Annotated in this window: 54 protein-coding genes and 1 pseudogene (1 of these 55 only partly in view); 28 read left to right on the top strand and 27 right to left on the bottom strand. The window is 71.0% G+C overall.

The window, feature by feature from the left end; translation table 11 throughout:
* The 3 genes in view from nuoL to nuoN are tightly spaced (each overlapping or abutting the next) and all read left to right on the top strand, a layout consistent with a single transcriptional unit that may run on beyond the window.
* On the top strand, positions 1-1,484 hold the 3' portion of the coding sequence (gene nuoL, locus GPY60_RS15855) for an NADH-quinone oxidoreductase subunit L (protein ID WP_156688627.1). Its footprint begins 403 nt before the window's first position; 1,484 of the gene's 1,887 nt are visible here — the last part of the coding sequence; its start codon lies beyond the left edge, outside the window; it ends in the stop codon at positions 1,482-1,484.
* The gene (locus GPY60_RS15850) at positions 1,481-3,073 is read left to right on the top strand and encodes an NADH-quinone oxidoreductase subunit M (protein WP_197283690.1); all 1,593 of its coding nucleotides are present in this window, start codon (positions 1,481-1,483) and stop codon (positions 3,071-3,073) included. Before nuoL ends, GPY60_RS15850 begins: the two co-directional genes overlap by 4 nt.
* Entirely contained in the window at positions 3,070-4,680 is a 1,611-nt protein-coding gene (nuoN, locus tag GPY60_RS15845) for an NADH-quinone oxidoreductase subunit NuoN (protein WP_156688625.1), read from the top strand. The genes GPY60_RS15850 and nuoN overlap by 4 nt, the downstream gene beginning before the upstream one ends.
* A gap of 12 nt (positions 4,681-4,692) precedes the next feature.
* On the opposite strand, the gene GPY60_RS15840 is transcribed toward nuoN, so the two are convergent.
* The 8 genes from GPY60_RS15840 to GPY60_RS15805 form a co-directional block, all read right to left on the bottom strand.
* Positions 4,693-6,597: a PPE family protein gene (locus GPY60_RS15840; protein WP_156688624.1), complete on the bottom strand. Its 1,905-nt coding sequence runs from the start codon at positions 6,595-6,597 to the stop codon at positions 4,693-4,695.
* 238 nt (positions 6,598-6,835) lie between these two features.
* A complete protein-coding gene (locus GPY60_RS15835; RefSeq protein WP_156688623.1) occupies positions 6,836-7,273 on the bottom strand; it encodes a hypothetical protein in 438 nt (145 codons plus the stop codon).
* Positions 7,274-7,277: 4 nt separating this feature from the next.
* On the bottom strand, positions 7,278-8,558 hold the full coding sequence (locus GPY60_RS15830; protein WP_156688622.1) for a DUF58 domain-containing protein: 1,281 nt from the start codon (positions 8,556-8,558) through the stop codon (positions 7,278-7,280).
* Positions 8,555-9,514: an AAA family ATPase gene (locus GPY60_RS15825; protein ID WP_156688621.1), complete on the bottom strand. Its 960-nt coding sequence runs from the start codon at positions 9,512-9,514 to the stop codon at positions 8,555-8,557. The genes GPY60_RS15830 and GPY60_RS15825 overlap by 4 nt, the downstream gene beginning before the upstream one ends.
* Positions 9,511-9,993, bottom strand: coding sequence for a hypothetical protein (locus tag GPY60_RS15820; RefSeq protein ID WP_156688620.1), 483 nt, complete (start codon positions 9,991-9,993; stop codon positions 9,511-9,513). Before GPY60_RS15820 ends, GPY60_RS15825 begins: the two co-directional genes overlap by 4 nt.
* Positions 9,990-10,943, bottom strand: coding sequence for a DUF4129 domain-containing protein (locus tag GPY60_RS15815; RefSeq protein WP_156688619.1), 954 nt, complete (start codon positions 10,941-10,943; stop codon positions 9,990-9,992). Before GPY60_RS15815 ends, GPY60_RS15820 begins: the two co-directional genes overlap by 4 nt.
* Positions 10,944-11,045: 102 nt before the next feature.
* Positions 11,046-11,921 (bottom strand): SDR family NAD(P)-dependent oxidoreductase, encoded by an 876-nt coding sequence (locus tag GPY60_RS15810; protein WP_156688618.1) that lies wholly within the window; start codon positions 11,919-11,921, stop codon positions 11,046-11,048.
* Positions 11,918-12,532 carry a TetR/AcrR family transcriptional regulator gene (locus GPY60_RS15805; RefSeq protein WP_156688617.1) on the bottom strand — a complete coding sequence of 205 codons (615 nt, stop codon included), beginning with the start codon at positions 12,530-12,532 and terminating at the stop codon, positions 11,918-11,920. Before GPY60_RS15805 ends, GPY60_RS15810 begins: the two co-directional genes overlap by 4 nt.
* Before the next feature lie 54 nt (positions 12,533-12,586).
* Here GPY60_RS15805 and GPY60_RS15800 point away from each other — a divergent pair, with 54 nt between their 5' ends.
* Both GPY60_RS15800 and GPY60_RS15795 read left to right on the top strand, forming a co-directional pair.
* On the top strand, positions 12,587-13,738 hold the full coding sequence (locus tag GPY60_RS15800; protein ID WP_156688616.1) for a phosphotransferase family protein: 1,152 nt from the start codon (positions 12,587-12,589) through the stop codon (positions 13,736-13,738).
* 2 nt (positions 13,739-13,740) lie between these two features.
* Complete coding sequence (locus tag GPY60_RS15795) at positions 13,741-14,856, top strand: hypothetical protein (protein ID WP_156688615.1); 1,116 nt, start codon at positions 13,741-13,743, stop codon at positions 14,854-14,856.
* Positions 14,857-14,963: 107 nt separating this feature from the next.
* On the opposite strand, the gene GPY60_RS15790 is transcribed toward GPY60_RS15795, so the two are convergent.
* The gene (locus GPY60_RS15790; RefSeq protein ID WP_156688614.1) at positions 14,964-15,941 is read right to left on the bottom strand and encodes a TIGR03617 family F420-dependent LLM class oxidoreductase; all 978 of its coding nucleotides are present in this window, start codon (positions 15,939-15,941) and stop codon (positions 14,964-14,966) included.
* A 71-nt stretch (positions 15,942-16,012) separates the two neighbouring features.
* On the opposite strand from GPY60_RS15790, the gene GPY60_RS15785 reads away from it, so the two are divergent.
* On the top strand, positions 16,013-17,359 hold the full coding sequence (locus GPY60_RS15785) for a flavin monoamine oxidase family protein (RefSeq protein ID WP_231639680.1): 1,347 nt from the start codon (positions 16,013-16,015) through the stop codon (positions 17,357-17,359).
* A gap of 20 nt (positions 17,360-17,379) precedes the next feature.
* Here the strand turns inward: GPY60_RS15785 and GPY60_RS15780 are convergent, their stop codons facing one another.
* Complete coding sequence (locus GPY60_RS15780; RefSeq protein WP_156688612.1) at positions 17,380-18,327, bottom strand: alpha/beta fold hydrolase; 948 nt, start codon at positions 18,325-18,327, stop codon at positions 17,380-17,382.
* A 131-nt stretch (positions 18,328-18,458) separates the two neighbouring features.
* Here GPY60_RS15780 and GPY60_RS15775 point away from each other — a divergent pair, with 131 nt between their 5' ends.
* Positions 18,459-19,814, top strand: a complete 1,356-nt coding sequence (locus GPY60_RS15775) for a flavin monoamine oxidase family protein (protein WP_231639679.1) — start codon at positions 18,459-18,461, stop codon at positions 19,812-19,814.
* 2 nt (positions 19,815-19,816) lie between these two features.
* Here the strand turns inward: GPY60_RS15775 and GPY60_RS15770 are convergent, their stop codons facing one another.
* The 7 genes and pseudogenes from GPY60_RS15770 to GPY60_RS15740 all read right to left on the bottom strand — a co-directional run bounded on the left by GPY60_RS15770 (position 19,817) and on the right by GPY60_RS15740 (position 27,177).
* A complete protein-coding gene (locus tag GPY60_RS15770; protein ID WP_156688611.1) occupies positions 19,817-20,251 on the bottom strand; it encodes an SRPBCC family protein in 435 nt (144 codons plus the stop codon).
* A 43-nt stretch (positions 20,252-20,294) separates the two neighbouring features.
* Positions 20,295-20,765, bottom strand: a complete 471-nt coding sequence (locus tag GPY60_RS15765; RefSeq protein ID WP_156688610.1) for an STAS domain-containing protein — start codon at positions 20,763-20,765, stop codon at positions 20,295-20,297.
* Between the two features lie 325 nt (positions 20,766-21,090).
* Positions 21,091-22,161 (bottom strand): helix-turn-helix domain-containing protein, encoded by a 1,071-nt coding sequence (locus GPY60_RS15760; RefSeq protein ID WP_370462734.1) that lies wholly within the window; start codon positions 22,159-22,161, stop codon positions 21,091-21,093.
* Between the two features lie 37 nt (positions 22,162-22,198).
* Positions 22,199-23,370 (bottom strand): annotated as a pseudogene (locus GPY60_RS15755) (glycosyltransferase).
* A 132-nt stretch (positions 23,371-23,502) separates the two neighbouring features.
* Positions 23,503-25,356, bottom strand: a complete 1,854-nt coding sequence (locus tag GPY60_RS15750; RefSeq protein ID WP_156688608.1) for a CheR family methyltransferase — start codon at positions 25,354-25,356, stop codon at positions 23,503-23,505.
* A 50-nt stretch (positions 25,357-25,406) separates the two neighbouring features.
* Positions 25,407-26,165, bottom strand: coding sequence for an STAS domain-containing protein (locus GPY60_RS15745; RefSeq protein ID WP_156688607.1), 759 nt, complete (start codon positions 26,163-26,165; stop codon positions 25,407-25,409).
* On the bottom strand, positions 26,158-27,177 hold the full coding sequence (locus GPY60_RS15740) for a chemotaxis protein CheB (protein WP_156688606.1): 1,020 nt from the start codon (positions 27,175-27,177) through the stop codon (positions 26,158-26,160). Before GPY60_RS15740 ends, GPY60_RS15745 begins: the two co-directional genes overlap by 8 nt.
* Before the next feature lie 137 nt (positions 27,178-27,314).
* Between GPY60_RS15740 and GPY60_RS15735 the strand changes: the two genes are divergently transcribed.
* The gene (locus tag GPY60_RS15735; RefSeq protein WP_156688605.1) at positions 27,315-27,572 is read left to right on the top strand and encodes a DUF7218 family protein; all 258 of its coding nucleotides are present in this window, start codon (positions 27,315-27,317) and stop codon (positions 27,570-27,572) included.
* A gap of 3 nt (positions 27,573-27,575) precedes the next feature.
* Here GPY60_RS15735 and GPY60_RS15730 read toward each other — a convergent pair whose 3' ends face one another.
* Positions 27,576-28,160: a nucleotidyltransferase family protein gene (locus GPY60_RS15730; RefSeq protein WP_156688641.1), complete on the bottom strand. Its 585-nt coding sequence runs from the start codon at positions 28,158-28,160 to the stop codon at positions 27,576-27,578.
* A 116-nt stretch (positions 28,161-28,276) separates the two neighbouring features.
* On the opposite strand from GPY60_RS15730, the gene GPY60_RS15725 reads away from it, so the two are divergent.
* From GPY60_RS15725 to GPY60_RS15715, 3 genes are read left to right on the top strand one after another with little or no spacing between them, the layout of a single operon-like run.
* Positions 28,277-28,903, top strand: a complete 627-nt coding sequence (locus GPY60_RS15725; RefSeq protein WP_156688604.1) for a glycosyltransferase — start codon at positions 28,277-28,279, stop codon at positions 28,901-28,903.
* On the top strand, positions 28,900-29,844 hold the full coding sequence (locus GPY60_RS15720) for an acyl-CoA dehydrogenase (RefSeq protein ID WP_156688603.1): 945 nt from the start codon (positions 28,900-28,902) through the stop codon (positions 29,842-29,844). The genes GPY60_RS15725 and GPY60_RS15720 overlap by 4 nt, the downstream gene beginning before the upstream one ends.
* A 5-nt stretch (positions 29,845-29,849) precedes the next feature.
* On the top strand, positions 29,850-30,614 hold the full coding sequence (locus GPY60_RS15715) for an endonuclease/exonuclease/phosphatase family protein (RefSeq protein ID WP_156688602.1): 765 nt from the start codon (positions 29,850-29,852) through the stop codon (positions 30,612-30,614).
* A gap of 4 nt (positions 30,615-30,618) precedes the next feature.
* On the opposite strand, the gene GPY60_RS15710 is transcribed toward GPY60_RS15715, so the two are convergent.
* Complete coding sequence (locus GPY60_RS15710; protein ID WP_156688640.1) at positions 30,619-30,921, bottom strand: DUF3349 domain-containing protein; 303 nt, start codon at positions 30,919-30,921, stop codon at positions 30,619-30,621.
* Positions 30,922-31,061: 140 nt separating this feature from the next.
* A complete protein-coding gene (gene mbp1, locus GPY60_RS15705) occupies positions 31,062-31,298 on the bottom strand; it encodes a microaggregate-binding protein 1 (protein ID WP_156688601.1) in 237 nt (78 codons plus the stop codon).
* Positions 31,299-31,595: 297 nt separating this feature from the next.
* Here mbp1 and GPY60_RS15700 point away from each other — a divergent pair, with 297 nt between their 5' ends.
* From GPY60_RS15700 to GPY60_RS15680, 5 genes are all read left to right on the top strand, one after another.
* Positions 31,596-32,420 (top strand): SDR family oxidoreductase, encoded by an 825-nt coding sequence (locus GPY60_RS15700; protein WP_370462733.1) that lies wholly within the window; start codon positions 31,596-31,598, stop codon positions 32,418-32,420.
* 280 nt (positions 32,421-32,700) lie between these two features.
* Positions 32,701-33,099, top strand: coding sequence for a heme-binding protein (locus tag GPY60_RS15695; RefSeq protein WP_156688600.1), 399 nt, complete (start codon positions 32,701-32,703; stop codon positions 33,097-33,099).
* A 127-nt stretch (positions 33,100-33,226) separates the two neighbouring features.
* Entirely contained in the window at positions 33,227-34,282 is a 1,056-nt protein-coding gene (locus GPY60_RS15690; RefSeq protein ID WP_156688599.1) for a DNA topoisomerase IB, read from the top strand.
* A 392-nt stretch (positions 34,283-34,674) separates the two neighbouring features.
* Positions 34,675-35,643, top strand: a complete 969-nt coding sequence (locus GPY60_RS15685) for a glycosyltransferase (protein ID WP_156688598.1) — start codon at positions 34,675-34,677, stop codon at positions 35,641-35,643.
* 34 nt (positions 35,644-35,677) lie between these two features.
* Positions 35,678-36,898 (top strand): glycosyltransferase, encoded by a 1,221-nt coding sequence (locus GPY60_RS15680; RefSeq protein ID WP_156688597.1) that lies wholly within the window; start codon positions 35,678-35,680, stop codon positions 36,896-36,898.
* 9 nt (positions 36,899-36,907) lie between these two features.
* On the opposite strand, the gene GPY60_RS15675 is transcribed toward GPY60_RS15680, so the two are convergent.
* Entirely contained in the window at positions 36,908-37,801 is an 894-nt protein-coding gene (locus GPY60_RS15675) for a glycosyltransferase family 2 protein (RefSeq protein ID WP_156688596.1), read from the bottom strand.
* On the opposite strand from GPY60_RS15675, the gene GPY60_RS15670 reads away from it, so the two are divergent.
* The 10 genes from GPY60_RS15670 to GPY60_RS15625 all read left to right on the top strand — a co-directional run bounded on the left by GPY60_RS15670 (position 37,800) and on the right by GPY60_RS15625 (position 50,010).
* Positions 37,800-38,870: an NAD-dependent epimerase/dehydratase family protein gene (locus GPY60_RS15670; protein WP_156688595.1), complete on the top strand. Its 1,071-nt coding sequence runs from the start codon at positions 37,800-37,802 to the stop codon at positions 38,868-38,870. The two genes, GPY60_RS15675 and GPY60_RS15670, sit on opposite strands and share 2 nt — an antisense overlap.
* Before the next feature lie 8 nt (positions 38,871-38,878).
* A complete protein-coding gene (locus tag GPY60_RS15665; protein ID WP_156688594.1) occupies positions 38,879-40,519 on the top strand; it encodes a carbamoyltransferase family protein in 1,641 nt (546 codons plus the stop codon).
* Positions 40,516-42,012 (top strand): HAD-IIIA family hydrolase, encoded by a 1,497-nt coding sequence (locus GPY60_RS15660; RefSeq protein ID WP_156688593.1) that lies wholly within the window; start codon positions 40,516-40,518, stop codon positions 42,010-42,012. The genes GPY60_RS15665 and GPY60_RS15660 overlap by 4 nt, the downstream gene beginning before the upstream one ends.
* On the top strand, positions 42,003-43,040 hold the full coding sequence (locus GPY60_RS15655) for a glycosyltransferase family 9 protein (RefSeq protein WP_231639678.1): 1,038 nt from the start codon (positions 42,003-42,005) through the stop codon (positions 43,038-43,040). Before GPY60_RS15660 ends, GPY60_RS15655 begins: the two co-directional genes overlap by 10 nt.
* On the top strand, positions 43,037-43,606 hold the full coding sequence (locus GPY60_RS15650) for a D-sedoheptulose-7-phosphate isomerase (RefSeq protein WP_156688592.1): 570 nt from the start codon (positions 43,037-43,039) through the stop codon (positions 43,604-43,606). Before GPY60_RS15655 ends, GPY60_RS15650 begins: the two co-directional genes overlap by 4 nt.
* Entirely contained in the window at positions 43,603-45,012 is a 1,410-nt protein-coding gene (locus tag GPY60_RS15645; protein WP_156688591.1) for a PfkB family carbohydrate kinase, read from the top strand. Before GPY60_RS15650 ends, GPY60_RS15645 begins: the two co-directional genes overlap by 4 nt.
* A gap of 1 nt (position 45,013) precedes the next feature.
* Complete coding sequence (locus GPY60_RS15640) at positions 45,014-45,709, top strand: SDR family oxidoreductase (protein WP_156688590.1); 696 nt, start codon at positions 45,014-45,016, stop codon at positions 45,707-45,709.
* Positions 45,700-46,680, top strand: a complete 981-nt coding sequence (locus GPY60_RS15635; RefSeq protein ID WP_156688589.1) for a glycosyltransferase family 9 protein — start codon at positions 45,700-45,702, stop codon at positions 46,678-46,680. The genes GPY60_RS15640 and GPY60_RS15635 overlap by 10 nt, the downstream gene beginning before the upstream one ends.
* Complete coding sequence (locus GPY60_RS15630) at positions 46,677-47,981, top strand: UDP-glucose dehydrogenase family protein (RefSeq protein WP_156688588.1); 1,305 nt, start codon at positions 46,677-46,679, stop codon at positions 47,979-47,981. Before GPY60_RS15635 ends, GPY60_RS15630 begins: the two co-directional genes overlap by 4 nt.
* Before the next feature lie 235 nt (positions 47,982-48,216).
* Positions 48,217-50,010, top strand: coding sequence for a thiamine pyrophosphate-requiring protein (locus GPY60_RS15625; RefSeq protein ID WP_156688587.1), 1,794 nt, complete (start codon positions 48,217-48,219; stop codon positions 50,008-50,010).
* 106 nt (positions 50,011-50,116) lie between these two features.
* Here the strand turns inward: GPY60_RS15625 and GPY60_RS15620 are convergent, their stop codons facing one another.
* Together GPY60_RS15620 and GPY60_RS15615 are read right to left on the bottom strand one after the other, a co-directional pair.
* Positions 50,117-50,773, bottom strand: a complete 657-nt coding sequence (locus tag GPY60_RS15620; RefSeq protein WP_156688586.1) for a UdgX family uracil-DNA binding protein — start codon at positions 50,771-50,773, stop codon at positions 50,117-50,119.
* A gap of 21 nt (positions 50,774-50,794) precedes the next feature.
* The gene (locus GPY60_RS15615; protein WP_156688585.1) at positions 50,795-51,355 is read right to left on the bottom strand and encodes a hemerythrin domain-containing protein; all 561 of its coding nucleotides are present in this window, start codon (positions 51,353-51,355) and stop codon (positions 50,795-50,797) included.
* A 211-nt stretch (positions 51,356-51,566) separates the two neighbouring features.
* On the opposite strand from GPY60_RS15615, the gene GPY60_RS15610 reads away from it, so the two are divergent.
* The gene (locus GPY60_RS15610) at positions 51,567-52,505 is read left to right on the top strand and encodes a hypothetical protein (RefSeq protein ID WP_370462732.1); all 939 of its coding nucleotides are present in this window, start codon (positions 51,567-51,569) and stop codon (positions 52,503-52,505) included.
* Between the two features lie 12 nt (positions 52,506-52,517).
* On the top strand, positions 52,518-52,892 hold the full coding sequence (locus GPY60_RS15605; protein ID WP_156688584.1) for a hypothetical protein: 375 nt from the start codon (positions 52,518-52,520) through the stop codon (positions 52,890-52,892).
* Here the strand turns inward: GPY60_RS15605 and GPY60_RS15600 are convergent.
* From GPY60_RS15600 to GPY60_RS15585, 4 genes are all read right to left on the bottom strand, one after another.
* Positions 52,828-53,127: a hypothetical protein gene (locus GPY60_RS15600; protein WP_156688583.1), complete on the bottom strand. Its 300-nt coding sequence runs from the start codon at positions 53,125-53,127 to the stop codon at positions 52,828-52,830. The two genes, GPY60_RS15605 and GPY60_RS15600, sit on opposite strands and share 65 nt — an antisense overlap.
* Before the next feature lies 1 nt (position 53,128).
* Complete coding sequence (locus GPY60_RS15595) at positions 53,129-54,631, bottom strand: molybdopterin-dependent oxidoreductase (protein WP_156688582.1); 1,503 nt, start codon at positions 54,629-54,631, stop codon at positions 53,129-53,131.
* A 15-nt stretch (positions 54,632-54,646) separates the two neighbouring features.
* Positions 54,647-55,096, bottom strand: coding sequence for an oxidoreductase (locus tag GPY60_RS15590; protein WP_156688581.1), 450 nt, complete (start codon positions 55,094-55,096; stop codon positions 54,647-54,649).
* Between the two features lie 103 nt (positions 55,097-55,199).
* Positions 55,200-55,436 (bottom strand): hypothetical protein, encoded by a 237-nt coding sequence (locus tag GPY60_RS15585; RefSeq protein ID WP_156688580.1) that lies wholly within the window; start codon positions 55,434-55,436, stop codon positions 55,200-55,202.
* Positions 55,437-55,839 lie beyond the last annotated feature (403 nt).

Genomic DNA, 55,839 nt, shown 5'->3' with positions numbered 1-55,839 from the left:
CCGACAACTACCTGGTGCTCTACGTCGGGTGGGAGGGCGTTGGCCTGGCGTCGTACCTGCTGATCGGCTTCTGGTACCACAAGCCGTCGGCCGCCACCGCCGCCAAGAAGGCCTTCGTCATGAACCGGGTCGGCGACGCCGGGCTCGCCGTGGGCATGTTCGTCATGTTCGCCACCTTCGGCACGCTGAACTACGCGGGCGTGTTCGCCGGCGCGCCCGCCGCCGGCCGCGGCGCGCTGACCGCCATGGGACTGCTCCTGCTGCTGGGCGCCTGCGCCAAGTCCGCGCAGGTTCCGCTCCAGGCGTGGCTGGGGGACGCGATGGAGGGCCCCACCCCGGTGTCGGCGCTGATCCACGCCGCCACCATGGTGACCGCCGGTGTCTACCTGATCGTGCGGTCCAACCCGCTCTACAACCTCGCGCCGGGCGCGCAACTCGCCGTCGTCATCGTCGGCACCGTCACGCTGCTGCTCGGGGCGGTCATCGGCTGCGCGAAGGACGACATCAAGCGCGCGCTGGCCGCGTCGACGATGAGCCAGATCGGCTACATGGTGCTGGCCGCCGGGCTGGGCCCGGCCGGTTACGCGTTCGCGATCATGCACCTGCTCACCCACGGCTTCTTCAAGGCCGGCCTGTTCCTCGGCTCCGGGGCGGTGATCCACGGCATGCACGAGGAGCAGGACATGCGCCGCTACGGCGGCCTGTGGCGCGCCCTGCCGATCACCTTCGCCACGTTCGGGCTCGGCTACCTGGCGATCATCGGCGTGCCGCCGTTCGCCGGTTTCTTCTCCAAGGACGCCATCATCGAGGCGGCGCTCGGCGCCGGCGACACCCGCGGCTACGTGCTGGGCGGGGCCGCGCTGCTGGGCGCCGGCATCACCGCCTTCTACATGACGCGGGTGATGCTGATGACCTTCTTCGGCAAGAAGCGTTGGACCCCGGGCATTCACCCGCACGAGGCGCCCGCGGTGATGACCTGGCCGATGATCCTGCTGGCCGTCGGCTCGGTGTTCTCCGGTGGCTTGCTGGCCTACAACGGCACGCTGCAGCGCTGGCTGGAACCCGTCGTCGGGAAACACGAGGAAGTCACCCACGCCATCCCCGTCTGGGTGAGCACCGCCCTGGCGCTGGGGGTGGTCGCCGTCGGGATCGTGGTGGCTTACCTCATGTATGCCCGCGCCCCGATCCCTCGGGTCGCGCCGCTCGCCGTCGGTCCGCTGACGACCGCCGCCCGCAGGGACCTCTACGGTGATGCCTTCAACGAGGAGGTGTTCATGCGCCCTGGCGCGGAACTGACCGAGGCGCTGGTCGACATCGACGACGCCGGCGTGGACGGCTCGGTCAACGCCCTGGCGGCGCTGGTGGGCCGGACGTCGAATCGCCTGCGGGGCCTGCAAACCGGCTTCGCCCGCAACTACGCGCTGTCCATGCTGGCGGGCGCGGTCCTGGTGGTCGCTCTGATCCTGGCGGTGAAGATCTGGTGAGCAACGTTCCCTGGCTCAGCGTGCTGTGGCTGGTGCCGCTCGCCGGCGCCGTCCTGATCATCCTGCTGCCCCCCGCCGCGCGCGGGCTGGCCAAGTGGGCCGGCCTGGTGTTCGGCGTCCTGACGCTGGCGGTGGCGATCGTGGTGACCGCCGGCTTCAAAACCGGCGGCGCGACTTACCAATTCGTCGAGAGCCACCCCTGGATACCGGCGTTTGGCGCCGGCTACACCCTGGGCGTGGACGGCATCGCGGTGGTGCTCGTCCTGCTCACCGCGGTCCTCATCCCGCTGCTGCAGGTGGCCGGCTGGAACGACGGAGACGGCGCCAACCGGTCGAACTCGCGGCCCCGGGCCGTCCACGCCTACATCGCGCTGACTCTGGCCATCGAGTCGATGGTGCTGGTCTCGGTGGTGGCGCTCGACGTCCTGCTGTTCTACGTGTTCTTCGAGGCCATGCTCGTCCCGATGTACTTTTTGATCGGCGGCTTCGGGCAGGGCCCGGGCAGGTCGCGCGCGGCGATGAAGTTCCTGCTGTACAACCTGTTCGGCGGCCTGATCATGCTGGCGGCCGTGATCGGGCTGTACGTGGTCACGTCCGAGCACGGCTCCGGCACGTTCGACTTCCGCGACATCGTGGCCGGCGTCGCGTCCGGCCGCTACGGCGCCGATCCGGCGGTGTTCAAGGCGTTGTTCCTCGGCTTCATGTTCGCCTTCGCGATCAAGGCCCCGCTGTGGCCGTTCCACCGCTGGCTGCCCGACGCGGCGGTCGAGGCCACACCGGCGGCCGCGGTGCTGATGATGGCGGTGATGGACAAGGTCGGCACGTTCGGCATGCTGCGCTACTGCCTGCAGCTGTTCCCCGGCGCCTCAACGTATTTCCGGCCGCTGATCGTCGTGCTCGCCGTGATCGGGGTGATCTACGGCGCGGTCGTGGCCATCGGCCAGAAGGACATCATGCGGCTGATCGCCTACACGTCGATCTCGCACTTCGGGTTCATCATCCTCGGCATCTTCGTGATGACCAGCCAGGGCCAGAGCGGGTCCACGCTCTACATGCTCAACCACGGGCTGTCCACGGCCGCGGTGTTCCTCATCGCCGGCTTCCTGATCTCGCGCCACGGCAGCCGGTCGATCGCGGACTACGGCGGGGTGCAGAAGGTGGCGCCGGTCCTGGCGGGCACCTTCCTGGTGTCGGCGATGGCCACCCTGTCGCTGCCGGGCCTGGCGCCGTTCGTCAGCGAATTCCTGGTCCTGGTGGGCACTTTCAACCGCTACTGGCTGGCGGCCGCCTTCGGCGTGACCGCGCTGGTGCTGTCGGCCATCTACATGTTGTGGCTCTACCAGCGGGTGATGACCGGCCCGGTGCGGGACGGCAACGAGCGCATCGGCGACCTGCGGGCGCGCGAGCTGCTCGTGGTCGCCCCGCTGATCGCGCTGCTGTTCGGCCTGGGCGTCTACCCCAAGCCGGTGCTGGAGCTGATCAATCCCGCCGTCGCTAACACCATGACCACCATCGGGCAGCATGATCCCGCGCCGACCGTGCCAGTGGGCACCGGCGCACCACGGACAGCCGAAGGACCACGCCGATGACCATTCCCACTCCGAGCGTCGAGTACTTCCTGCTGTGCCCGATGCTCATCGTCTTCGGCGTCGCGGTCGCCGGGGTGCTGGCAGAAGCGTTCCTGCCCAGGCGGACCCGCTACGCCGCGCAGGTCGCGCTCGCTCTCGGCGGCCTCGTCGCGGCGTTCGTCGCGGTGGTCGTGGTGAGCCGATCGCTTCCCGCGTCGGGACGTCCCGCGGTGCTGGGCGCGATGGCGATCGACCGCCCGGCGCTGTACATGCAGGGCACCATTGTGCTGGTCACCGTGATGGCCATCATCTTCATCGCCGAACGGACACAGACAAAGGCCGACACCAGGGTCGCCGTCGCGGCCGGGGTGGCCTCGGCCCCCACGAACGTCGCCGGGTCCGGGGGCCTGGACTCGTTCACGCCGCAGGCGTCCGCCGTTCCGGGCAGCGAACCCGAGCGCGAGGCTCAGCGCGCCGGCTACGCCCAGACGGAACTCTTCCCGCTGGTGATGCTCTCCGTCGGCGGCATGATGGTATTCCCCGCGTCGAACGACCTGCTGACCATGTTCGTGGCGCTCGAGGTGCTGTCGCTGCCCCTTTACCTGATGTGCGGGCTGGCCCGGCACCGCCGGCTGCTCTCCCAGGAGGCGGCCATGAAGTACTTCCTGCTGGGCGCGTTTTCGTCGGCCTTCTTCCTCTACGGGGCCGCGCTCCTCTACGGCGCGACAGGCACGCTCCTGTTGCCCGGGATCCGCGACGCGCTCGCCGCGCACGGCGACACCTCGCTGGCGCTGGTCGGCGTGGCGCTGGTGTCGGTCGGTCTGCTCTTCAAAGTCGGTGCCGTTCCGTTCCATTCGTGGATTCCGGACGTCTACCAGGGCGCGCCCACCCCGATCACCGGGTTCATGGCGGCGGCCACGAAGGTGGCGGCATTCGGCGCGCTGTTGCGGGTGGTCTACGTCGCCCTGCCCCCGCTGCACGACCAGTGGCGCCCCGTCCTGTGGGCGATCTCCATCCTGACGATGGCGGTGGGCACCATCACCGCGGTGAACCAGACCGACGTCAAGAGAATGCTGGCCTACTCGTCGGTCGCCCACGTCGGCTTCATCCTCACCGGCGTGATCGCCGACAACCAGGCCGGGCTCTCCGCCACGCTCTTCTACCTGCTGGCCTACAGCTTCAGCACGGTGGGGGCCTTCGCGATCGTGGGCCTGATCCGCAATGCCGACGGCGTCGAGGACGCCACCCTGTCGCACTGGTCTGGGCTCGGGCAGCGCTCTCCTATTGTGGGAGTGATGTTTTCGATGTTCCTGCTGGCGTTCGCCGGCATCCCGCTCACCAGCGGGTTCGTCAGCAAGCTGGCGGTGTTCAAGGCCGCCGCCCAGGGCGGCGCCGTGCCGTTGGTGGTCGTCGGCGTGGTCGCCAGCGGCGTGGCCGCCTACTTCTACGTCCGGGTCATCGTCTCGATGTTCTTCACCGAGGCGTCCGACGAGACGCCCCACGTGGTGGAGCCCGGGATCCTGAGCAAGGCCGCCATCGCCGTATGCGCCGTCGTCACAGTCGGTTTGGGCATCTTCCCGCAGCCGCTGCTCAGCCTGGCGGATCAGGCCGCGCAGCTGCTGCGCTGAGCCCAGGGGCCGCTACAGCTGGCTGAAGATGCCCTGCAGGTTGCTCACGAGGCTCAAGATGCCGGCCGTGTCCGCAAAGGAATTCGCGATACCCGTGGTGAGAGTGCCCGGGGCGTTGACGGCGGAGTTGGCGATACCGGCGTCTGAAACGCCCGAGTTCGCGATGCCCGCGTTGTTGCTGCCGGTGTTCGCCCAGCCGTAGAGGTTCGTGCCGGAGTTGAGGTAGCCCGAGTTGGCGAAGAACGGCGTTGGGCTGCCGGCGTTTTCGAAGCCGGAGGTCGTACCCAAGCCCGTGTTCACGTTGCGGAAGCCGGAGGTGTCGTTGCCCGCATTGTAGAAGCCGGATACGTCGGTGCCGGAATTCCCGATGCCGGAGACGGATCCCGGTTGGGTGACCGAGCTGCCGATGCCCGTGTTCACGCTCCCGGCGTCGAAGAGGCCCGTGTTGGTGTCGCCGGAGTTGAAGAAGCCGGTGTTGAAATTGCCCGAGTTGAACCAGCCGGTGTTTCCGCCGAGCGTCGCGAAGGTGTTGGAATTGAAGCTGCCGGTGTCACCGAAGCCGGAATTGCCGAGGCCGACGTCGAAGCCGCCCGAGTTGCCCCAGCCCATGTTCTGCCCGCCGGAGTTGCTGAAGCCGAAGTTCTGGATCCCCGCGTTCCCGAAGCCGAAGTTCCCGTTGCCGGAGTTCCAGAAGCCGGTGTTGGTGTTGCCGGCGTTCAGGAAGCCGAAGTTGCCGTTGCCTGAATTGAAGATGCCGACGTTGCCGTCGCCGGAGTTGAAGAATCCGATGTTGTTGTTGCCCGAGTTCCCGAAGCCCAAGTTGTTGAGGCCGCCGTTCAGAGCGCCGATGCCGACCATGTTGTCGCCGGGCAGGTTGAAGCCGATGTCGTTGCTTCCGGCGTTGCCGAACCCGAAATCGAGGCTGCCCTTGTTGCCGAAGCCGATGTCGGAGAAGCCGAGGTTGCCGAAGCCGAGGTTGAAGGAACCCAGGTTACCGCCCCCGAAGTTGCTGCTCCCCTGGTTCCCGCTGCCGAAGTTTCCGCTCCCCGGGCCGAATAGGGCTCCGTTGCCGAAGCCAACGTTCGCCGAACCGAAGTTGCCGCCGCCGACATTGAGGTTGCCGATGTTGCCCGAGCCGAGGTTGGTGTTGCCGGTGTTGCCACTGCCCAGGTTGGCGAAGCCCCAGTTGCCGCTGCCCAGGTTGAGGTTTCCGGTGTTGCCGCTACCGAAGTCGACGTTGCCGATGTTGCCGCTGCCCAGGTTGAAGCTGCCGGTGTTGCCCCCACCCAGGTTCCAGGTGCCGATGTTGCCCAGGCCCGTGTTGACGTCGGGGAGGGTCACGCCGAACAATTCCACCGCCGCCCCCACCGGATTCGCCGCGCCGGCGGTTGGCAAGCTCGACAACAACTGCGGCAACGACGCCAACTGCGCGATGGCCGTCGACGCCCCACCGTGATACCCCACCATCGCGGCCACATCGGCCGCCCACATCTGCTCGTAGTCCGCCTCCACCGCCGCGATCGCCGGCGCGTTCAACCCGAACCAGTTCGACCGCACCAACTGCACCAGACCCGAGCGATTGGCCGCGACCAACGCCGGGTGCACCGCCGCCGCCAGCGCCGACTCGAACACACTCGCCACGGCCTTCGCCGATGCCGCCACACCCGACGCCTGCGCCGACGCCGCCCCCAACCACTCCGAATACGGCGCCGCCGCGGCCATCATCGCCTGCGCCGCCGGCCCCTGCCACGCCTGACCCGTCAGACCCGACGTCACCGACGAGAACGACTCCGCCGCCGACCCCAATTCCGCCGCCAACCCATCCCAGGCCGCGGCCGCCGAGAGCATCGGACCCGACCCCGCACCCGAATGCAGCAACAACGACGTGATTTCCGGCGGAGCCGTCAAGAAACTCATCAGCCCATTCCTTCCAGCACAAAGGCGCATATCGCGGAAGCGATCCGCACCCCTCACTCACAGGTGGAAAGAACTGTACAAATTTCGCATGCGGGTCAAGCTTTTTTTGGACAAATTGCGGGAGGGAAATTTCATCGATCCGGAATCCCCATTCGATACCGAGAGAATGTGTTGTTGCTGAGATTATGAACTGAGGTACGCATTTGCCACAGTTGTGACCTCGTTGCGTGCTTATCCGTCAACTTAGGAACGGGCGCGCGGCCAGGACGTAGATCGCCAGCACCCCCAGCGGCGCGACGAGCGGCAGCCACGGCAGGTGCAGCGGGAACGCGGTGGCGGCCAGGCCCGCGACCGTAAACCCAAGCCCCGCAGCGACGGTCGGCACGCTGCCCATGACGACGCCCGCCTGACTGCCGACGGCGTAGCGGCAGACCAGGTAGGCGGCGGCGCAGAATCCGGAGAGCGCGACGAACGCGACCGCCGGCGCCGACAGCATGATCGTCGCCACCGCAATGACGACGGCCAGCGTGGCGGCCGGGGGAACCGCCGTTCCCGCCCCGACGGCGTCGGCGGCCGCCACCCCCACCGCGAGCGAAAGACCATGCGCCCCAACCACTCCAAGGCTCACCATCACCAGCCCGAAGGCCAGCGACGCGAAGCGTGCCAGGGTATCCATGCCGTTACCGCCGGAGCCGTCCGCGCACCCGCCGGCGGCGTGCGGGCAGCACACCCATCGACTGCTCCAGGCTGCTGTCGCCCTGCCACGACACGATGTCGACCCCGACGGTGGCCATGTCGCGATACATGGCCGAGCGCTGCAGCGCCCACATCCGGTCCACGAGGGGGTCCTGCTCGCCCTCGAACGGGGAGCTGTCGAGGATGTCGACGGCGATCACGACGTGCCCGCGTTTACGCAGATCGATGAGGGCCAAGGCGAATTCGGTGTCGAGCAGGGTGGAGAACGCGATGACGATCGAGCCCGCGGGAACGGCGGCGCGCGGCGCCAGGGACCCGGTGGTGTGCTCGAAGCGGTCGCCCGCGCCCAGGACGGTGTCCAGGACGCGGTAGAACTGCCGCTGCCCGATGTCGGCGCCCAGCCACCGGGGGCGGTTTCCCCCCAGGGCGACGATGCCCGCGCGGTCCCCGTGCCGCAGCGCGGTCTGCACCACCTGCGCCGCGCCGCGCACCACCCGTTCGGTGGCCTCGGTCGCCGGTCCCGCCGGCTGCCGGTAGGTGTCGATCAGCACCACGATGTCGGCGGCGCGGTCGGTCAGGCGCTGGGTGACGTGGAGCTGGCCGCGGCGGGCGCTCACGGGCCAGTTCACCGCCCGCAGTTGGTCGCCCGGCACGTACGGGCGGATGTCCGCGTACTCGACGCCCGGTCCGACGTGCCGCGTCAGGTGGGCACCCAGCCGATCGAGCAGCTCGGTGTTCGGGATGGGGGTCGACTGCGGCGGCGTGAGAGGGAACACGATGAGGTCGGCGACGTCGACCGTGGCGGTCCCCGACACCAGCCCGCCGCGGGCGACGACGTCGACCCGCGCCCGCACGGCGTAGCGCCCCCACCTTTCCGCCGTCGCCGCAACGCTTTTCGCGCGCCCCGTCTCGTCGTCGGAGACGTCGAGCTGCAGGCCGTCGACGGCCGGTACCGACAGCTCGACCGCCGACGAGCCGGGCTCACCGGATTCCTCTGCCGCTTCGAGAGTCGCCCAGACTTTCAGCCGCGCCTGCTCACCCTCGAAGCAGCGCTGGGCGTCCGGTTCGCCGTGCACGTACACCTTCGGCACCGGCCGTTGCCAGCTGATCGAACACAACACCCCCAGCAGCGGCGCGGCGAACGCGACGAGCCGCCACTGCTCGCCGATCACGGCGGCGGCCAGCGCGACTCCCGCACACGTGGCGACCGCGCGCGTCAAATGCGAAGCCTGCCAGCGAAACTCCGCCGCGCGGGTGGATCTCATCCGGTCGCCCGCGGCACCGGCAGGCGCCGCAACAGTTCGTCGACGACGTCGGCGCCCTGGATCTTGCGCACCCACATCTCGGGCCGCAGGGTGATCCGGTGCGCGACCGCCGCGGTGGCCAGCGCCTTGACGTCCTCCGGGATCACGTAGTCGCGTCCCAGCAACAACGCGCGGGCACGCGCGAGCTGGACGAGGTCGAGCTCCGCGCGGGGGCTGGCGCCCACCGCGACCTGGGGATGGTGGCGCGTCGCCGTGGCCAGGGACACCACGTAGCGCAGGACGTCGTCGTGCACGGTCACCTGCTCGACCGATTCGCGCATGGCCAGCAGGTCGTGCGCGTCCACCACCTGGTTGACCGTCGGCTGGGCCGAACCCCGTTCGAGGCGCCGCCGCAGCATGGACGTCTCGTCGCGCTCCGAGAGGTAGCGCAGCTCCAGCCTGATCGCGAAGCGATCCAGCTGCGCCTCGGGCAGGGGGTAGGTGCCCTCGTACTCGATCGGGTTGTCGGTCGCCAGCACGATGAAAGGGTCTGGGAGGCGGTGGGTTTCGCCGTCGATGCTGACCTGCCCCTCGGCCATCGCCTCCAGCAGCGCCGCCTGCGTCTTCGGCGGGGTGCGGTTGATCTCGTCGGCGAGCAGCAGGTTGGTGAAGATCGGTCCGGCGCGGAAGGCGAAGCGGCCCGACTGCATGTCGTAGATAGTGGAGCCCAGCAGGTCCGCGGGCAGCAGGTCGGGCGTGAACTGCACCCTGGTGAACTGCAGGCCCAGCGCCGCGGCGAAGGACCGCGCGATCAGCGTCTTGCCGAGGCCGGGCAGGTCCTCGATGAGGACGTGCCCGCGCGCGAGGAGGGCGGTGAGGATGAGGGTGAGCGCGGGGCGCTTACCCACGACGGCGCGTTCGATCTCGTCGAGCACGGCCTCGCAGTGCGCGGTGGTGGTCGCTGCCGGCAACGTCATGCCTGCTCCAACTTTCGCAGAATCTCTCCCAGCGCCGCGCGGCCCGGGCCGGGCGAGCGGTCACCGGTGCGGGTGACATTGTTCGGGTCTACCCATTCCCACAGCTCGTTACCGAAGAGCATCCGCCCGCTCGCGTGGTAGGCCGCCCTGTCCTTGGATTGCTTTTGACCCGTGGTGATCTCGTACCGCCGCGCGAGCATCGGGCGAAGGTGCCGGTCCCAGTCGGCCCGCGTCGACTCCGACCACCGGATGGTCGACTCGGTGGTGGCGAGCCAGCGGCGCAACGAATCCCCCATCTCGTCCGGCTCGGGCTCGGCCCCGCGTTCGGCTCCGCGACCCAACACGCGGCGGACGTTCAGCAGTACCAGGGCCATCGCGACGCCGCCGCCCGCCAAGACGAACGGCCGGTTGTGCAGGATCAGCGCCATCAGCTCCACCCCCACGATGAGCAGGGCGCCCAGGGTGACGAGGCGGGTCATGCGGCGCTCCGGGACGCGAGTTCGTCGAGCACCAGCCGCAGGGCCCGGACGGCGACGTCGCGGTGGTTCTCGTTCATGACGTGCGGGCTGAACCGGGCCTCCGCGAACAGGGTGACCAACTGCACGGCGTTGTCCGCCTGCAGCGCATGGTGTTCGACCGCGCGGGCCTGCACCTCGGTGGGGGTGTCGAACTCCTGGGGGACGGCGCCGGGGACGTTGGCGAGCTCCCGTTCCATGGTGGCGTAACACGCGATGATGGCCTCGCGGGGATTGCGGCTCAGGTCCGCCATCTCGGCGAGCCCGAGTTCGGCGGCCCGCGCCAGTGACTCCGACGGCCCGGGCGGCTCCGGCTCGTCGTCGAAGGGCGTTGCGGCGGCGAGGACCGGTGCCGCCGCGCGCAAGCCCCGCCGCTTGAGGATGAGCGAGCCGGCGACGATGAGCAGCAGCATCGGGATCGTGCAGGCGAGCAGGATCCCGACCATGTCGCCGGTGTCGTGACGCGGGTGATCCCGGGGGGCCGGCGCGCTCGTTTGCGCGGGGGGTGGCGCACCGGGCGCCGAGGTGGGCGTGGAGGAGGCGATCTGGTGCGGCACCCACAGCTGGACCACCAGGGCCGTCAGCAGGAGCCACGCCACGATCACGGCCAGGCCGATCAGCACCACCCGCCAGCTCGGCCGGCCACGGCCCGTGCCGAGCAGTTCCCCTGGGTCGCCCATGCGTGGGGCCGCCGCCCGCGGGTCGCGCAGCCGCGCGACGATGGCGACCGCGAGGAGGGTCAGCGTCCCGGCGAGCGCCGTGATCACGAACGTGGTCGCCGCCCGGCCGCCGCCGGGCTCGGAGTGCGTCGAATGGGCTTGGGCCGGTAGGTACCCCCGCAGGGCGGCAGCGACGACGATCAGCAGCACGATCAGGGCAACGACGCGCCCCGTCGCCTTATCCATACCAGGCATTCGCACACCACTCGACCGGTCACTGCCTTCATACTTGCACGTCGTTCGGCCGCCCCGCCACGAAGTCGGGCGCGGTGACCCCGACCCGCCCGACGACGGGGACTAGGGCGCCTCGAAGGGCCGGAAGCTGCCGTCGAGCACCTGCAGGTGGCCGATCGTGCGCCCGGTCACCACCTTCGCGTCGACGAGCGCCAATTCGACTGCGGCGCGCGCGAATTCGTCCGGCGACGCCGTGTCGGCGAAGTCGCGGGCGTAATAGGCCAGCCCCGGCGTGGGGATCGGCTTGGACGGCGACAGCGCGTTGACGGCGATGTTGTGGTCGGCGAGGTCGTAGGCGGCGCACTGGGTGAGATGCTCCAGCGCGGCCTTCGACCCGCCGTAGCCGGGCAGCACTCCCCCGCTGCGGTCGGGATAGGGCCCGTTGCCCGGCAACCGGGACGCCACCGAACTGATGTTGACGATGGAGCCGCCGCCGGTCTCGATCATGTCGGGGCTGACCAGCTGCATGAGCTCGTAGGCGGCAAAGACGGCGATCTGGAAGTGCCGGCGGTAGGCGCCCAGGGGAACGCTGACGAACCCCGGCCAGCCCGGCTTGCCCGCCGTCGGCTTGGCAGGCCTGGCGCCCGGCGCTGCCGTCGTCGAACCGGCGGCGGGCGGGCGGCCGGGCGCGGTGAACGCCGCGTTGTTCACCAGGATCGTGATCGGCCCCAGCGCCTCGCGCGCGGAGGCGACCAGCCGGGCGACGTCCTCCCCGTCGGTCAGGTCCGCCCGCACCGCGACCGCGCGTCCGCCGGCTTCCCCGATGGCCGCGGCGGTTTCGCCGATGGTCCCGGGCAGCCGCTCGTCCCACACCCGTTCGGTGCGCCCGGCGACCGCGACCGCGGCACCCTCGGCCGCGAGCGCCAGCGCGATCGCCCGGCCGAGGCCCCGGCTGGCGCCGGTGACGATCGCCGCGCGGCCCGCCAGCCGGCCGGTCACCGCGTCACCCCGTGCACCACGATCGCCGTTGTCTGGTCCACCCACGCGTCGTCGAGGGGCTCGTCCGGACGCAACAGCATGCGCAGCATCGTCGCGCCCCCGATCAGTTCGATCAACCGGTCCGGGTCCACGTCGGGATGCGCCTCGCCGCGCTCGACGGCCGCGCGCAGCCGCAGGCGCACCGCCGTGAACAGGTCGGTGAAGCGGGACATCACCCGGGCGTTCAACGCCGGGTCGGCGGTCATGTCGGCCACCAGCCCGGGCAGGGCGGCGCGCACGACGGGCGTGGTGAACACGTCCCGGGTGGCCTCGATCATCGTGCGCAGGTCGGCGGCGATGTCGCCGGCCGGGGCCTCCAGCGCGGTGGGGGTCGTCGGGAACGCCGCCTCGTGCACCAGTTCCGCCTTGCTCGACCACCGGCGGTACAACGCCGACTTCGTGGTTCCGGCGCGGTCGGCGACGGCCGCCAGGCTGAGGTTCGAATAGCCGATGGAGACAAGCAGTTCCGCGGTCGCCGACAGGATGGCCGAGTCGATGCGCGGATCGCGCGGCCGGCCGGCGCCGGGGGCCGCGCCGGGCCCCTTGTCAAGGGCGGACGGGTCTGCTTTCATAACGCTACCTACGGTATCGTAATTACCTCGCGAGCCCAAAGATTGGGGGCGCCCGTGCCCAACAACACCGGACCGGCGGCCGAACCGGCGATCGATGAGGTCGATCGACTGCAGCGCTCCAGCCGCGACGTGACGACCCTACCGGCGGTGATGTCGCAGTGGCTGTCGACCGTACTGCCGGGCGGCGCGCGTCCCGAGGTGACCGTGGAAAGCGGCGTGGACTCGACAGGCATGTCGTCGGAAACCATCATCTTCACCGCCCGCTGGCAGGAGGACGGCCTGCCCCGCGAGCAGAAATTCGTGGCCCGGGTGGCCCCCACCGCCGAGGACGTCCCCGTCTTCCCCACCTATCGGCTCGACCACCAATTCGAGGTGATCCGCAAGGTCGCCGAACTCACCGACGTCCCCGTCCCCAACGTGCGCTGGCTCGAGCCCACGGGCGAAATCCTCGGCGCACCATTCTTTGTGATGGATTACGTCGACGGCGAGGTACCGCCCGACGTGATGCCCTACACGTTCGGGGGCAACTGGTTCGCCGACGCGCCGGCGCAGCAGCAGCGCGAACTGCAGGACGCGACCGTCGGCGTCCTGGCGAAGCTGCACTCGATCCCCAACCCCCAAAACACATTCGGGTTCCTCAACGCCGCCGCCGAAGGCGACACCGCGCTGCGCCGTCACGCGAACTGGGTCCGATCGTGGTACGACTTCGCGGTCCCCGACATCGGGCGCTCGCCGCTGCTGGAGCGCACTTTCGAGTGGCTGCAGGACAATTGGCCGGCCGAGGCGGCCGCCGCCGAACCGGTGCTGCTGTGGGGCGACGCCCGGGTGGGCAACGTGCTGTACCGCGACTTCCGGCCGGCGGCGGTGCTCGACTGGGAGATGGTGACGCTCGGGCCACGCGAGCTCGACGTCGCGTGGATGATCTACGCGCACATGGTCTTTCAGGAACTCGCCGGGCTCGCGACGCTGCCCGGCCTGCCCGACGTGATGCGCGAGGACGACGTCCGCGCCACCTACGAGCGGCTCACCGGCGTGGGGCTCGGCGACCTGCGCTGGTTCTACGTGTACTCGGGTGTCATGTGGGCGTGCGTGTTCATGCGCACCGGGGCGCGGCGGGTGCACTTCGGGGAAACGGAGAAACCCGAGGACGTCGAATCGCTGTTCTACCACGCCGGATTGATGCGGCGCCTGATCGGAGAGGGTTAGCCATGCTCGGACCGCTCGACGAATTCCCGGTACACCAGATCCCGCAGCCGATCGCCTGGCCGGGTTCCTCGGACCGCAACTTCTACGACCGCTCCTACTTCAACGCCCACGACCGCACGGGGAACATCTTTGTCGTCAGCGGCATCGGCTACTACCCCAACCTCGGGGTGAAGGACGCGTTCCTGCTCGTCCGGCGCGGGGACACCCAGACCGCCGTGCACCTCTCCGACGCCATCGATCAGGACCGGCTCAACCAGCGCGTCAACGGCTACCGGGTCGAGGTCCTCGAGCCGCTGCGCAAGCTGCGCCTCGTCCTCGACGAAACCGAGGGCATCGCAGCCGATCTCACCTGGGAGGGCCTCTTCGACGTCGTGCAGGAACAGCCGCACCTGATGCGGTCCGGCAACCGGGTGACGCTGGACGCCCAGCGGTTCGCCCAGCTGGGCAGCTGGAGCGGGCGCATCGCCGTCGACGGCGAGGAGATCGCCGTCGACCCCGCCACCTGGCTCGGCTCCCGCGACCGGTCCTGGGGTATCCGTCCGATCGGCGAGCCCGAGCCCGCGGGCCGGCCCGCCGACCCTCCGTTCGAGGGCATGTGGTGGCTCTACGTGCCGATGGCGTTCGAGGAGTTCGCCATCGTGCTCATCATCCAGGAAGCGCCCGACGGCTTCCGCTCCCTCAATGACTGCACCCGCATCTGGCGCGACGGCCGCGTGGAGCAGCTGGGCTGGCCGCGCGTCAAGATCCACTACCGCTCCGGCACCCGGATCCCGACCGGCGCCACGATCGACGCGACCGCCCCTGACGGCACTCCGGTCCACTTCGACGTGGAGTCCAAGCTGCCGGTGCCCATTCACGTCGGCGGCGGCTACGGCGGCGATTCGGATTGGCTGCACGGCATGTGGAAGGGCGAGAAGTTCGTGGAGCGGCTCACCTACGACATGACCGATCCCGCGATCGTCGCCCGGTCCGGCTTCGGCGTGATCGACCACGTCGGGCGTGCGGTGTGCCGCGACGGCGACCGCGAACCGGTCGAGGGCTGGGGGCTCTACGAGCACGGCGCGCTGGGCCGCCACGACCCGTCGGGCTTCACGGACTGGCTGACGGTCGCGCCATAACCGCCACGCCGAGCGTCGACTTGTTGCGGACGTTTGGGCGTTCTGGGCGCAACAACTCGACGTTGGGCGCGGTTCTGTAGGGCGAGGGGGTTTGAGCGGCGCGTCCGCTAACGCAGTTCGTCGACGATGGCGGCCAGCGTCCGCGGGGCGATGGGCGCCGGCTGGTAGAGGAAGACGGTGTCGGACACCCCCGCGACGCGATCGCGGATGTGCGCGGCGATCTCCTTCGGCGCGCCGCAGGCCGCGATGGTGTTCAGGAGGTCGTCGTCGATCAGGCCGGCCATCTCCTCCCAGCGGCCCTGCTTGGACATCGCGTTCAGCTCGGGCTGCAGCTCCTCCCGGCCGTGCGCGGCCAGGACCGGCCGGTAGGCCGGCGTCGACCCGTAGAAGGCCAGCAGCCGCCGCGTCGCCGCGTGATCGTCACCGGCCGACACGATGATCTCCGGGATGACGGCGAACCCGTCCGCGTCGCGCCCGCTCGCCCGCAGACCCTCGCGGACCGCGGGCATCGTGTGTTCGCGCAGGAACCGCCGGGAGCTGAACGGCATCACCAGCAGGCCGTCGGCGTGGCCGGCGGCGGCGCGGGTCAGCCGGGGTCCGAGCGCGCCGATGTAGATCGGCGGCGGCCCGTACGGGTTGGGGCCGGGGCTGAAGGTCGGCGTCATCAGGGTGTGCCGGTAGAAGTCGCCCCGAAAGTCCAGGCGGCAGCCGGTGTTCCACGCGTCGAAGATCGCGCGCAGGGCCGCGATCAGCTCGGTCATTCGCTCCACCGGGCGGTCGAACTGGGCCCCGAACCGCTTTTCGATCTGCGCGCGCACCTGGGTGCCCAGCCCGAGGAAGAACCGGCCGCCGCTGAGCAACTGGTGGTCGTTGGCCTGATGCGCCAGGTGGATCGGATTGCGCGGGAAGGCGATGGCTACGTTGGTCATCAGGTCCAGCCCGCCGACCGAGGCGGCCAGAGTGAGCGGAGCGAACACGTCGTGCGGACCCTCGAACGTCGCGACCCCGGCGACGCCGGCGTCGCGCAATTCCCGTGCGCGCTCGGCGGCGTCGACGAGCCCGTGCAACGCGGTGTAGACCCTCACAGCACCCGCCTATCGGACCGGCAATCGACAAAGCATCGTACGAAACGCGGGGTATGCGGTTGACTGGGCACGTGACAACCCGGCCCCGGATCGTCGACGTTGTCGTGGTCGGCGCCGGCTTTGCCGGGTTGGCTGCGGCGCGTGAGCTGACGCGACAGGGCCACGACGTGCTGGTTTTCGAGGGCCGCGACCGGGTGGGCGGGCGTTCGTTCACCGGCAGCGTGGCCGGATTGCCGGCCGATCTGGGCGGCACCTTCGTCGGCCCCACCCAGGACGCGGTGCTCGCGCTGGCGGCCGAACTCGACGTTCCGACCGTCCCCACCCACCACGACGGCAAGAACCTCATCCACTGGCGGGGCTGGCAGCGCTCGTACCGCGGCACCATCCCGAGGCTCTCGCTGACCGGCCTGCTGGACATTGCCCGGTTGCGGTGGCAGTTCGACCGGATCGCCCGCAGCGTGCCGCTCGCGGCGCCCTGGGACGCGCGCCGGGCGCGCGAGCTCGACGGCCTGTCGCTGGGCGACTGGTTGCGGTCGGTCCGCGCTTCCGCCTCCTCCCGCGACCTGCTGGCCATCGTGGCGCGGGTGACGTGGGGCTGCGAACCGCAGGACGTCTCGATGCTGCACGCCGCCCGCTACACCCACGCGGCGGGCGGCCTGGACCGCCTGCTCGACGTCGAGAACGGCGCCCAGCAGGACCGGTTCCCCGGCGGCACCCAGCAGATCGCCGAGGCGATGGCCGCCGAGTTGGGCCCGCGCGTCGTGCTGGGCGCTCCCGTCCGCCGCATCGAGCGACACGGCGCGGGCGTCACGGTGGTCACCGACGCGGGCGAGGCCGAGGCGGGGTTCGTCGTCGTCGCCGTGCCGCCCGAGCATCGCTCCTCGATCGAATTCGCTCCCCCGCTGCCGGGCGAGTACCAGCAACTGGCCGCGAACTGGCCGCAGGGGCGGCTGAGCAAGGCCTACGCGGCCTACGAGACGCCCTTCTGGCGCCACAACGGGTTCTCCGGGCAGGCCCTGTCCGACCGGGGCCCGGTGTTCATCACGTTCGACGTCAGCCCGCACGCCGACGGGCCCGGCGTGCTGATGGGCTTCGTCGACGCCCGCGCGTTCGACGGCCTGTCCGCGCAGCGGCGCCGCGAGGACACCCTGCGCTGCTTCGCCTCGCTGTTCGGCGACGAGGCGCTCACGCCGCTCGACTACGTCGACCACTGTTGGGGCGCAGAGCAATTCGCGCCGGGCGGCCCGACGGCTGCGGTGCCGCCGGGCTCGTGGACGCGATTCGGGCGCTGGTTGCGCGAGCCCGTCGGGCCGATCCACTGGGCCGGCACCGAGACCGCCGACGAATGGACGGGATTCCTGGACGGCGCCGTCCGCTCCGGACAGCGGGCGGCCGCCGACGTCGCCGCCCTGCTGTGAATTCGACTACGCGCTGATCGTCACGCCACGCGATGGGTCGCCGACTCGGCGAGCGCGCGCAGGTGGCGACTCACCTCCCGCGGCTGTTCGAGCATGGAGCAGTGCCCGCCGGGCAGCTCGATCAGCCCGATGACGTTCGGTGCGGTGCGGGCGATCCGGCGGGACTGGCTGATCGGGGTGAGCCGGTCGTGTTCGCTGCCGATGACCAGCGTGGGCACCGTCAGACCGTCGAGGTCGAGATGCCGCGAGCCCAGCGCCTCGACGAGCATCTTCGCGCAACCCCCGCGCCCCGCCGCCGAGGTCGCCACGAACAGCTCGTGGATGAGCCGGGCCGCACCGGGATCGGCGTCCCTGCCCACCGCGAGCATCGCGACCAGGTACCGGCTGGGGATCCGAGCCACAGCCGGTAGCGGGAATCCGCCGAAGGTGGAAACCAGGCCGCGCGCGGCGATGACGCGGGCCGGCGAGAGCCCCCGTGGCACCGCGAACAGCTTGACCTCGCGGAGCAGATCGCCGGTGGTGGTGTTGATCAGCGCGACCGCGTCGGCGCGGCGGCGGACCTTGTGCCGGTAGCGCGCCGACCAGGCGGCGATCGTGATGCCGCCCATGGAATGCCCCGCCAGCACCGCGCGCTCGTGGGGCGCCAGGGTGGCGTCGAGCACCGAATCGAGGTCGGAGGCAAGCGATTTCAGGCTGTAGCCGCCGCGGCGCGGCACCCCGCTGCGCCCGTGGCCGCGATGGTCGAAGGCGATCACCCGGTATTCGTCGGCCAGGTCGGCGATCTGGTACGCCCACGCCCTCATCGCGCAGGTGATGCCGTGGCTCAGCACGATGGGATAGCCGTCGGACGGCCCGAACACCTGGGCGTGCAACGGGGTTCCGTCGGCGGCGCGGACGGTGAGGGTTCGGCCCGGCGGCAGGGCGGCGGCCGTGGGGCCGACCGTTCGAGTCGATCGTCGGGCACTCATCGCCGCTCCCCCTTCGACCACAGCTCCGTCGCTGCCATCCGGTTGCCCTGATCCTAGCGTGAGACACCCTCGGAAACGGGCGATTCCGGCAGGCACACGCCGCCGGGCGGAACTTGTGAGACGCTTCCCCCGTGTCCCCGATGCCCCGTCGGAGATTCCTCGCCGCGGCGACGAGCGCGGTCGGCGGCGGGCTGGCGGCCGCCTGCTCACCGGGGCGCCCCGCCCCGCCGGACACCAAGTCGGTGCTGGTGGTGGGCGCGGGAATGGCGGGCCTGTCCGCGGCGCGCAGCCTGGCCGACGCGGGATGGCCGGTCCGCGTGATCGAGGCCCGCGACCGCATCGGCGGCAGGGTCCACACCGACCGCGGCTGGGGCGTGCCGCTGGAGATGGGCGCCTCGTGGATCCACGGCACCACGGACAACCCGCTGGTGGAGCTGGCGCGAAAAGCGCGCGCCCAACTCGCCACGACCGACTACTACGGGTGGGCCGAGCTCGCCGTCGATCCCCGTCTGCCACCGCTGGATTACGACCGCACGTCGTGGCGCCACTTCGTCGAGCGGGCCCGCGACCAGGTCGACGGCGGCAGCCTCGGCTCCGCCGTCGCGGCCGCGGCCGACGGCGACCAGCTTTCCGGCGCCGAGCGCGCGCAGCTCGGCTTCTACCTCACCACCGAGATCGAGGACGATTACGCCGCCGGCGCAGACCAGTTGTCCGCCTTGACATTCGACGCGGGCACCTACACCGGCGGCGACCAGGACGTGATCACCAGCGGCTACGACGCCCTGCCGAAACTCCTCGCCGAGGGACTGCCGATCGTGCTGAACTCGCCGGTGAACGCCGTGGTGCGCCGCGAGGAGTCGGTCGTGGTGCGGGCTGGAAACCGGTCCTTCGAGGGGCCCGCCGCGATCGTCACCGTTCCCCTGGGGGTGCTGAAATCCGGCGCGATCGCCTTCGACCCGCCGCTGCCCGACGGGCACGCTCACGCGGTCGACGCCCTGGGGTTCGGCGTGCTGTCGAAAAGCTACTTCCGCCTCGACAAGCGAACGTGGAACGCGGACAACGCTTTCTACCTGTACCTGAGCTCCGAGCCGGGGCTGTGGTCGCAGTGGTTCAGCCTGCCGAGCGCCGCGGGCCCGATCGTGCTCGCCTTCAACCCGGGTGACCGCGGCCGGTCGGTGGAATCGGCGCCCCCGGCCGAGTTGATGGCGGGCGCGCTGCCCGTCATTCGCCGGCTTTTCGGCGACGGTGTCTCCCCGGTCGAGGTCCGCACGTCGCGGTGGACCGTGGACCCGTACGCGCGGGGCTCCTACTCGTTTCACGCGCCCGGATCCGGGCTCGACGACCGGCGCCGCCTTGCCGAGCCGATCGGCGACCGCCTCTACCTGGCGGGCGAGGCCGTCGGCGCCGACAACCCCGCCTCGGTGACCGGCGCCGTCCTGTCCGGCCGGCACGCCGCCGGCCAGTTGATGCGGCGGCTGGGCCGCTGAGGCTAGCGTTCCAGCGCCCGCGCGCAGGCCTTCACGATCGCGTCGAAACTCGAGCACAGCAGGCGGTAGCTGACCGCCTCCAGCAGCCTTCCCCCGGCCCAGACGGGATGGGTGTAATTGCTCAGCCAGTCGACGTGCGTCCCACCGTCCACGGCCGTGAAGGTCAGCGTGCCGCCCTCGTGGTCGAACGGGGGGAACGATCCGACGATCAGATAGGTGTAGCGGCGCGGCCGGTCGTAGGCCGTGATCACTTCCCGAAACCAGGTTCCGACACCGAGGACCTGCCGCACGGCACCCGCGCCCGGGCCCGGGGCGTCCCTGGTGTAACGCGCCCGCAGGACGAGGGGGGCCGCGGCCAGGTTGACCGGATCGGCAAGCCAGTCGAAGACGCTTTCCACGGGCGCGGCAATCGTCCACTCCAAATGGATTTCGACCATAGGGGCTCCTGACCGAGGTGTCGGGGGTCTTCCTACCGCCATGCTAGGTGCGCTGAGGTTCCTCCTGTCGCGCAAGGCCCCTGACGAAGCGGCGACGCGCGCGGACGACGCCTTCGATGTGGCGCAGCGCCTCGGGCACCGAATCCACCAGTGGCAGGCCGTGATCGGGAAGCACCTGCACCAGCCGGCGAAGCGCGGGGCCGCCGACGACGCGGCAATGCACCCCGTTCAGCCGGTGTTCGTCGTGGAGTTGTTGCAGCGCAGCCAAACCCGCACTGCTCATGAAGTCCAGGTGAGTGAGGTCGAGGATCAGCGGCGCCTTGAGGCGCGCGAAGCGGCGGATCTCCCGAGTCAGGAGGTGGGCATTGGACGCGTCGATCTCACCGTCGACGCGCAGGACGGTGGCGACGGTGCGCGCGTGCACGTGCAATCGCGATCCGGCGCAATCGATCTGGTAGCGACTTCGGGGCTGGCCGCGCAGCGCGGCCGTGCACAGTTCGGGTGGGGCAGTCATGGGCGTACGCCCTTCGCAAGTTGGGAAAAGAGGTCGAGCGACAACGGTGTCCTGCAGAGAGGTGTCCTGGAGGCGCCCGATAGAAAACGGCAGCTGGGGACTCAACCTGCTATGAGCCTACGGCACGGCGACCGCGGGGCGTGCTCGAGAACCGCCGCGACCGACGTCGGCTATGTCACGTGTGATGTGAGTCCTAGCAGGCGTTTTGCCGCCGGCGTGCGCCTATCGGCCCCGGTAGACGGCCGATCCGTGAGTTCCCCGCGCTCCGTGAGGAAGCGCGGAAACCAAACCGTAACGCTTCGAACATGTTCGAAAACGCACCGCGTCACTGCCGCAGCGTCGTGTGGGGGCTCTGCCCGTAGGTCTGTCGGTAGAGCACCGCGAACCGGCCGGTGTGCGCGAATCCGCAACGCTGGGCGATCTCGGTGACGGTGGCCGTGGACGGCGTGCCGGCGATCAGCTCCTGATGAGCGCGGTTGAGCCGGACCCGGCGCATGTATTCGGTCGGGGTGGTGTTGAGCTGGCGCCGGAAGAGGTACTGCACCGCCCTGGGGGTGAGATGCACCGCGGCAGCCACCTCGGTGATGCCGACGTCCCCGGTGGCGTGCTGGTGGATGAACGACACCGCGTCCTTGAGCGCGTCGGGCAGCGCGGACTCCGCGGCGACGTCCTGTTCCGTCAGCGTCGACGGGTAGCACTCGAACAGCGCGCCCGCCAGGAGCGGGGCCATTCCCGCGACGATCAGCGGCTGTTGGGCCGTGTCAGGGGAACCCAGCGCGGCGGTGACGTAGTCCAGCGCCCGATGCCACGCTCGCACGGCGGCGCGCGAACGCGGCCGCCAGCCGAGGAACTGCGCCGGCTGGGTCACGGGCGCGCCCCAGTCCGGAACGGCTTTGAGCAAAGCGTCGGGGGCGACGCTCACCACTTCGAACCGGGCGCCGTTGACGCGCAGGCCGCACGACATTCCGTGGGCGACCAGCACCGGGCAGTCCGCCGCGGGCACGGAACCGCTTGTGACGCTGAAGGATCCGGCACGCGGCTGGACCACCACGACCGTGTCACCGGCCGGAATCTCCACGGTCGCATGACCTTGGATCACCACCTCGTCGACCGTCACCGAAACCGTCTCGCAGCGCCGGTGGGTCATGGCGAGGCGGCCCGAGACACCGGTGAGCCGCCACCCGGGCGTGTAGGCGGCGGCGAGGAATTGGCTCGCGGTCTGCGCGTCGGCGGCGCGGAACTGGTCGTGACGAATCGTCGAAACGGCGCTCCCGTAACCGGGCTCGGGCGTGGGAGATTGGCCGGCGGGGCGGGCATCCGGCTGTACGGCGTCGAGGAGCCGTCCGCCCATACCGACGACCAAACCGGGCGCTGCGCTGTCGGTGATGATTGCCATAGTCGTCACGACCGGCCCGTGTCGAAGGCCGGACGCCTCACCATTGCATCACCGTGTCACCGTCGGCTGCAACTCTGCCGGCGCGGCCAGCTGCTGGTAGATGTTGAGCGCGTCGAGCGCGATGCGGTCCCAGCTGAACCGCGACATGGCCCGGCTCCGGCCGGCGGCCCCCATGCTCTCGCACTGAAAGCGCTGCGCCAGAAGAACCCTCAGTGCGGCGGCCAGTGCACCGGGCCGGTCGTTGGGCAGCACCAAACCGGTGACGTTGTCCACCACCGCGTCGCGCAGGACGCCCACCGCCACGGCCACCACCGTGACGCCGCTCGCCATGGCCTGCAACACCGCCGTCGCGCGCGGCGGGAGCCGGGGTGTGCACGCCACCACGTCGGCGGATCGAAGAAGCTTCGGCAGTTCGGCGTCGGAAGCCCTGCCGGCGAAGCGGACCCGCTCGGTGACCCCGAGGCTCGCGGAAAGGCGCCGCAACTCGGCCCGCGCCCCGTCGTGGCCACGATCGGCCGGGTCGGTTTCGGCGATCACCAGCTCCGCCCCCGGGATCCTGGCGATGGCCTCGATCGCGATGTCCAACCCGTTGCACGGCAACGGATTTGGCACCAAACACATGATGCGGTGCGCCTCGGACCGGTCCGCTGCGGGGCCTACCGGGGTGAAACGCTCCACGTCGACACCGCTCGTCAGCGCCGACGTCCGCGCGCGACTCCGGCGGAGCCGGGCCAGCGCGTCGACGTCTGCGGTGCACTCCCCCGTCACCCACGTCGCACCCTTCACCAGGAGGGGCTCGATGCGCCGGCGCACGCTGTCATGCGGGGTGCCGTCGGCGCCCGACGTGGCGGCGAGGCCGAGGAAGGTCTGCACGGTGGGGAGCCGCCGGCGCCGGGCGGCCAGTTGCGCGGCCAATCCGCCCAGCAGGCCGTGCGCGTGCACGACGTCGGGACGGTCCGACGACCACACGGCCTCGAGCGCGGCGGCCCAGTCTCCGACGTATGGCAGGACGTCGAGCGCCGACGCCCCGGCGCGGGGGCCGACCGCGATCGGTACCGTGCGGCAACCGGCGGCATCGGTGCGGGCACGCCCCCGCGACCCCTGCCTGGTGTAGGTGACGGGTTCGTGCCCGCGGGCGCCCAGCGCGGCAGAGAGTTGGGCGATGTGGTCACCGACGAAGTCGTCGCCTCCGACCATCGCGATCCTCACCGACCCACCCACTTCCTGCTCAACGGCGCAATGTCTGTCCCTTGAGGTCAGGGGCGTACCCGGCCTGCGGGCACCAAAACGTCGGCGATTCGTCTGCCGCGCTACGTTTCGCATGCCGGACAGTCCGCCGGCCTAGCCGACGACCTCCATGAGCAGAAGCGCCCCGGCTGCGGCCCCCTCAGCGGCCCCCTCCACCGACCGGAACGAGGTGCAGGTGACCCGGATCCGGGCCGGCCGGCCACGCCGATTGACCGCCTCCACCTCCACTACCCCGGTGCTGTCCGGGTCGACGAAGGCATTGCCGATCAGGGGGCGGACGCCGTCCAGCGGTAATCCGATGTCCAGGGCCGTCAGCCTCGAACCCGAGGCCTCGTCGGCGCGCAGGCCCCACAGCTCCTCGCAGCCGCGGTTCCACAGGATCACGTTCATCTCGCGATCGACGACGACCATGCCCAGCCGGACGGAGTCGATCAGCGAGTCCAGGAAGTTCTTCGCCTCGTCCAGCTCCACGGTGCGTTCGCGCAGCATGTCGTTGATGGTGTGCAGCTCGTCGTTGGTGGACTGCAGCTCCTCGTTCATCGTCTCGAGCTCTTCGTTGGTGGACTGCAGCTCCTCGTTCGTCGTCTCGAGTTCCTCGACGGTGGACTGCAGCTCCTCGTTGGTGGTCTCGAGCTCCTCGTTGGTGGACTGCAACTCCTCGTAGGCGGCCTCGAGCTGGCGGTTGGTGTGCACCACCTTGTCGAGCAGGGCACGCGTCGCGGTGACGTCGAAGAACACGACCGAGACGCCGAGCAGTCCGTTCTCCGCGTCGACGAGCGGATTGACGTGGATCTCGAACCACACCGTCTCGGCGCCCGGCCGTTGCCACTTGACGTCCTGAATCCGCGCCGAGCGCCGCTCCACCTTCGCCTGTTCCAGGTAGGCGCGCAGCTCCACCGGGCGGTAGGAGACCTCCAGGTCACGCAGAAGGCGGCCGATGTCGCGGGCCGACAGGCCGAAGACGCTCTCCGCCTGCTGGTTGATCATGGCGACGGTGTCCTCGCCGGTGACCACGATCTGCGCGACGGGGCTGGCCCGGAAGGCCAGATCGCGTACCGTCGCCAGAATTGGCACCTCGGTCTGGCGCTCGTAGAACGGGCCCGACGGGTCGTAGCGGTCCACGCCGCTGTGCGTGCCGAGCGCCTTGCGGAAGATCCGGTGCTTGAGGTTCAGCGGGGTGAACCGGTCCCCGTGGCTGAGCAGCATCTCGGCGTGGCCCAGGAACAGGGTGCCCTGCGGGGCGAGGGCAAAGTGCAGGCGGCTCAACACGTTTCGTTGCGTCTCGGCGTTGAGGTACATCAGCGTGTTGCGGCACACCAGCAGGTCGACACGCGAGATCGGCGCGTCCTTCACCAGGTCGTTGCGGCCGAAGATGACGGCTCGGCGCAGATCTTTGTGAAAGACGTAGCGGCCGTTGACCTGTTCGAAATAGCGGGCGAGCAGGTCCGTGGGCACCGATTCGATGGCCTTGGCATCGTAGGACGCGGTCCTCGCCTCGGCGAGTGCGTTCTCGTCGACGTCGGTGGCGTAGATCTTGACCCGCTGCCGGAACGCCTCGGGTCCGAGCGTCTCGGCGAGCAACATCGCCAGGGTGAACGCCTCCTGCCCCGAGGCACATCCGGCGCTCCAGACGCGGATCGGGTCGTGGGGGCCGCGCTCGGCCAGCATCCGCGGAATGACCTCGTCGCCGATGTACGCCCAGGCCTCCGGGTCGCGGAAGAACGACGTGACGTTGATCAGGATGGTGTTGAACAGCGCCGTGAATTCGTCGGAACTGGCCTGCAGGAAGTCGAGATACTCCTCGAACGAGGTGTAGCCGGACTGGTCCATGCGGTGCCGGACGCGCCGCATGAGCGAGGTCCGCTTGTACCCGGTGAAGTCGAAGCCACGGGAATCCCGCATGTAGCGCAACAAGGCCTCGAAAGCCTCGTCAGTCGTCGCGTCCATGCAAGTCCCGTCCGATGAAGAGCCGAAGGACTTGAACCTTACTCGCGGGGCTAGAGCTGGTTCTCCCGGCCGACCACGGCCCAGACCGTCTTGCCCGACGACGTCGGGGTGCTGCCCCACGAGCGGCAGAGAGCCGCGACGATCGCCAGCCCCGAGACGATCTCGGCCCCGCGGTGGCCGTCCTCGTGCCGGCCCGGCAGTTCGGGGCTGCCGTCCTCGACGGCGACGGTGACGGCGCCGCGATGATTCTCGATGAGGAGCACCGGCGCGGTGTGCGTGTGGTCAAGGACGTTCTCGATGAAGACGGTGGCGACCGTGGCGGCGCCCGGGATCAGCTCGGCGGCGTTCCACGTGGTGAGCCAGTCGGTGATCTGCCCGCGGGCGGCCGCGAGGCTGGCCCGCGAGCGAGGGAGCGCGGCGCGCGCCCGCCGGCGCAGCTGCGACGTCGTGCCGCGCGCGGCTTCGAGCGCGAGCTCACGGGTGGGATGCACCGGCACGTAGCGGGCGATCCCACTTCCGCTGATGGCCCGCCGCACCTGCGGCGCGCCGGAGACGAGCATGATCGGCACGTCGGGCCAGACGCTCACGTGCCAGCGCGCGCTGGTGAACGCGGTCCAGGCCGAGGAGGACGGCGCCGACAGGCGGTTGACATCGACGATCACCGCGCGCGGCTCGTCGAGCGCGGCCTTGATGACGGTGTCCCGCACGCCGCGGTACGTCGAGCTGTCCAGCACGCCGTCGGTCACCAGCACCGTGGCGTCGGGCTCCGTCTCGACCTCGATGCGGACGGCCGGCTGCGCCTCATTCATCGCCGCCGCCCTCCCGAGGCTTACCGGTGGACAACCGGTCGCTGAGCACCGCGAGGGCCCGTTCGGTCTCCCGAGCCATCGCCGAATACCGGCCGGACATCATGCCCGCCTCGGTCCTGTCTGCCAACTCCCTTGCCAGCCGCGCCTTTTCGTGCAGGCTGCGCAATGCGATCCACAGCGCGCCTTCGACCTCGTGGTCGCGGGCGGCCAGCAGGGCCTCCGCCGTCCAGGCGTGGCCCACCTGACAGCGGAAGTTCCCCTCGGTGAGGGAAACCAGCGATCCGTTGCAATCGGGACACGTGTACCCGGACGGCGGGCCGAGCTTTTCGCTGTCGAAGTTGGTCGAGAACCGCGACATCATGGCGATGCGGTTCTCAATCTCCATCGCCGCGTCGGGTTCCATGGCGGGATCCTCTATCTCTTGCTGCGACAGCTCTTTGAGCACGGCGCCGATGTCGGTCGCCGCCGCCTGCCGGTCCACCACGCCGGCTTCGAGCGCATTGACCGGCATCGCGGGAAACAGGGCGTCGTCGGGCGATTGGACGATGGTGGTGCCGCCGCGCCTTCGGATCGCCGCCAGGCCCCGGACGCCGTCGTCGAGCATGCCGGAGAGCAGCACGCCGATCGCGCGGGCGCCGTAGGTCAGCGCCACCGAGCGGAACAGGGCGTTGATGGCCGGCCGGTGGCCGTTCTCTGTGGGTCCCCGCGACAGGACCAGGCGATCGTCAGCGACGAGCAGGTGGTGATCCGGGACGCTGACGTAGATGTGCCCCGGCTCCAGCGGTGTGCCGTCCTCGGCGGGCACGGCGGGCAGCGGTCCGTTCCGGTCGACGATGCGGGCCAGGATGCTCGGCGCGCCGGGCGGCACGTGCAGCACCATCAGATAGGCGTACGGGAGGTCGGCCGACAGGCCGGCGGCCAGCGTCGAGAGCGCTTCGACACCCCCGGCCGAGGCGCCGATCGCCACCACCCCGAGCAAACGGTCAGGTTCGTTGGTCGCCTCGATCACCACCTCCGACTACCCCCCCAAATCCTAGGTAAGCGGCGCGACGCTGTATAGGTGCGCTTTTTCCGGGACGCGCGGGTGTTTTGTTGCTCCCGGCGCGGGCATCCTGCCCTTGTGTCTCACTCGCGCACAGGAGGTCGATAATGCCGAATTCGTCGATCAAGAACGAGAAGCTATATCGGGACCTGCGCAAGCAGGGTGACTCCAAGGAAAAGGCGGCGCGGATTTCGAATGCCGCCGCTGCGCGGGGTAAGTCGTCGGTCGCGCGCAAGGGCGGCAAGGCCGGCTCGTACGCCGACTGGACGGTGCCCCAGCTGAGGAAACGAGCCAAAGAGCTTGGCATGTCCGGGTATTCGAGCCTGACCAAGGACAAGCTGGTCGCCAAGCTGCGCAACCACTGAGCCTCAAGTAGTGAGGCCGAGGCGGTCGGCCAGCACCAGAAAGGCCACCGCGTAGTCGTTGTCCGCGGTCCGCTCCCGGATAGCGGGCCAATCCAGCCGTTCGCGCACCGCCCGCACGCCGGGCAGTAGCTTGGCGAAATCGCAGTAGTGCTCGCCCAGCGCACGTAACCGCTGGATCACCACCACCGTCGGGGGTAAGACGGGCATCGAAATGGCAAGCACATCAAGTCGTTCTGCACAGTCCAGGGTCTCCGGTTCGACCCGCTCGCCGTTGACGCGGTACAGCACGTCGACCACCCCGCCGTCGGCGTGGGCCTTGAACAGCCAGTCCTCCGGCGGGTGTTCGACGGCGAATCCCGCGGCGCCCAACGTCGCCACCGCCATGTCGACGTCTGATTCGGCCACCACGAGGTCGACGTCGTGGCTCGGTTCCGGCGCGCCGTAGGCCCACAGCGCGTACCCGCCCGCCAGGGCGAAGGGCGGTCCCTTCTCCTTGAGCGCCGAGGCCGCGCAGCGCAATGCCGCGCGCAGCTGGGCGCACGAGGGCGTATTCGCCGCCGTCTCACCGGGTGTCACCGTCTGAATCATCGTGCGGGAGTGATACCCGCGGACTCCGGTGGGCAACCTGGCCGGATCGCCCGGCACCTTGGGAGTCTGTTGGTCGCCTGTTTAGGGGTCGGCCCGAGTGGGGAAGTCTTTCGGTTATGTCAGCCCCTGTCTTCCGCTCCTATGACGGGGCTGCCGTGGTGATTCCGGCCCACCACGCGGCCGCGCAGCTGCCGGCCTGCCTGCGCGCGGTGCTCACCGCGGCGCTGTGTGTGCCGGTCCCCGTCGTCATCGTCGTGGTCCTCGACGGAAGCGACGACCGCAGCGCCCAACTGGCCGGTGAATACGGCCAGGACGTGCACTTCATCGGGGTCGACGTCGGTAATGCGGGCACCGCCCGCGCGGTCGGGTTCGGTTACGCCCGCTCGCTGCTCGGCGACGGTGCCCAGTGCTGGTACGCCACCATCGACGCCGGTAGGCGCGTGCACCCGGGCTGGTTGGTCCGGCAACTGGAGTTCGGCGCGGACATGGTCTGGGAGGACCGCCTGCCCGGCGTCGACATGGGATTCAGCGCCCACGCCTACTGGCGTGTCGGGGGCTTCCGCACGCTAGGCTCCGGTGCGGATTCCGACCTGTTCACGCGGTTCGAGACGGCCGGCTACGCCGTCCGCCGCAACTCAGACCTTCCTGCCATCACATCGGCGCGAACCCCGGCTCGGGCGCCATACGGGTTCGCTCACCGCCTCGGGTCACCGGGGAGATCGGTGGCGGGTGACTGCGCGTGACGGCGGGGGTTGTCAAGCACTGGCTGGAGTCGGGGCGGCTCGAGATGCCACTTCCCGCGTCGGGTCGCACCTTTGAACGGTGGCAGCGCCTGGCGCAGCTGGCCGAGGACGACATCGTGGCCGCCCGCATCGCCGAGTCGCACGTCGACGCCGTCGCGATCCTCGACGAACTGGGCGGCAAGCCGCCCGACCCGGATCAGCTCTGGGGCGTGTGGGGAGCCGAGTCACCCGACGCGGTGGTGACGGCCGCCAACGTCAACGGCGGCCTCTTCACGCTGAGTGGAAGCAAGGTGTGGTGCGCGGGGGCCGGGTTCTGCACTCACGCGCTGGTGACCGCCCGCCTCGACGACGGGCGACGCGGCCTGTTCGCGGTGACGGTCAGCGAGCCCGCCGTCAAGGCGCTGCCCAGCACGTGGTGGAACGCGGGCATGGCCGGCAGCGACACCCGGTCGGTGCTGTTCACCAACGCCCAGGCGGTCGCCGTCGGCGACCCCGGCGACTACGAGGACCGGCCCGGGTACTGGCACGGGGCCATCGGTGTCGCCGCCTGCTGGCTGGGCGGCGCCCGCCGGGTCGCCGAACCGCTCTACCGCAGCGCCGACAGCAAGTCCGCGGACGCCTACACGCTGGCTCACCTGGGCGCCGTGGACGCCGCGCTGGCCGCCGGCGACGCCATGCTGGCCACCGCGGCGGCGCACATCGACTGCGACCCGTTCGACCGCTCCGGAAGCGCCCAGTTGCTGGCCCGCCGCGCCCGCACGGTCGTCGAGCACGCCGCCGACGAGGCGATCACCCGCACCGGCCGCGCGCTGGGCCCCGGGCCGCTGTGCCAGGACGGCCGGCACGCCCAGCGGGTGGCCGATCTAACGATCTACATCCGCCAGAGCCACGCCGAGCGCGACCTCGCCGAGCTCGGCCGGCTGGCCGGGCGGCCGCACTGAGCCCCATGCGAGTGGCGACGTTCAACATCCTGCACGGCCGCACGGTGGGTGACGGGGTGGATCCGGCGCGCCTGAGCGCCTGCGTGCGCCACCTGAATCCCGACGTGCTCGGGCTGCAGGAGGTCGACTGCGACCAGCCGCGATCGGAGATGGCGGACCTGACGGCGGTCGCGGCCGAGGCGATGGGCGCCGTAGCGCACCGGTTCGTCGCCGCGATCTCCGGCACCCCGGGGGCGACGTGGATGGCGGCCACCGGCCGCGAACAGCCCGGCACGGCGGCCTATGGGATCGCGCTGTTGTCCCGGTATCCGGTGACCAGCTGGCAGGTGGTGCGGTTGCCCCGCATCCCGATGCGGTTTCCGATGTACCTGCCCGGACCGAACCGCGTGATGATCGTCGACGAGGAACCGCGCGCGGCGGTGATCGCGCGGCTGCGGACCCCGCTCGGCCCGCTGACGGTGGCCAACACGCACCTGTCCTTCGTGCCCGGGTGGAACCGGCGTCAGCTGCGCCGGCTGGTCCGCGACCTGCGCGGGTTTCCCGGGCCGCGACTGCTGGCCGGGGACCTGAACATGACACCGGCCGCCGTGCGTCGCTGGTCGGGCATGCGACCGCTCGCGGCGGCCGCGACGTTTCCCGCGGAAACCCCGGACCGCCAGCTCGACCACATCCTGACCGACGACCGCCGGCTGCGCGGCAGCACCGTGGAGGCGAAAGCGATGCCGATCTCGGATCACCGGCCGCTGGCGGTCGACCTCGAGCGGCGGTGAGCGGCTACCCGGAGCCCGACTCGGCCGCCAGCCGCTCGCGCACTCGGTCGATGTCGTCCAGAGACGGCATCTCGTGGGTGAGGCGGGTGATCGCCACCGCGATGTCGGCGCGGACATCGACGGGGTGGGTCTCGCGGCGCTCGGGCGTCCGAACCGCGGCGGCGACCGTCGTCAGCTCGTCCTCCGACACGCGCCGCGGTAACAGCGCCAGCAGCGGCGCGTGACCCACGGCCGGCGCGCCGCTCGGGTAGCCCGCGCGCAGGAACGCGACGGCGCCGGCGAGCCAGCCGGCCGCCCCATTGCCCATGCCCACCCGTCTCACCTCCCCGGCCGAATCTACGTGTAATAGCCGGGCGTCGCAGTTCGAAACGTCGCGGTTCGAAACACCCCTCGGACGCGAGAAGGGTCCGGCCCTCGAGCGGACCGGACCCTCCTACGGCGTGGAGACTACTGATTTTCCTTCTGGCGCTCTTCGGCCGCCTTGGCACCGGCGCGGGCGGACTCCGCTTCGGCTTCCTTCTTGCCCGCGTCACGCTGCGCGTCGGCCTTGTCCTGCTGCGCCTGGCCTTCCTCGACCATGTCGTCGCGCCCGAGAATGGTGCCGCCGGCCTCCTTGACCTTGCCCTTGATGCCTTCGACGCCGCCCTTGACCGCTTCCTGCGGACCGCTCTTGTCGTCCCCCATGAGTCGCCTCCCTGTTGGTTATCGCGAGTTTGCGCTCGCCGGCCTGCGAATCAAGCCGATCCGGCCGGTCGCCGCGGTACGTTTCGCGCTTCTCCGTTGAAGCGCCGACGATTCCGGTGTGAACGGCGCTCGACCAATTTGTTTCGCAATCAAGGGCTTTCCCCCCGGGCGGGCGATCAAACACCCGGGGGAGGAATGCCAGGTGGCGTGGCTGATCGTCGGGTTCTTCCGATGCGCTGGTTTCGAAAGCGATTCGGCGGGTAGGGCTAGCCCCGCCATGGTTGAAGGGGGTTTCACGTGGGTGACGAACACATCGGCGAAGCAACCACTGTCGCCGTCGTCGGGGCGACCGGTTGTGCCGGGTCGCGCGTGGTGGCCAGGCTGAGGGCCCGCAACGTCGCGGTCGTCGAGGTCTCGCGCGACCATGGCGTCGATCTGCTCACCGGGCAGGGACTCCCGCGGGCGCTCGACGGAGTCGACGTGGTCGTCGACGTGTCGGATCCGGCGCCGGGCGACCGATGGTCGACGATCGCCGACGCACTGGCCACCGCCGCGCGCAACCTCGTCGGCGCATGCGCCGCGCGGGACGTCCGCCGCCTCGTGGTGGCCACGATCGCCGGAATCGAAGACCCGGCGTTCGACGGCATCCCGTATTACGAGGGCAAACGGGCCGCCCGGAACATCGCCCTCGACAGCCCGGTGCCGGCCACCGTCGTGAAGTCCACGCAGTGGTTCGAGTTCGCCACCAATCCCGCCGCGGTCGAGTTCGGCGAGGACGAGGTGATCGTCCAGGACTGGCTGATCCAGCCGATCGCCGCCGACACCGTCGCCGACGTCCTCGTCGAGGCCGCGCTCGGCCAGACGCACGCTCCGCGCACGATCACCGGTCCACATCCGGTCCGCCTGCCCGAACTGACGTCCCGGCTGCTCGAGCTGCAGGGCGACGGCCGTCCGGTCCGTCCGGTGCCCCCGCCGGTCGCGGCGCTCGCCGGTGGCGGGCTGCTGCCGTCGGATCGCGCCGTCGTCGTGGGTCCCGACGCCGACACCTGGCTGCACAGCCTGGCCCCCGCGGTTGACGCGAAACGCGGACGCGGCCGCCGCCCGGACTATTCCAGGACGTGACCGCGCGTCACGCTCCTCGGTCTGCAGGTAACGGTTTCGTCACGATCGAGATCACGATTCCTTAAGAAGCCCAGCACTTTTCTGAGATTCTCAGCGATCGCTTCACGTATTTGCTCCGATCCGTGGGCATATTGGCCGCTCGGCGCGATGGCCACGCCGTCTTCGCCGGTGTTCCCTCTCAGCGAACGGCCGCCACTTCGGCGCTTCCGCTACTTTGGATTTCGAGGATCGGGAGCCTCTGAAGTACGAATTCGGATCAATTCCAAAGGAAACACTGATCATGAAAATCAGCAGCAATGTCGCGCGTCGCCGGGTGGCCGGCATCGGTGCCGGCTGTCTGCTCGGGGGAATGACCTTGGGCCTCGTCGGTGCGCCGTCGGCGCTTGCCGCGCCCGACTGCAGCCCGGCCGGTGTGAACGCCACCGTCTCCTCCGTGCAGGGGGCGGCGCAGCAGTACCTCGACGCACACCCGGACGCCAACCAGGTGGTGACGGCGGCCTACGGGCAGCCGCGTCCGCAGGCCGAGTCGAACCTGCGCGGCTACTTCACCGCCCACCCGCAGGAGTACTACGACCTGCGCGGCATCCTGTCGCCGATCGGCGACACCGAACGGCAGTGCAACGTCAAGGCGCTGCCGTCGTACCTGGAGTCGGCCTACCAGGAGTTCATGGCCGGCTAGGCCGAAGCCGCAGACGACCCGCCACAAAGCTGTGGCGGGTCGTTTTGCGTCGGCGCGCGTGTAAACGGCTCGGGCGGCGGGTAATTGCTGAATCAGTCCAGACGATTCGCCAACAGAGGAGCACCGGATGCGGCTGCGTCGCAGCGATCTCGACAAGCCGGGGATCGCGCGCAAGCGTCGGGGAAAGGGGTTTGCCTACTACGCACCCGACGGCAGCCCGGTGTCCGACCCCGACACCCTGCAGCGCATCAAGGACCTGGTGATCCCGCCGGCCTGGAAGAACGTGTGGATTTCGCCGTACCCAAATGGTCACATCCAATCGGTGGGCGTCGACGCGGCCGGTCGCCGCCAGTACCTGTACCACACCGCGTGGCAGCAGGAGCGCGCCGAGGAGAAGTTCGACCGCGTGCTGGAACTGTCGACGCGGTTGCCGGCATGGCGCGCCGCGATCACCAAAGACCTGGCACGCCAGGGCCTGACCCGCAACCGGGTGCTCGCGGTGGCGCTGCGGCTGCTCGACCGCGGTTACTTCCGCGCCGGCGGCGAGCAGTATGCCGAGGAACACGAGTCATACGGCATGGCCACGCTGCTGTGCGAGCACGTGACGGTCAAGCAGCACGCGGTCGGGTTCGACTTCCCGGCCAAGCACGGGGTACGCCGCTGCGTGGAGATCGAGGACGACGAGGTGGTCCGTGCAGTGCGCGCGCTGATGCGCCGCCCCAACCGGACCGAACGGCTGCTGGTCTGCCGCACCTCATCGGGCTGGGTCGACCTACGCTCCGACGACCTCAACGCCCGGTTCAAGGAACTGGTCGGCGACGAGTTCACCGTCAAGGACCTGCGGACCTGGCACGGCACGGTGCTCGCCGCCACGGCGTTCGCCGACGCCGACCCCGCCGTCTCGCAGCGGGTCGCCAAACGGGTGACGTCGGCGGTGATGAAGGAGGTCGCCGCGGAACTGGGCAACACGCCGGCGGTGGCCCGCGGCTCGTACGTGGACCCGCGCGTCGTCACCGGCTACGAGCAGGGGCTGACCATCGCCGCGGCCGCCCGGCGCGCCGAACGCACCCGGCAGGCCGACGTCGCCCAGGAAATCATGGAGAAGGCCACCCGGGTGCTCATCCGGCGAGTGGCCAAGGGGCACAGCGCCTCCGGGTCCTCCGCTCTGGCGAAGACCGCCTGAGTCGATCAGCAAACTCACCGACCGCCTCCAGGCGGCAGGTCGGCCCGAGCGTGGCAAACAGCATGCGATCGCGGAAGCGTCGGCGCACGCGCACCCAAACCCACTGTCCCCGCGGCGAAGTGCCTGACGGCCAACGGCGTCCGCGGCGCTGACATAACACCTGCTGGCGCGGGCGCGCATCGGGCTCCGGCGTTCGTCCCACGTCCTTGACACTTCGCGACGCGGACAGCATCGCGCCGGTGGGCTCCCGCCAAGCGCGCGGCCATACTGGGCTGATGCCGTTGCCGCACAACGCGATCCGCTCGTGCGGCAAACCGGTGCGAATTGGGCGTGCGCCGACATTCGGCGAAGTGCCCCGTTTATGTAATGACCCATAGGGTATTTCGCCCGCCATGGTCGATCGAGGCACCCCCAGGAACGTTCTGGTGTGGCATGTCCACGGCTCGTGGACGCAGGCGTTCGTCGCCGGATCGCACTCCTACCTGATCCCGCTCGCACGCGGTGGCGGGGAGGACGGCATCGGCCTGGCCGGGCGGTCGTGGCCCGGCGCGCGTGAGGTACCGCTGGAGGCGTTGCGGCACGAGGACATCGACCTGGTGGTGCTGCAGCGCCCCCACGAGGCCGCGCTCTTCGCCCGCTGGTCGGGCCGGCGCGCCGGCGCCGACGTGCCGGCGGTGTACGTCGAGCACAACGCCCCCCGCCCGAGCCCGGCCGGCAGCCGGCATCCGCTCGCCGACCGCGCCGACATCCCCCTGGTGCACGTCACCGACTTCAACCGGTTGATGTGGGACAACGGGCGCGCGCCGACGCGGGTGATCGACCACGGCGTCGCCGACCCCGGCCCGCTGTACGGCGGGGACATCCCCCGGGCGGCCACGATGATCAACGAACCGGCGCGACGCGGGCGCGTCGTGGGCGCCGACCTGCTCGAACCGCTGTCGGCCTACTGCGGCATCGACGTGTGGGGCATCGGCACGGAGTCGCTGGGTTACGACGGGGGCGGGGTGACCGGCCGGGGTGACGTCGCGGCACCCGCGCTGTGGGAGCAGATCGCCCGCCGGCGCGTGTACCTGCACACCGCGCGCTGGACGTCGCTCGGTCTGTCGCTGATCGAGGCGATGTTCCTGGGGATGCCGGTGGTCGCCGTCGGCACGACGATGGCGCCGTTCGTCGTCCCCGCCGAGGCGGGCGTGGTCAGCGTCGACCCCGACACGCTGGGGCGCGCCCTGCGCGACTACCTGAACGACGGGGCGACCGCCGCGGCCGCCGGCAAGGCCGCGCGCGAATTCGCCACCGCGCGTTTCGGACTCGGGCGCCTCCTCGCCGATTGGGACCGGGTGTTCGAGGAGCTATGCCGATGAAGCACATGACGCAGATGATCGGGAAGGGGCCCGCATGAGGATCGCGATGATCTCCGAACACGCCAGCCCGCTGGCGCACCTGGGCGGGGTGGACGCGGGCGGCCAGAACGTCCACGTTGCCGAGTTGTCCTCCGCCCTGGCGCGACGCGGCCACGACGTGGTCGTGTACACCCGGCGCGACGACCCGCGGTTGCCCGTCTGCGTCGACACCGAGCACGGCTACTCCGTCGTGCACGTGCCCGCCGGGCCCGCGCGCGTGCTGCCCAAAGACGCACTGCTGCAGTACATGTACGCCTTCGGCCGCGTCCTCGACGCGCACTGGGTCGCCGAGCCGCCCGACGTGGCGCACGCGCACTTCTGGATGTCGGGCCTGGCGACCGGGCGCGCCGCCCGGTCACACCGGATCCCGACCGTGCAGACCTTCCACGCGCTCGGCGTCGTGAAGCGGACGCACCAGGGCCTCGACGACACCAGCCCGGACTCGCGCATCGGGCTCGAGGCCACGATCGCCCGCGAGGCCGATTGGGTCACGGCCACCAGCACGGACGAGGTCTTCGAGCTGGTCCGGATGGGCCGCGCCCGCTCCCGGACGTCGGTGGTGCCGTGCGGCGTGGACACCGACGCGTTCACCCCCGACGGCCCGGTGGCGCCCCGCGGTGAGCGGACGCGCATCGTGTCGGTCGGACGCCTGGTGCCGCGCAAGGGATTCGAGACGCTCATCCGCGCCCTGCCCCGCGTCCCCGAAGCCGAGCTGTTGATCGTCGGCGGCCCGCGCCGCGCGGCCCTGGCCCGCGACGGGGAGGCGCAGCACCTGCACGCGCTAGCCGCCGAGCTCGGCGTGTCGGATCGCGTGCGGCTGCTCGGCGGGATCACGCGCGCCGAGATGCCGGCGGTGCTGCGGTCGGCCGACGTGGTCGCGTGCACCCCGTGGTACGAGCCCTTCGGCATCGTGCCGCTCGAGGCGATGGCCTGCGGGGTCCCCGTCGTGGCGACGGCGGTCGGCGGCATCCGCGACACCGTCGTCGACGACGTGACGGGTCGCCTGGTGCCGCCGCGCGACGCGGCCGCCCTGGCCGACGCCCTCGCGCCGCTGCTCGGCGACCGCCGGCGGCGCGAGGCGATGGGCCGGGCGGGCCGGGAACGCGCCCACGGCCGCTACACCTGGGACCGCGTGGCCGCCGACACCGAACGCGCCTACGAGAGGGTGGCGCCGCTGCGTCGCGAGATGAGCACACCAAGCAAACGCTCCGGGTGACGTTGTGGCTCAGACGTTTCCCCGATGGGGGCTTTCCAGCAGGCGCAGCGAGCGTTCCACGGATGCGGGCAGCCGGCGACGGGCGCGCACCGCCGCGGGCAGCGCCGCCACCGCCTCGAGCAACGCCTTCGCGTGGGCGGCATCGCGCGCGGCGGCCCACGCCAGCGCGGCGGCAGCCCGGCCGCAGCGGTCCACGGGCCGCCGCAGGCACGCGCTGAGCAGTTCGTTGCGCAGCACCCGCGCCCGCTGCACGCTGCTCGGGGATCGCGTGACCGACGGCTGGTGGTATGCGACCAGCGCCCCGCAGAAGCACAGGTCCCACCCGTCGGCGGCCAGATCCCAGGCCAGCAGGCCCTCTTCGCCGCGGAAGTGCAGGATCGGGCTGAACCCGCCGACCGATTCGAACGCCGACTTGCGCACGATCGCCGAGCAGGACTGGAAGCCCAGGATCGACGGGCCGGGCAGGGCGGGATTGTGCCCGAGCGGGCTGTCGGCCAGTTCCGTGGCGAACGGGTCCTCGCGGCGCTGCGGCAGCATCACGGTGCGGGCGGCGAGCAGCGCCACGCTGGGATACCTTTCGAAGAAGTCTTCGGCCAGCGAGATTGCGCCCGGGTCCCACCACGAATCGTCGTCGCAGAACGCAACATACGCTGTGCCGCAACGCGCCACGCCGACGTTGCGGGCCACCGCGCCCTCGTTGCGGTCCAGCGCGACGACCTCCACCCGGCCGCCGGACGCGGCGGCGATGGCGGTCGCCGCCCGCACCGAGTCGTCACGGGAGTCGTTGTCCACCAAGACGATCGGGCACGGGGTCGACTCGATCAGTCGCCACAGCACGGAGCACAGCTCCTCCGAGCGGTCGCGGGTCGCGATGACGAAGGACGTCTTGGACTCGGTCGGCATGACCGGGGCTACTACCCCGCGTGCGGCGGGTGAAACGTTTCGCCCCGAGGGCAGCGGGTATCAGACGCCGGTGCGCTCACTGTCCCGCGTTCTGGTCACCGGCGGCGCCGGCTTCGTCGGGGCGCACCTGTGCGAGCGACTGCTCGACGCCGGGGTCGAGGTGGTCAGCGTCGACGACCTGTCGACCAGCGCCCCCGGCACGGCCGACCGCTTGACGCGCCGCCCCGGATACCGCCTGCTGCAACACGATATCTGCGATCCGTCAGTGGCCGACATGGTCGGCACCTCCTTCGACGCGGTGTTCCACCTGGCGTCGCCGGCCTCGCCGATCGACTACCACCGGATGCCGCTCGCGACGCTGCGCACGGGCTCGGCCGGCACCGAGACGGCGCTGCACATCGCCGAGCGCGCCGGCGCGAGGTTCGTCCTGGCGTCCACCAGCGAGGTCTACGGCGACCCCGAGGAGCACCCGCAGCGCGAAACATATTGGGGAAACGTTAATCCCATCGGGCCGCGCGCCGTGTACGACGAGGCCAAGCGGTACGCCGAAGCCCTGGCGTTCGCCTGCCACCGCCTCGGCCGGGCCGACCTGGGCGTCGCGCGCATCTTCAACACCTACGGCCCGGGCATGCGCTCCGACGACGGCCGCATGGTCCCGACGTTCTGCCGCCAGGCGCTGCGCGGCGAGCCGCTGACGGTGGCGGGCACCGGTCTGCAGACGCGCTCGCTGTGTTACGTCGACGACACGGTCGCGGGGCTTATGGCGTTGGCGTGCAGCGACTTCAGCGGACCGGTCAACATCGGCAACCCGGTCGAGCTGACCGTGCGGGCGGCCGCCGAGCTGATCCGGGACCTCGCCGGCAGCAACTCGACCATCGAGCTGATTCCGGCGGCCGTCGACGACCCGCAGCGCCGCTGCCCCGACATCTCGCTGGCCGCGCAACGGCTGGGCTGGGAGCCGCTGGTCGACTACCGCACGGGATTGAAGAGGACGGTGGAGTGGTTCCGCGCGACGGTCGGCGGCCCGGGTCCGGAGATCACCGCCGCTGCAGAGCGATTGGCGCAGTAGGGGGCGCGGTGCGAATTCTTGGAGTCAACGCGGTTTTCCACGACTCGGCGGCGGCATTGGTCGTCGACGGGGAGGTCGTCGCGGCCGCCGAGGAGGAACGGTTCTCGCGGCGCAAGCACGGCAAGCAGGCCGTGCCGTTCTCGACCTGGGAGATGCCCGTGGCCGCGATCCGCTGGTGCCTCGAGCACGCCGGTGTGGCCCCGGGTGAGGTCGACGCCATCGGCTACTCCTACGACCCCGCCCTGATGTACGAGGAGCCGCTCGACCCCGCGGGCCTCGACCGCGACTGGGAGTACCTGCGCACGCTGTATGCCGAGCGCGCGCCGCGCTTCCTGGCCTCGGCGGTGCCCGGCCTGAATCCCGGCGTGTTCCACCACGTCCGCCACCACGTCGCCCACGCCGCATCGACCGCGCTCGCCTCCCCGCATCCCGACACCGCGGTGCTCGTGGTCGACGGCCGCGGCGAGCGCACGTCGATGCTGGCCGGTGTCTACCGGGACCACAAACTCGACATCCTGGCGTCGCAGCCGCTGCCGCACTCGCTGGGGCTGCTCTACGAAAGCCTCACCGAGCATTTGGGTTTCGCGCGATCGAGCGACGAGTACAAGGTCATGGCGATGGCGTCCTACGGGCAGCCCCGGTTCGCCGAGCGCCTGCGAGAGCGCGTGTACGCCTGCGGCGACGGCGGTTTCCGCACCGACCCGATCGAGTGGGACGAGCTGGCCCCGGCCCGCCGGCCGCACGCGGGCGAGCTCGACCCCGTGCACGCCGATCTCGCGTGCACCGTGCAGCGGGTGGTCGAGGACGTGCTGCTCGACCTCGTCGGCTGGCTGCGCGAGCGCACCGACGGCGACGCGCTGTGCCTGGCCGGCGGCGTGGCGCTGAATTGCGTTGCCAACACGCGGATTCACGCGGAGTCGGGCTTCGACCGGGTGTGGGTGCAGCCGGCGGCCGGGGATTCCGGCACGGCGCTGGGCGCCGCGCTGAGCCTGGCCGCCTCGCTCGGCGAGCCCATCGCCCCGATGCCGTCGGCCCGGCTGGGGCGCGGCTGGTCCGACGACCAGATCGGGGCGGTGCTCGACGAGGCCGCCGTGGGTTACGAACGCCCGCAGGATCTTTCGCGCGCGGTGGGCGACGCGCTGGCCGACAACCAGCTGATCGGCTGGTTCCAGGGCCGCGCCGAGTTCGGGCCACGCGCCCTCGGCGGCCGCTCGCTGCTCGCCGATCCGCGCCACGCTGCCAACCTCGAGCGACTCAACGCCGTCAAGGGCCGCGAACAGTTCCGGCCCGTCGCCCCGATGGTGCTGGCCGAGCGGGCCGCCGAGATCTTCGCCCGCGGACCGCTGCCCAGCCCGTACATGCTGTTCGTCCACGACGTGGCCCCCGAGTGGCGCGACCGCATCCCCGCCGTCACCCACGTCGACGGCACCGCGCGGATTCAGACCGTCGACCGCGCCGCCGACCCGCGCCTGCACGCGACGATCAGCAGGTTCGCCGAGCGGACCGGGGTGCCGGTGGTCGTCAACACCAGCTTCAACACCGCCGGGCGGCCGATGGTGGACAGTCCGCGCGACGCCCTGGAGGTCTTCGGGGGCTCCCCCATCGACGTGCTGGCGCTCGGCTCCTACCTGGTGAGGCGGCGCCCGTGACACCCGACTACGCGATCGTGGTGCCCACCGTGGGCCGGGAATCGTTGCGGCGCTTGCTCACCGCGCTCGAGTGCGGCTCCGGCCCGACGCCGGCCGCGGTGGTGGTGGTCGACGACCGGCCGAACGCCGGCACCGCCCTGCCCATGGACCAGGACGCCGAGGGGGTGCGCGTGCTGCGCAGCGGCGGGCGCGGGCCCGCCGCCGCCCGCAACGTCGGCTGGCGGGCCACCACCGCCCGCTGGGTGTGCTTCCTCGACGACGACGTGGTGCCCGGGCCGCAGTGGAAGGCCGATGTGGCCACCGACCTGAAGGCCGCCGACGCGGTGGGCGCGGTGGGTTCGCAGGCCGTCGTCGAGGTGCCGGCGGAGGGCGCGCGCCGGCCCACCGACGACGAGCGCCGGACGCTGCGGCTGGCCGAGGCCCGCTGGATCACCGCCGACATGGCGTACCGGCGCGACACGCTGGTCGCGGTCGGGGGCTTCGACGAGCGATTCCCGCGCGCCTACCGGGAGGATTCCGACCTCGCGGTGCGGATCGTGTCGGCCGGCGGGGCGATCGAGCGCGGGAACCGCCGCAGCACCCACCCCGTCGCGGCGGCCACTTGGTGGTCGAGCGTCCGCGCGCAGGTCGGCAACCGCGACAACGCGTTGCTGCGCCGCAAGTACGGCCGGTCGTGGCGGGCGCTGGTCGGCGAGGGGCCCGGCAGGATGCCGGCGCACGCGGCCACCACCCTGGCCGGCGCCGGCGCCATCGCCGCGGCCGCGCTGCGCCGGCCCGCGCCGGCCCGCGCGGCGGCAGCGCTGTGGCTGTTGCTGACCGCCGAGTTCACCGCCCGCCGCTGGCTCGCCGGGCCGCGCACTCTGGTTGAGGCGCTTCGCCTTTCGGTGACCAGCGCCGCGATCCCCCCGGCGGCGGTGGCACACCGCCTGGCGGGCGAGTGGACCTTCCGCCGGGCGCGGCGCGACCCGCCGCTCGCGGTGCTGCTCGACCGCGACGACACCCTCATCGTCGACCGGCCCTACCTCAACGATCCCGACGGCGTGCGGCCCACGCACGACGCGTGCAGGGCGCTGGCGCGCCTGCGCCGCCGCGGGCTGCTGCTCGCCGTCGTCACCAACCAATCCGGCGTGGCCCGCGGGCTGATCAGCCCCGAGCAGCTCACCGCGGTCAACGCGCGCGTCGACGAGGTGCTGGGGCCGTTCGACTCCTGGCAGGTGTGCGTGCACGGCGAGGCGGACGGCTGCGGCGGCCGCAAACCGCGGCCCGGGATGGTGCTGGCGGCCGCCGAGGCGCTCGCCGTGCCCCCGCAACGCTGCGTGATGATCGGCGACACCGGCGGCGACGTCCGGGCGGCGCTGGCCGCGGACGCGCAGGCCGTGCTGGTGCCCACCGGGCGCACGCTGCCCGACGAGGTGGACCACGCGCGGGCCCACGCGCGGGTGGCCGGAACCCTCGACGACGCGGTGACGCTGGTGCTGCGGGAGTGCCGGTGACGACCGCATCGACCACCGCACTGGTGGCCCGCCTGGACAGCGCGGGGGACGTGCTGATCACCGGCCCCGCGGTGCGGGCGGTCGCCGCCCACCACGACCGGGTCGTGATGCTGGCCGGGCCGCGCGGACGCGACGCGGCCGAGCTGCTCGTCGGCGTCGACGAGATCGTCGAATGGCAGGCCCCCTGGGTCGATTTCGACTCCCCGGAACTCACCGCCGCCCACGCCGACGCCCTCCTCAAGCACCTGCGCGACATCGCGCCGGAACGGGTCTACATCTTCACGTCGTTCCACCAGTCGCCGCTGCCGCTGGCGCTGCTGGCGCGGATGGCGGGGGTGCCGTGGGTCGGCGCCATCTGCACCGACTACCCGGGCACCCTGCTGGATCTCCGACACCACGTGCCCCCCGGCATCCCCGAGCCGGAGCGGGCGCTGTCCCTGGCCGACGCGGCCGGTTGCCCGCTGCCCGCCGGCGACGACGGGGCGCTGCGGATCCGCGCCGTCGACCCGCTGCCGCCCGGGCTGGCGGCCACGGTGGCGGGTGATGAGTTCGTCGTCTTCCATCCGGGCGCCGCGGTCCCGGCCCGGCGGCCGAGCGACCACCGCAGCGCTGCCATGGTGGCGGCCCTGACCGCGGCCGGCTACCGGGTGCTGGTCACGGGCGACCCGAGCGAGGCCGCGTTGACAAAGACCGTGGCGGGCGACCGGGCCGTCGACCTGGGCGGGCGGACGAGCCTGGCGGAGCTGGCGGCGGTGTTCGCCGCGGCGCGCGTCGTCGTCGTGCCCAACACCGGCCCCGCCCACCTCGCCGCCGCCGTCGGAACCCCGGTCGTGTCGCTGTTCGCCCCCGTGGTGCCGGCGACCCAGTGGAGCCCGTACGGCAGGCGGGTGACCGTGCTGGGCGACCAGTTCGCGCCGTGCCGGGCCAGCCGCGCCCGGGTGTGTCCGGTGCCGGGCCACCCCTGCCTCGACGGCATCAGCGACGAGCAGCTGCTCGCCGCCGTGCGGCGGGAAGGGGGAGAGCCATGATCGAGGCGCACTTCGGCGCGCTGAGCCAGGCCGTGGCGCGCACCGCCGGTGAGGCCGACCGCCTGCGCGGGTGGGGCCGCCACCTCGCGCGAGTGCTGACCGGCGGCGGCCGGCTGCTGGCATGCGGCAACGGGGGCAGCGCCGCCGAGGCGCAGCACCTCACCAGCGAGCTGGTCGGACGCTTCCGCCACGAACGAATCCCGTTGTCCGCCATCGCCTTACACGCCGAGACGTCGGCGCTCACCGCGATCGCCAACGACTACGGCGCCGACGAGATGTTCGCGCGGGGAGTGCGGGCGCACGGCCGGCCCGGTGACGTGCTGATGGCGCTGTCCACCAGCGGCGGGAGCCGCAACGTGCTGGCGGCCGCGAAGGCCGCCCGCGATGCGGGCATGGTGACCTGGGCCCTGACCGGCCGCGGACCCAACGAGCTGGCCGACGCGTGCGACGACGCCATCTGCGTCGACGCCGCCGCCACGGCCACCGTGCAGGAGATCCACCTGATGCTGGTCCACGGGCTGTGCCTGGCGCTCGACGACGAGATACTGCTGCGGGACGCCTCATGAAACCACTTGTGATCGTGGGTGATTCGATCCTCGACGTCGACGTGCTGGGTTCGGCCAGCCGGCTGAGCCCCGAGGCGCCGGTGCCGGTGGTGGACGCCGAGCGGACGGTGCAGCGCCCGGGCGGGGCGGGGCTCGCGGCCCTGCTCGCCGCCCGCACCGAGCCGGCGGTGGTGCTGATCACCGGCATCGCGGACGACGACGGCGGCCGCCGGCTGCACGACCTGCTGACCGCGGCCGGGGTGACGGTGATCGCCCTGCCGATGAGCGGGACGACCGTCACCAAGACCAGGATCCGGGCCCGCGGCCAGTCGATGCTGCGGGTCGACCGGGGCGACGCCGCCCCGGTCGAGCGCCCGCTCGCCGCGGGGCCCACCGAGGCGCTGGCCGACGCGCGCGCGATCTGCGTCGCCGATTACGGCGCCGGGGTGACCGCGCTGCCCGGCCTGCGCGCGGCGCTCACCGAGCTGGCGCCGCGGATCCCGGTGGTGTGGGACCCCCACCCGCGCGGTGCGCCGCCCGTGCCGGGATGCGCGCTCGTGACGCCGAATCACGAAGAGGCCCAGCACTTCTGCGCGGGTACGCCGGGCGATGCGGGCCCGGTTTTGCTGAACAGGTGGGAGCCGCGCGCGGTCTGCATCACCCGCGGCGCGCGCGGGGCCCGGGTGTACACCGCGAACGCCGAGCCGCGCCACGTCGGGATCCCGGAGCGCACGGCCGCCGCCGCGGCCGACGTCTGCGGCGCCGGCGACCGGTTCGCCGTCTCCGCGGCGGTGGCCCTCGGCGCCGGGGCCGACCCGGTCGCCGCCGTAGAGGCCGCCGTCGCCGACGCGTCCCGCTTCGTCGCCACCGGCGGCGCCGCCTCCGTCTCGACGCCCGTCCCGGGCGACGGCGCGGGCGTGCTGCCTTCCGGCGGCCAACTCGACGACACCGCGGCGGTCGACGCGCTCGCCCTGGCCGAGCGGCTGCGGCGCGCCGGGCGGACCGTGGTCGCCACCGGGGGTTGCTTCGACCTGCTGCACACCGGTCACATCCGGCTGCTGCGGCAGGCGCGCGAGCTCGGCGACGCGTTGATCGTCCTGGTCAACTCCGATGAGTCGGTGCGCGCGCTCAAGGGCGACGGTCGACCCGTCATGCGCGACGTCGATCGCGCCCGCGTCCTGGCCGCGCTCGCGTGCGTGGACGCGGTCGCGGTCTTCGACGGGCCGACGCCCGAACACGCGCTCGACGCGCTGCGGCCCGATGTCTGGGTCAAGGGCGGCGACTACACCGCACACGACTTGCCGGAGGCCGCCGTCGTCCACCGCCACGGCGGCGAGGTCGTGATTCTGCCGACGGTGGCCGGCTACTCCTCTTCCCGTTTGATCGCCGCGGCCTCGTCCGGCCGCACGTTTACCGAAAGGGCTTGACATGACGGCAGAACGACGCGACGGCGTGCTGATCACCGGCGGTTCCTCGGGGCTGGGCGCGGCCACGGTGGCCGCGGTCGCCCGGCGGGGCGCCGTCCCGCTGGTGATCGACAAGAATCCCCCGGGGGACGGTATCCCCTACGCCGCTTGCGATCTCGCCGACACCAGCGCGGTCGCGGCCGCCGTCGAGGCGCTGGCCGGCGAGGTCGACGGCCGCATCACCGGCGTGTTCACGGCGGCGGGCATCGACTCGTGCGGCACCCTCGAGCAGGTGCCGGCCAAGGAGTGGGAGCAGGTCATCGCGGTCAACCTGGTGGGCACCGCCGCCGTCGTCCGCGCCGCGCTGCCGTACCTGAGGGCCACCGGCGGACGCATCGTCACGTGCGCGTCCACGTTGGGCATCAAGGCCGTCGGGGACGCCACCGCGTACTGCGCCTCGAAATTCGGGGTCGTCGGCTTCACCCGCGCGCTGGCGGCCGAGCTCGCCGGCGAGGTGGGCGTGACGCTGCTGATCCCCGGCGGCATGCACACCCCCTTCTTCGACGGCCGCACCGAGCAGTACAAGCCGCCGGCCGACGCCAAGCTCAACCGGCCCGAGGACGTCGCCGAGACCGTGCTCTTCGCGCTGTCCCAGCCGGCCGGCTGCGAGGTGCGCGAACTCGTGGTCTGCGCCTCGACGGAGGCGTCATGGCCTTAGGAGGCACCTTAGCGGTCGGGGAGGCGCTCGACGCCGGGCCGGACGACACCATCGTGGTGCTGCGCGCCCTGGGCCTGGGCGATCTGCTGACGGCGGTGCCCGCCCTGCGGGGGCTGCGCCGGCACTACCCCGCCGCGCGCGTCACCCTCGCCGCCCCTGACCGCTACCGGGAGCTGGCGATGATGACCGGCGCAATCGACGACGTGCTGCCCACGTCGTGCCTCGGCGACGTCCGGCCGCTCGCCGGACCGCCGGCGCTCGCGGTGAACCTGCACGGCTGCGGCCCCCAGAGCATCGACCACCTGCTGGCGTGGGGGCCGCAGACGGTGCTCACCCACTGCCACTCCGGCCATCCCGCCCTGCTGGGCCCGCCGTGGCAGCCCGAGATCCACGAGATGCACCGGTGGTGCGCCCTTTTGGAATGGGCCGGAATCCGTTGCGACCTCGAAGATGTCACGCTGCCGCGGTCGACCGTCGTCCCCGAGTGCATCGACGCCGTCGTGATCCATCCGGGCGCGTCGTCCCACGCGCGCCAGTGGCCCCCCGAGCGGTTCGCCGCGGTGGCCGCGGCGCTGCGCGACGAGGGCCACGACATCGTGATCACCGGGTCGTCCGGCGAATTCGACCTGGCGCACGAGATCGCCCGCGCCGCCCGATTGCCGCGCACCGCCGTCGTCGCCGGACTGCTCGATCTGCCGGCCCTGGCCGCGCTGGTCGCCGGCAGCCGGCTGGTGATCTGCGGCGACACGGGCATCGGCCACCTGGCCGCGGCCACCAACACCGCGTCGGTGGTGTTGTTCGGACCCACCGCCCCCGCCCGGTGGGGGCCGCGCGGCCCCGCGCCCCACGCCGCGCTGTGGGCCGGCGGGGTCGGCGACCCGCACGCTGACACCCCCCACGAGGGGCTGCTGCTGATCACGGTCGCCAGCGTGCTGGCCGCCACGCGCACGATTCTCAGGGAGACGGCATGACCGGCACACCGCGCGTCGGGGTGGTGGGCGCCAGCTACGTCGGTCTCACCACCGCCGTCTGCACGGCCGCACACGGGATCGACACGATCGCCGTCGACATCGATCCCGAGCGGGTGCGCACGCTGGCGGCGGGAATCCCGGTGATCGACGAGCCGCAGTTGCCGGCGCTGCTGCGCGACGGCCTGGCCCGCGGCCTGCTCACGTTCAGCGCCGACTTCGCCGCGCTGGCCGACCGGGACGTCGTCTTCGTCTGCGTCCCCACCCCCAGCGCCGACGACGGCCGGGCCGACCTCAGCGCGGTGGGCGCGGTGGTCGACCGCCTGGGCGGCGTCCTGCGCGCCGGCGCCGTCGTCGCGCTCAAGTCGACGATTCCCGTGGGCACCACGTCGGCCATGGCGGACAGGCTGCGGCACAAGGGCATTCGCGCGGTGTCCGCCCCGGAGTTCCTGCGCGAGGGACGCGCCGTTCACGACTTCCGGCACCCGGACCGCCTGGTCATCGGCACCGCGGACGAGTCGGCCGCCCACCTGGTGCAGCGGGCGTACGGCCTCGGCGCCGAACGCGTGCAGCGGATGAGCCCGGAGAGCGCCGAGCTCGCCAAGTACGCCAGCAACGCGTTCCTGGCCGTCAAGCTCTCGTACGCGAATTCGCTGGCGACGCTGTGCACCCGGGTGGGCGCCGATATCGACGACGTCACCGGGTGCATGGGTGCCGACCGGCGGATCGGGCCGGAGTTCCTGCGGCCGGGGCCCGGGTGGGGCGGGTCGTGCCTGCCCAAGGACACCGCGGCCCTGATCCACACCGCGCGGCGGCACGGGGTCGATTTCGCCGAGGTCGACGCCGCCCGGCGCACCAACACCGCCCAGGCGCGCCGGATCGGCGCCGCGCTGCGCCGAACCCTGGGCCGGCCGTTGGCCGGCTGCCGGGTCACCGCGCTGGGACTGACGTTCAAGGCCGCCACCAGCGACACCCGCGATTCGCCCGCCCTGGCCGCCTGCCGAGAGCTCGCCGCGGCCGGCGCCCACGTCATGGGTTACGACCCGCAGCTGCCCCACATCGACCCCGCCGTCCTGCAGGCGAGCCGGGTGACCGCGGCCGACGACCCGTACCGCGCCGCCAAGGCGGCCGAGGCGATCGTGGTGCTCACCGAGTGGCCCCAGTTCCGCGACCTCGACTGGCGCGCCATCGCCCGCGACGCGCCGCTGGCCGCGGTGCTGGACACCCGCAACCTGCTCGATCCCGCGGCGGTCCGGGCGGCGGGGCTGGCGTATCTCGGCAACGGTGTGCCGCAGGGATTCTAGCGCGGCCGCCGGTGCACCTGACAAAGTCCTGAAAATTCGCGGCCGGTGCGCTTAGCTTCGGCGATTGCGGGGTACGACGAAGGGGCGTGGCAGTGCGGCGCACAGCCACCCGTCGCCCGCGGTGAAAAAACACCGGCGCCCGCGACCCATCATCCCGGCTCCCGTCGTTGCGGCGCCAGAACCGATCGCAGCCGACGCGAGATCATCACGCGGACTGTCGTAGGAGGCAAATCCAATGTCCAAACAAGAGGTCTCCGACTTCCTGCTCGAGCGGTTGCGGGCATGGGGCGTCGAGCACGTCTTCGCGTTCCCCGGCGACGGCATCAACGGGATCCTCGCCGCCTTCGGCCGCGCGGACAACAAGCCGATGTTCATCCAGTCGCGCCACGAGGAGATGAGCGCGTTCGAGGCGGTGGGTTACGCGAAGTTCACGAACCGCGTCGGCGTGTGCATGGCGACCTCGGGCCCCGGCGCCATCCACCTGCTCAACGGGCTCTACGACGCGAAGCTGGACCACGTGCCGGTGGTGGCGATCGTCGGGCAGACGAACCGCAGCGCCATGGGCGGGTCCTACCAGCAGGAGGTCGACCTGCTGACGCTGTTCAAGGACGTCGCCAGCGACTACATTCAAATGGTCACGGTCCCAGAGCAATTGCCGAACGTGCTGGATCGCGCCATCCGGGTGGCCCTCGCCCAGCGCGCGCCGACGGCGATCATCATTCCGTCCGACGTCCAGGAGCTGGAGTACTCGCCGCCCACCCACGCCTTCAAGATGGTGCCCTCGAGCCTGGGCATCGAATGGCCGGCGGTCGCCCCCGACGACGCTGCTGTGCAGCACGCCGCGCAGGTGCTCAACGAGGGCGGCAAGGTCGCCATGCTCGTCGGGCAGGGTGCCGCCGGCGCGCGCGACGAGCTGATCGAGGTCGCGGACCTGCTCGGCGCCGGGGCGGCCAAGGCGCTGCTGGGCAAGGACGTGCTGAGCGACGAATTGCCTTGGGTCACCGGGTCGATCGGCCTGCTCGGGACCCGGCCCAGCTACGAGCTGATGCGGGACTGCGACACGCTGCTCACGGTGGGATCGAGCTTCCCCTACACGCAGTTCCTGCCCGGGTTCGAGCAGTGCCGCGCGGTCCAGATCGACATCGACGGCCGCTTCATCGGCATGCGGTACCCGTATGAGGTCAATCTCGTGTCCGACGCGAAGGCGGCGCTGCGCGCGCTGATTCCGCTGCTGCGCCGCAAGGAGGACCGCAAGTGGCGCGAGACGATCGAGTCCAACGTGGCGCGCTGGTGGAAGACCATGGACATGGAGGCGAAGGTGAGCGCCGACCCGGTCAACCCGATGCGCCCGTTCTTCGAGCTCTCCCCCATGCTGCCCGACGATGCCATCGTCACCGCCGACTCCGGGTCGTCGGCCAACTGGTATGCGCGCCAACTGAAGTTCCGCGGCAACATGCGGGGTTCACTGTCCGGCAACCTCGCCACGATGGGGCCGGGCGTGCCGTACGCGATCGGCGCCAAGTTCGGCAACCCGCGGCGGCCCGTCATCGCCTTCGTCGGCGACGGCGCGATGCAGATGAACGGCATGGCCGAGCTGATCACGATCAAGCATTACTGGCGGAAGTGGGGCGACCCCCGACTGATCGTGGCGATCCTGCACAACAACGACCTCAACCAGGTCACGTGGGAGATGCGCGCGATGGCCGGGTCGCCGAAATTCGCTGAGTCGCAAACTCTTCCGGACGTGGACTTCGCGGGTTTCGCGGCTAGCCTGGGGCTGAACGCGATGGCCATCAAGGACCCCGACGAGTTGGGGGACGCGTGGCGCAGCGCGCTGTCGGCCGACCGCCCCACGGTGCTCGACATCTACACCGACCCCGACATGCCCCCGATTCCCCCGCACGCCACGTGGGATCAGTTCAAGGCGGCCACCACGGCCGTGCTCTCGGGCGACGAGGACAGCGTCGGCTTCGTCAAGGTCGGGCTCAAGACCAAGGCGCAGGAGTTCCTGCCGCACAGGAAGAGTTGACGGACCACCAGCCGTGCCGCCGAGCGTGCACTCACTGCGAGTTTTCGGCAGGTATTTCGCAGTGGGCACACGCTCGGCGCGCGGCGAATCACCAACCAAGGCTTGGTCAAAGATGGGCGCTGGCGCCGCGCAGGTCCTCGACGAAGGACTTGTATGCCTCGTCGTGGCGGTCGCTGCGGTCGCGCAGCACCGCCGACGGGTGCACCGTGGCCACGACAAGCGGCTCGGGGTCGAGCCGCGCGTCGGCGGCAGACGCCGGCAGGCGCAGCCCCTCGCCGCGGTGGGCGGACACCCGAAAGTCGGCTCCCAGCAAGCATTGCGCCGCGGTGGCACCGAGGCAGACGATCACACGCGGCCGCACCGCCTCGATCTCGGCGAGCAGCCACGGCCGGCAGGCCACCACCTCGGTGCGGCCGGGCTTCTGATGTATCCGCCGTTTGCCGCCCTTGCGCGTGAACTTGAAGTGCTTCACGGCGTTGGTCTGGTACGTCGCCGCCGGATCGATGCCGGCGTCCTCGAGGGCACGGGCGAGCAGGCGGCCCGCCGGACCGACGAACGGCAGGCCCGTCCGGTCCTCCTGGTCTCCGGGTTGCTCCCCCACCAGCATCAGCGGGGCACCGGTGGCGCCGTGACCGAAGACGGTCTGGGTCGCGTCCTCAAACAGCCCGCAGCCTCGGCAACTGCCGGAAGCCGAGCGCAGGGACTCCAAACTCCGGTCGTCCGGCAGGTATTCGGCCGCGCCCGCGGTTCTGGCTGCCGGCATCGGTTACCCCGCCCTCACGGCTCAGCCCTTGCCGGTGATTGCGTCGCGGGCGCGATCGAGCATCGCCGCGAACGGGCCCGCGGCCACGTTCGCCATCCGGGACTCGACGCCCGGATGGGGCCGGGTGGGCGCGATCGCCTGGGCGAGTTTGGCTGCGCGGCCCATCCTTTCGAGCTCGTCGTTGCTCAGCTCCTCGCCCAGCTTGGCGAACTCCTCGGCCTCCTCGTGTCCGGCGTGCTCGAGGACCGCGTCGCGCAGCTCGGTGAGCTTCCGGGTGAATCCGTCGCCGCTGACGTCCATCTTCTCGAGCTCGCAGAGCATCTTCTTCGCCTCGTTCTCCTCCTGCAGCCGCGCGCTGACGATGGTGACGCCGTCGGCCACCTTTCGCTTGGTTCGCGGATGGACGATCTGCTCCTCGACGGTTTCGTGCACGGCGAGCAGCCGCCGCAGGTCGACGAAGGCGGCTTCGCGCTCCTCGCCCGTCGCCGCGAGCGTTCGCTCGAACTCCGACTTGATCTGCTCGTGCTGCCTGCAAAGGAAGTCGACCACGTCGGTGGGCGACATGATGGAGGTGTCGGCCATGTTGTTCCTCCCGATTAGCGTGGTGGCGGCGCGCCGGGCCCTTCACGCGCTCCCCGTTCGGCTACCCCTGGTCACTATCGCCAAACCTGGCCCCGGACAAGGCGGCAGACCGCGGCGGGCGCGGCGCCTGACTCCGCTCTGCGCGGCCGTCGTCGCGGGCGCGGCGGCGGCGTGCGCGGCGCCGGGAAGTTCGTTCGAAGCCGCGCCGCAGGTGGTCGTGTGGCCGGTCGACAAGCCGATGCGCCAGCCGGTGTGGTCGTACCGCCAGCACGCGCTCGTCGCCCTCACCGACGACCACCGCGTGGCCGAGGTCAGCGCCGGGGACCGCCCCGACGCCGCCACCACCCGGCTCTCCGCGCCCCTGTCGGTGGGCCGCAACCTGCAGATCAGCCAGAAGGACGACCGCGTCGTGTTCGTGCCCCAGCCCGAGCGCGGCAAGGTCGCGGGCCTGAGCCTCGAAACGCTGCGCCAGGTCAGCGAATTCGATGCCGGGCCGGCACCGGCGTACCTGTCCCAGGACGCGGGCCTGCGTGTGCTGCTCGCCCTGTCGGCCGACGGAACGTCGGTGACGCCGGTGGACGAGTACGGGTTGCGCGCCCTGCCGATTGCCCGGGTCACCGGTGACCCGGCGGCCACGGTCCGCGGCGCCAACCGCGGCCGCGAAATCGACTACCACCTCTACGCACCGACGGGAATCCGCCATTACCAGGGCTCGTCGTCTCCCCCCGAGGAGCGGGGCGAACTCGGGATCGACGTCGCGGTTTCGGCGGGCGACGGGACCGCGGTGAGCCGCAGTTATGTCGCCGGCCGCGACAGCAACGTGCTGACCGCCGTGGAGTCCCGCCGCGGCGGCGACGGGATCGAGACGCTGGCCAGCGCCTGGCTTCCCTCGCCGATCCGCGCGCTGGGCACCGACGACACCCGGATCTATGCGGCCACCGACCACGAGCTGGTGGTCCTCGAGACGGACAGCTTCACCGGCTTTCCCGGACAACGGATCCCGGTGATCACGGACGTCGACTACCGCGGGCGCCTGTCCGGGCCGGCGCAGTCGGCACCGGTGTCGGGGATGGCCGTCGGCCCGCACCGCGTGTATCTCACCCTCGCCGGCGTGCCCTACGTCGTCGGCGTCGCCAAGCCGCACCTGTGAGAGGAGACAGTCATGAGCGCAACGGACGAGGACACCCGCGCGGCGGTGGACGCCGACGACGACATCGAACTCATCACCGCTCAGGTCGAGGCGCTCAAAGAGCTTGCGCGGGAGGATGATCGAGATCCGATCAGCGAGGGTCGGCGCTACGACTTCAGCATCCGGTGGGGCACCATTCTCGCGGGGCGGCTGCGGCGCCTGGTCCACTACAGCGCGCTGGGCCGCCTCGATGACGCCGACGAACGCAGGTTCGGAGAACTCTGCGACGAGTTGCGCGCGCTGGCACCGCTGATCGATCGCTTCCGGCTCGCGCACCCGGTCTTCACGACCGGCCGGCCGGCTCGGGCGAAGCGCTTTCGTCGAGGAACTCGTTCTCGCGCAGAGTGATCCCGGTGCGCGGCTTGGCGCAGCCCGGGTGGTGGCACGTCAGTGCGATCATGTAGGCGTCGGGCTCCTCGTCCAGGAAGAGGAATCCGAGGTACAGGGCGTCCCCGACACCGAATTCCGTTGCGCCGCAGCATTCGCAGTGGCCGCCCTTGGCGGCGATCTGCTCTCGCACGCGCCCGCGCGCGACCGGGTCCAGGTGGATCAGCTCGGGACGCACCCCGAACGAGTCGGCCATGTCAGATCTCCACGTCCTTGTCGTAGTGCACGTTGTCCTCGCGCCAGCCGCCCAGGCCGTAGCCGATGCCGGCGTGGTCGTCGACGAACTCGATCTGGCTGATCCACTTGGCCATCTTGAAGCCGACCTGGGTCTCGACCCGGAGCCGCAGCGGCGCACCGTGCTTGATGGGCAACGGTTTTCCGTTCATCTCGTAGGCGAGGATGGTTTGCGGCTTGTACGCGAGCTCGAGGTCCATCACCTCGTAGAACTGCCCCTCCCCCTCCGCGCTGGGTTCGTCGCGCCCGGTGTCCTGCATGGTCAGGAAGCACACGTAGCGCGCCTGGGGAAGCGGCCGCACCAGCTCGGCCAACTCGGCCAGGGGCAGCCCCGTCCATTCCCCGACGCTCGACCAGCCCTGCACGCAGTTGTGCAGCACCCGTTGCCGGTGCGGGTCCCCCAGCGCGCGCAACGCCGCGAGGTCCAGCGTCACCGGCCGTTCGACCAGGCCGCCGACCTGCAGCCGCCAGTCGGCGAAGTTGTGCACCGCCATCACCTTGTACTCCGCCGAGCACGGCGGCTTGCCGTTGACGCGGTGCTCCTCCGACAGTTTGCGCTCCGGGTAATGCTGCCGGGAGTTCAGCGGCCGCAGCAGGATCAACCGGGCGCGGGTGATGACCGCGCCGAGCACGCGCCGCACCTGCACCGGCCGGCGCAGGCTCCACACCGTCGCCGCGATGTGGACGGCCACGATCGCGCCGATGATCGCGAACGAGCACGCGGTCGCCCAATTGATGTTGCGGACCGCGCCGAAGATCATCGACGCGTTGAGTTGTCCCCAGCCCCAGAAGAACACCATCGCGAGGTGGACGACGATGAACGCCAGAAACGCGACCAACCCGAGGAAGTGCAGGCTGCGCGCACTCTGCCGGCCGCCCCACATCCTGACGAACCATCCGAACCGCGCCTCGATCGCCGGCGACTGCGCGGCGCCGGTCAGGATCTGGAACGGTGCGAGCACGAAGATCACACCGGCGTAGGTGAGCTTCTGGATCGCGTCCAACGGTTCGCCCGGCAGCAGCGGGGGCAGGTTGAACGTCATGTAGGTGATGATGTCGTCCAGCGCCCGGGGGAAGATCGACCACGAGTAGGGCCAATAGCGGTGCCACTGACCGGTGGCGAAGAGCAGCACGTAGTAGGACAGCCCGACCAGAATCCAGCCCAGCACCGAGATGAAATGCCAGTGCCGGCCCATGCCGAGCTTCTTGTGGCCGGGCAGCGCGACCAGCGAGCTGTAGTCCTCTTCCTCGTCCAGGGTGTCCCACAGCCGGTCGGTCGGCATCGTCTTGGTGGTGAAGCGCGCCCACTCCGTGCCCGGCTTGCTGTCGTCGCGCCAGTACAGCTTCGGGTGGGTGGAAAGGATCTCGATGCCGCTGCGCAGCAGCAACGTCAGGAACAAGACGTTGAGCCAATGGTCGATGCGCAGCCACGCGGGATAGTCGAGTACCGTTGCCGCCTGGTTCATTTCACTTGCGCCCGTTCAGTCGTTCCAGTGCTGCCGTCGCGGGTGGGCGACGTTGATGCCGAGCAACACCGACGCGTGCAGCGCGAGGAACGCGCCCGCGAAGGCGAGGGCGAAGGTGGCCGGGGCGAAGTCCCACCGCCCGGTCGCCGTCGTCAGGCCCGGCACGCTCGCCACCCGGGTGCCGAGGTCGAGCGCGAGGAACAGCATCGAAAGAAGGCTGCCCAGCAGCCAACCCGCTTGCGGCGCAAGCCGATTGCGGCCGTACCCGAGCGCCGCCGCGGCGGCCAGGCATCCGGCGATCGCGGCGACGGCGTAGGCGACGAAGAAGGCGGGCGGCGCCTGCAGGCTGGTGAGCAGATAGGCGTGCGTGGCGGCGAGCGCCACGAGCAGTCCCGCGCCCAGCGCGGTCACGGCCCTCGGGGCGTCGAACGCGACGTAGCCGCCAAGGCTCAGCAGGCGAAACATCCTGCTGCTGTGCCATGTTTCGGGCCAAGCCCCGGCCACCGAGCCCACGAAGGCCGGTTACCCCCGAGTGTCCGCCCTAAACAAGGGCTCTCGCGCGGCCGCCTCAGGCCGCGACCAGCGTGGGATGACCCAGGCCCTCCCGGAAGTTCCAGGACCGACCGTGCCTGGCGAGCTGGACGAAGAAGCCGTAGTTGGTGGTGTTGGTCGCGGCGAGACCCGTGCACACCGCCCGCGCGGTCATCAACGCGACGTCGTTGACGATCAGCACCACCGCGGCGGCCGCCGCGACGCCCAGCAGGCCGAGCGCCCTGCGGACCACGTGGGTGGGGCAGATTCTCATGGCGCTTCTCCTTCACGCATACCGCCGCGGCATGGTGCCTCAGCAACTGCTACGTATACAAACACAGTAATACGTAGCACTGCAACATCGATATTCGTAGGCTGGCATTGCCCACCCGCCGTCGAATGCCCGATCTCACGCCGTCTAGCTGCGATGATGGCGGCAGACGGGGTTCCCTGGCCCGTCCCGGAAGCGCCGCGAATGCGACGCACATCACACCGTTATGTGCAGCGGTGGAAGTTCCACCCCGACCCGCTGCCTTGGACTACATTCGGGGCAGCATCCCGTGAAGGAGGCGGCCCGTGAGCAATCCCGCGGATCCGTACTCGACCGGTCCGTTCACCTACGATCCGCTCGGGCGTCCGCCGCCCCCGCAGCAAATTCGGCGCGCGCCTGGAGCCGT

This window comes from Mycobacterium sp. Marseille-P9652 (assembly GCF_902652685.1).
Classification (GTDB): domain Bacteria; phylum Actinomycetota; class Actinomycetes; order Mycobacteriales; family Mycobacteriaceae; genus Mycobacterium.
This window is presented reverse-complemented; position numbering and strand designations above follow the sequence as displayed.

Excerpts from the sequence above, each read along its gene's own strand:
- nuoN (WP_156688625.1), top strand. The coding sequence starts at position 3,070 with ATGACCATTCCCACTCCGAGCGTCGAGTACTTCCTGCTGTGCCCGATG.
- GPY60_RS15840 (WP_156688624.1), bottom strand. The coding sequence starts at position 6,597 with ATGAGTTTCTTGACGGCTCCGCCGGAAATCACGTCGTTGTTGCTGCAT.
- GPY60_RS15835 (WP_156688623.1), bottom strand. The coding sequence starts at position 7,273 with ATGGATACCCTGGCACGCTTCGCGTCGCTGGCCTTCGGGCTGGTGATG.
- GPY60_RS15830 (WP_156688622.1), bottom strand. The coding sequence starts at position 8,558 with ATGAGATCCACCCGCGCGGCGGAGTTTCGCTGGCAGGCTTCGCATTTG.
- GPY60_RS15825 (WP_156688621.1), bottom strand. The coding sequence starts at position 9,514 with ATGACGTTGCCGGCAGCGACCACCACCGCGCACTGCGAGGCCGTGCTC.
- GPY60_RS15820 (WP_156688620.1), bottom strand. The coding sequence starts at position 9,993 with ATGACCCGCCTCGTCACCCTGGGCGCCCTGCTCATCGTGGGGGTGGAG.
- GPY60_RS15815 (WP_156688619.1), bottom strand. The coding sequence starts at position 10,943 with ATGCCTGGTATGGATAAGGCGACGGGGCGCGTCGTTGCCCTGATCGTG.
- GPY60_RS15805 (WP_156688617.1), bottom strand. The coding sequence starts at position 12,532 with ATGAAAGCAGACCCGTCCGCCCTTGACAAGGGGCCCGGCGCGGCCCCC.
- GPY60_RS15795 (WP_156688615.1), top strand. The coding sequence starts at position 13,741 with ATGCTCGGACCGCTCGACGAATTCCCGGTACACCAGATCCCGCAGCCG.
- GPY60_RS15780 (WP_156688612.1), bottom strand. The coding sequence starts at position 18,327 with ATGAGTGCCCGACGATCGACTCGAACGGTCGGCCCCACGGCCGCCGCC.
- GPY60_RS15770 (WP_156688611.1), bottom strand. The coding sequence starts at position 20,251 with ATGGTCGAAATCCATTTGGAGTGGACGATTGCCGCGCCCGTGGAAAGC.
- GPY60_RS15765 (WP_156688610.1), bottom strand. The coding sequence starts at position 20,765 with ATGACTGCCCCACCCGAACTGTGCACGGCCGCGCTGCGCGGCCAGCCC.
- GPY60_RS15760 (WP_370462734.1), bottom strand. The coding sequence starts at position 22,161 with ATGGCAATCATCACCGACAGCGCAGCGCCCGGTTTGGTCGTCGGTATG.
- GPY60_RS15750 (WP_156688608.1), bottom strand. The coding sequence starts at position 25,356 with ATGGACGCGACGACTGACGAGGCTTTCGAGGCCTTGTTGCGCTACATG.
- GPY60_RS15745 (WP_156688607.1), bottom strand. The coding sequence starts at position 26,165 with ATGAATGAGGCGCAGCCGGCCGTCCGCATCGAGGTCGAGACGGAGCCC.
- GPY60_RS15735 (WP_156688605.1), top strand. The coding sequence starts at position 27,315 with ATGCCGAATTCGTCGATCAAGAACGAGAAGCTATATCGGGACCTGCGC.
- GPY60_RS15730 (WP_156688641.1), bottom strand. The coding sequence starts at position 28,160 with ATGATTCAGACGGTGACACCCGGTGAGACGGCGGCGAATACGCCCTCG.
- GPY60_RS15725 (WP_156688604.1), top strand. The coding sequence starts at position 28,277 with ATGTCAGCCCCTGTCTTCCGCTCCTATGACGGGGCTGCCGTGGTGATT.
- GPY60_RS15715 (WP_156688602.1), top strand. The coding sequence starts at position 29,850 with ATGCGAGTGGCGACGTTCAACATCCTGCACGGCCGCACGGTGGGTGAC.
- GPY60_RS15710 (WP_156688640.1), bottom strand. The coding sequence starts at position 30,921 with ATGGGCAATGGGGCGGCCGGCTGGCTCGCCGGCGCCGTCGCGTTCCTG.
- mbp1 (WP_156688601.1), bottom strand. The coding sequence starts at position 31,298 with ATGGGGGACGACAAGAGCGGTCCGCAGGAAGCGGTCAAGGGCGGCGTC.
- GPY60_RS15695 (WP_156688600.1), top strand. The coding sequence starts at position 32,701 with ATGAAAATCAGCAGCAATGTCGCGCGTCGCCGGGTGGCCGGCATCGGT.
- GPY60_RS15690 (WP_156688599.1), top strand. The coding sequence starts at position 33,227 with ATGCGGCTGCGTCGCAGCGATCTCGACAAGCCGGGGATCGCGCGCAAG.
- GPY60_RS15685 (WP_156688598.1), top strand. The coding sequence starts at position 34,675 with ATGGTCGATCGAGGCACCCCCAGGAACGTTCTGGTGTGGCATGTCCAC.
- GPY60_RS15680 (WP_156688597.1), top strand. The coding sequence starts at position 35,678 with ATGAGGATCGCGATGATCTCCGAACACGCCAGCCCGCTGGCGCACCTG.
- GPY60_RS15670 (WP_156688595.1), top strand. The coding sequence starts at position 37,800 with ATGACCGGGGCTACTACCCCGCGTGCGGCGGGTGAAACGTTTCGCCCC.
- GPY60_RS15675 (WP_156688596.1), bottom strand. The coding sequence starts at position 37,801 with ATGCCGACCGAGTCCAAGACGTCCTTCGTCATCGCGACCCGCGACCGC.
- GPY60_RS15650 (WP_156688592.1), top strand. The coding sequence starts at position 43,037 with ATGATCGAGGCGCACTTCGGCGCGCTGAGCCAGGCCGTGGCGCGCACC.
- GPY60_RS15645 (WP_156688591.1), top strand. The coding sequence starts at position 43,603 with ATGAAACCACTTGTGATCGTGGGTGATTCGATCCTCGACGTCGACGTG.
- GPY60_RS15640 (WP_156688590.1), top strand. The coding sequence starts at position 45,014 with ATGACGGCAGAACGACGCGACGGCGTGCTGATCACCGGCGGTTCCTCG.
- GPY60_RS15635 (WP_156688589.1), top strand. The coding sequence starts at position 45,700 with ATGGCCTTAGGAGGCACCTTAGCGGTCGGGGAGGCGCTCGACGCCGGG.
- GPY60_RS15630 (WP_156688588.1), top strand. The coding sequence starts at position 46,677 with ATGACCGGCACACCGCGCGTCGGGGTGGTGGGCGCCAGCTACGTCGGT.
- GPY60_RS15625 (WP_156688587.1), top strand. The coding sequence starts at position 48,217 with ATGTCCAAACAAGAGGTCTCCGACTTCCTGCTCGAGCGGTTGCGGGCA.
- GPY60_RS15620 (WP_156688586.1), bottom strand. The coding sequence starts at position 50,773 with ATGCCGGCAGCCAGAACCGCGGGCGCGGCCGAATACCTGCCGGACGAC.
- GPY60_RS15615 (WP_156688585.1), bottom strand. The coding sequence starts at position 51,355 with ATGGCCGACACCTCCATCATGTCGCCCACCGACGTGGTCGACTTCCTT.
- GPY60_RS15605 (WP_156688584.1), top strand. The coding sequence starts at position 52,518 with ATGAGCGCAACGGACGAGGACACCCGCGCGGCGGTGGACGCCGACGAC.
- GPY60_RS15600 (WP_156688583.1), bottom strand. The coding sequence starts at position 53,127 with ATGGCCGACTCGTTCGGGGTGCGTCCCGAGCTGATCCACCTGGACCCG.
- GPY60_RS15595 (WP_156688582.1), bottom strand. The coding sequence starts at position 54,631 with ATGAACCAGGCGGCAACGGTACTCGACTATCCCGCGTGGCTGCGCATC.
- GPY60_RS15590 (WP_156688581.1), bottom strand. The coding sequence starts at position 55,096 with ATGTTTCGCCTGCTGAGCCTTGGCGGCTACGTCGCGTTCGACGCCCCG.
- GPY60_RS15585 (WP_156688580.1), bottom strand. The coding sequence starts at position 55,436 with ATGAGAATCTGCCCCACCCACGTGGTCCGCAGGGCGCTCGGCCTGCTG.